This is a genomic window from Paenibacillus sp. FSL M7-0802, assembly GCF_038004945.1.
Taxonomy (GTDB): Bacteria; Bacillota; Bacilli; order Paenibacillales; family Paenibacillaceae; genus Paenibacillus; species Paenibacillus polymyxa_B.
In genome coordinates this window covers 3,647,672-3,705,342 of sequence record NZ_JBBOSD010000001.1, presented here as the reverse complement: position 1 = coordinate 3,705,342, position 57,671 = coordinate 3,647,672, and the positions used below count along the sequence as shown (strand labels likewise).

Annotated in this window: 45 protein-coding genes and 2 pseudogenes (2 of these 47 running past the window's edge); 10 read left to right on the top strand and 37 right to left on the bottom strand. The window is 44.5% G+C overall.

The genetic code is table 11. From position 1 onward, the window contains the following. The 15 genes from MHB54_RS17010 to MHB54_RS16940 all read right to left on the bottom strand — a co-directional run. Positions 1–703, bottom strand: partial view of an efflux RND transporter permease subunit gene (locus MHB54_RS17010; protein WP_023990415.1) — the 5' end (the start) only. It extends 2,408 nt beyond the left edge of the window; 703 of the gene's 3,111 nt are visible here — the first part of the coding sequence; the start codon lies at positions 701–703; the stop codon falls past the left edge of the window. Next, positions 700–2,091 (bottom strand): efflux RND transporter periplasmic adaptor subunit, encoded by a 1,392-nt coding sequence (locus MHB54_RS17005; RefSeq protein ID WP_075154795.1) that lies wholly within the window; start codon positions 2,089–2,091, stop codon positions 700–702. The genes MHB54_RS17010 and MHB54_RS17005 overlap by 4 nt, the downstream gene beginning before the upstream one ends. Before the next feature lie 201 nt (positions 2,092–2,292). Next, a complete protein-coding gene (locus MHB54_RS17000) occupies positions 2,293–2,943 on the bottom strand; it encodes a response regulator (protein ID WP_023990417.1) in 651 nt (216 codons plus the stop codon). Continuing rightward, entirely contained in the window at positions 2,940–4,178 is a 1,239-nt protein-coding gene (locus MHB54_RS16995; RefSeq protein ID WP_028541767.1) for a sensor histidine kinase, read from the bottom strand. Before MHB54_RS16995 ends, MHB54_RS17000 begins: the two co-directional genes overlap by 4 nt. Before the next feature lie 186 nt (positions 4,179–4,364). Next, positions 4,365–4,832, bottom strand: a complete 468-nt coding sequence (locus MHB54_RS16990; RefSeq protein WP_103744682.1) for a hypothetical protein — start codon at positions 4,830–4,832, stop codon at positions 4,365–4,367. After that, the gene (locus MHB54_RS16985; RefSeq protein ID WP_103744683.1) at positions 4,825–6,849 is read right to left on the bottom strand and encodes a S9 family peptidase; all 2,025 of its coding nucleotides are present in this window, start codon (positions 6,847–6,849) and stop codon (positions 4,825–4,827) included. Before MHB54_RS16985 ends, MHB54_RS16990 begins: the two co-directional genes overlap by 8 nt. Before the next feature lie 45 nt (positions 6,850–6,894). Beyond that, positions 6,895–7,899, bottom strand: a complete 1,005-nt coding sequence (locus MHB54_RS16980) for an ABC transporter ATP-binding protein (RefSeq protein WP_053326145.1) — start codon at positions 7,897–7,899, stop codon at positions 6,895–6,897. Then, positions 7,896–8,873, bottom strand: coding sequence for an ABC transporter ATP-binding protein (locus tag MHB54_RS16975; RefSeq protein WP_023990421.1), 978 nt, complete (start codon positions 8,871–8,873; stop codon positions 7,896–7,898). The genes MHB54_RS16980 and MHB54_RS16975 overlap by 4 nt, the downstream gene beginning before the upstream one ends. 23 nt (positions 8,874–8,896) lie before the next feature. Continuing rightward, on the bottom strand, positions 8,897–9,829 hold the full coding sequence (locus tag MHB54_RS16970) for an ABC transporter permease (RefSeq protein WP_264454500.1): 933 nt from the start codon (positions 9,827–9,829) through the stop codon (positions 8,897–8,899). Positions 9,830–9,846: 17 nt separating this feature from the next. Then, a complete protein-coding gene (locus MHB54_RS16965) occupies positions 9,847–10,764 on the bottom strand; it encodes an ABC transporter permease (RefSeq protein ID WP_340981729.1) in 918 nt (305 codons plus the stop codon). Positions 10,765–10,849: 85 nt separating this feature from the next. Next, positions 10,850–12,397, bottom strand: coding sequence for an ABC transporter substrate-binding protein (locus MHB54_RS16960; RefSeq protein ID WP_264454499.1), 1,548 nt, complete (start codon positions 12,395–12,397; stop codon positions 10,850–10,852). 69 nt (positions 12,398–12,466) lie between these two features. Then, complete coding sequence (locus MHB54_RS16955) at positions 12,467–13,651, bottom strand: M20 metallopeptidase family protein (protein WP_023990425.1); 1,185 nt, start codon at positions 13,649–13,651, stop codon at positions 12,467–12,469. A gap of 47 nt (positions 13,652–13,698) precedes the next feature. After that, positions 13,699–14,424 carry a FadR/GntR family transcriptional regulator gene (locus tag MHB54_RS16950; protein ID WP_023990426.1) on the bottom strand — a complete coding sequence of 242 codons (726 nt, stop codon included), beginning with the start codon at positions 14,422–14,424 and terminating at the stop codon, positions 13,699–13,701. A 247-nt stretch (positions 14,425–14,671) separates the two neighbouring features. Beyond that, positions 14,672–14,842 carry a hypothetical protein gene (locus MHB54_RS16945; RefSeq protein WP_007432293.1) on the bottom strand — a complete coding sequence of 57 codons (171 nt, stop codon included), beginning with the start codon at positions 14,840–14,842 and terminating at the stop codon, positions 14,672–14,674. Between the two features lie 19 nt (positions 14,843–14,861). After that, entirely contained in the window at positions 14,862–15,056 is a 195-nt protein-coding gene (locus MHB54_RS16940; protein ID WP_023990429.1) for an H-type small acid-soluble spore protein, read from the bottom strand. 199 nt (positions 15,057–15,255) lie between these two features. Here MHB54_RS16940 and MHB54_RS16935 point away from each other — a divergent pair, with 199 nt between their 5' ends. Beyond that, positions 15,256–16,443 carry a macrolide family glycosyltransferase gene (locus MHB54_RS16935; RefSeq protein ID WP_264454498.1) on the top strand — a complete coding sequence of 396 codons (1,188 nt, stop codon included), beginning with the start codon at positions 15,256–15,258 and terminating at the stop codon, positions 16,441–16,443. A gap of 75 nt (positions 16,444–16,518) precedes the next feature. Here MHB54_RS16935 and MHB54_RS16930 read toward each other — a convergent pair whose 3' ends face one another. From MHB54_RS16930 to MHB54_RS16910, 5 genes are all read right to left on the bottom strand, one after another. After that, positions 16,519–17,934 carry a glycoside hydrolase family 32 protein gene (locus tag MHB54_RS16930; protein ID WP_264454497.1) on the bottom strand — a complete coding sequence of 472 codons (1,416 nt, stop codon included), beginning with the start codon at positions 17,932–17,934 and terminating at the stop codon, positions 16,519–16,521. An 83-nt stretch (positions 17,935–18,017) separates the two neighbouring features. After that, on the bottom strand, positions 18,018–18,845 hold the full coding sequence (locus MHB54_RS16925) for a carbohydrate ABC transporter permease (protein WP_069080153.1): 828 nt from the start codon (positions 18,843–18,845) through the stop codon (positions 18,018–18,020). Further along, positions 18,845–19,729, bottom strand: coding sequence for a carbohydrate ABC transporter permease (locus tag MHB54_RS16920; protein ID WP_028541756.1), 885 nt, complete (start codon positions 19,727–19,729; stop codon positions 18,845–18,847). The genes MHB54_RS16925 and MHB54_RS16920 overlap by 1 nt, the downstream gene beginning before the upstream one ends. A 59-nt stretch (positions 19,730–19,788) precedes the next feature. Continuing rightward, on the bottom strand, positions 19,789–21,114 hold the full coding sequence (locus MHB54_RS16915; RefSeq protein ID WP_023990434.1) for an ABC transporter substrate-binding protein: 1,326 nt from the start codon (positions 21,112–21,114) through the stop codon (positions 19,789–19,791). Between the two features lie 164 nt (positions 21,115–21,278). Next, the gene (locus MHB54_RS16910) at positions 21,279–22,256 is read right to left on the bottom strand and encodes a LacI family DNA-binding transcriptional regulator (protein WP_264454496.1); all 978 of its coding nucleotides are present in this window, start codon (positions 22,254–22,256) and stop codon (positions 21,279–21,281) included. Positions 22,257–22,755: 499 nt separating this feature from the next. Between MHB54_RS16910 and bglS the strand changes: the two genes are divergently transcribed. Both bglS and MHB54_RS16900 read left to right on the top strand, forming a co-directional pair. Further along, positions 22,756–23,469, top strand: a complete 714-nt coding sequence (bglS, locus tag MHB54_RS16905) for a beta-glucanase (protein ID WP_023990437.1) — start codon at positions 22,756–22,758, stop codon at positions 23,467–23,469. A 768-nt stretch (positions 23,470–24,237) separates the two neighbouring features. Further along, a complete protein-coding gene (locus MHB54_RS16900; protein ID WP_264454495.1) occupies positions 24,238–27,087 on the top strand; it encodes an alpha-amylase family glycosyl hydrolase in 2,850 nt (949 codons plus the stop codon). 403 nt (positions 27,088–27,490) lie between these two features. On the opposite strand, the gene MHB54_RS16895 is transcribed toward MHB54_RS16900, so the two are convergent. Both MHB54_RS16895 and MHB54_RS16890 read right to left on the bottom strand, forming a co-directional pair. Continuing rightward, on the bottom strand, positions 27,491–27,727 hold the full coding sequence (locus MHB54_RS16895; RefSeq protein ID WP_023990439.1) for a hypothetical protein: 237 nt from the start codon (positions 27,725–27,727) through the stop codon (positions 27,491–27,493). 208 nt (positions 27,728–27,935) lie between these two features. Next, entirely contained in the window at positions 27,936–28,337 is a 402-nt protein-coding gene (locus MHB54_RS16890; RefSeq protein WP_264454494.1) for a VOC family protein, read from the bottom strand. 1,299 nt (positions 28,338–29,636) lie between these two features. On the opposite strand from MHB54_RS16890, the gene mprF reads away from it, so the two are divergent. Continuing rightward, entirely contained in the window at positions 29,637–32,282 is a 2,646-nt protein-coding gene (gene mprF / locus MHB54_RS16885; protein WP_028541751.1) for a bifunctional lysylphosphatidylglycerol flippase/synthetase MprF, read from the top strand. A 335-nt stretch (positions 32,283–32,617) separates the two neighbouring features. Here mprF and MHB54_RS16880 read toward each other — a convergent pair whose 3' ends face one another. The 5 genes from MHB54_RS16880 to MHB54_RS16860 form a co-directional block, all read right to left on the bottom strand. After that, positions 32,618–32,869 (bottom strand): RNA polymerase sigma factor, encoded by a 252-nt coding sequence (locus MHB54_RS16880; RefSeq protein ID WP_226887837.1) that lies wholly within the window; start codon positions 32,867–32,869, stop codon positions 32,618–32,620. A gap of 133 nt (positions 32,870–33,002) precedes the next feature. Beyond that, positions 33,003–34,217 (bottom strand): ABC transporter permease, encoded by a 1,215-nt coding sequence (locus tag MHB54_RS16875; protein WP_076295691.1) that lies wholly within the window; start codon positions 34,215–34,217, stop codon positions 33,003–33,005. Next, a complete protein-coding gene (locus tag MHB54_RS16870; RefSeq protein WP_023990444.1) occupies positions 34,214–34,951 on the bottom strand; it encodes an ABC transporter ATP-binding protein in 738 nt (245 codons plus the stop codon). The genes MHB54_RS16875 and MHB54_RS16870 overlap by 4 nt, the downstream gene beginning before the upstream one ends. Then, on the bottom strand, positions 34,948–36,402 hold the full coding sequence (locus MHB54_RS16865; protein ID WP_264454493.1) for an efflux RND transporter periplasmic adaptor subunit: 1,455 nt from the start codon (positions 36,400–36,402) through the stop codon (positions 34,948–34,950). Before MHB54_RS16865 ends, MHB54_RS16870 begins: the two co-directional genes overlap by 4 nt. Before the next feature lie 33 nt (positions 36,403–36,435). Further along, a complete protein-coding gene (locus MHB54_RS16860) occupies positions 36,436–37,542 on the bottom strand; it encodes a TolC family protein (RefSeq protein WP_053326155.1) in 1,107 nt (368 codons plus the stop codon). A 704-nt stretch (positions 37,543–38,246) separates the two neighbouring features. Between MHB54_RS16860 and MHB54_RS16855 the strand changes: the two genes are divergently transcribed. The 3 genes from MHB54_RS16855 (at position 38,247) to MHB54_RS16845 (ending at position 40,748) form a co-directional block, all read left to right on the top strand. Continuing rightward, a complete protein-coding gene (locus tag MHB54_RS16855; protein ID WP_264454492.1) occupies positions 38,247–38,828 on the top strand; it encodes a class I SAM-dependent methyltransferase in 582 nt (193 codons plus the stop codon). A 98-nt stretch (positions 38,829–38,926) separates the two neighbouring features. Then, positions 38,927–39,607 (top strand): response regulator transcription factor, encoded by a 681-nt coding sequence (locus MHB54_RS16850; protein WP_023990449.1) that lies wholly within the window; start codon positions 38,927–38,929, stop codon positions 39,605–39,607. Next, the gene (locus MHB54_RS16845) at positions 39,600–40,748 is read left to right on the top strand and encodes a sensor histidine kinase (RefSeq protein WP_075154804.1); all 1,149 of its coding nucleotides are present in this window, start codon (positions 39,600–39,602) and stop codon (positions 40,746–40,748) included. The genes MHB54_RS16850 and MHB54_RS16845 overlap by 8 nt, the downstream gene beginning before the upstream one ends. A 193-nt stretch (positions 40,749–40,941) precedes the next feature. Here the strand turns inward: MHB54_RS16845 and MHB54_RS16840 are convergent, their stop codons facing one another. The 6 genes and pseudogenes from MHB54_RS16840 to MHB54_RS16815 all read right to left on the bottom strand — a co-directional run bounded on the left by MHB54_RS16840 (position 40,942) and on the right by MHB54_RS16815 (position 45,043). Continuing rightward, on the bottom strand, positions 40,942–41,640 hold the full coding sequence (locus MHB54_RS16840; RefSeq protein ID WP_023990451.1) for a polysaccharide deacetylase family protein: 699 nt from the start codon (positions 41,638–41,640) through the stop codon (positions 40,942–40,944). A gap of 46 nt (positions 41,641–41,686) precedes the next feature. After that, the gene (locus MHB54_RS16835; RefSeq protein ID WP_023990452.1) at positions 41,687–42,856 is read right to left on the bottom strand and encodes an MGDG synthase family glycosyltransferase; all 1,170 of its coding nucleotides are present in this window, start codon (positions 42,854–42,856) and stop codon (positions 41,687–41,689) included. Between the two features lie 547 nt (positions 42,857–43,403). Then, a pseudogene (locus tag MHB54_RS16830) lies at positions 43,404–43,529 on the bottom strand (winged helix-turn-helix domain-containing protein); the annotation flags it as partial. A gap of 1 nt (position 43,530) precedes the next feature. Continuing rightward, a pseudogene (locus tag MHB54_RS16825) lies at positions 43,531–44,126 on the bottom strand (DedA family protein). After that, positions 44,127–44,408, bottom strand: a complete 282-nt coding sequence (locus MHB54_RS16820) for a hypothetical protein (protein WP_075154805.1) — start codon at positions 44,406–44,408, stop codon at positions 44,127–44,129. Between the two features lie 44 nt (positions 44,409–44,452). Continuing rightward, positions 44,453–45,043, bottom strand: coding sequence for a DedA family protein (locus tag MHB54_RS16815; protein ID WP_023990456.1), 591 nt, complete (start codon positions 45,041–45,043; stop codon positions 44,453–44,455). A gap of 810 nt (positions 45,044–45,853) precedes the next feature. Between MHB54_RS16815 and MHB54_RS16810 the strand changes: the two genes are divergently transcribed. The 3 genes from MHB54_RS16810 (at position 45,854) to MHB54_RS16800 (ending at position 48,360) form a co-directional block, all read left to right on the top strand. After that, positions 45,854–46,420 carry a class I SAM-dependent methyltransferase gene (locus MHB54_RS16810; protein ID WP_081391272.1) on the top strand — a complete coding sequence of 189 codons (567 nt, stop codon included), beginning with the start codon at positions 45,854–45,856 and terminating at the stop codon, positions 46,418–46,420. A 163-nt stretch (positions 46,421–46,583) separates the two neighbouring features. Next, positions 46,584–47,264 carry a response regulator transcription factor gene (locus tag MHB54_RS16805; RefSeq protein ID WP_023990458.1) on the top strand — a complete coding sequence of 227 codons (681 nt, stop codon included), beginning with the start codon at positions 46,584–46,586 and terminating at the stop codon, positions 47,262–47,264. Continuing rightward, on the top strand, positions 47,257–48,360 hold the full coding sequence (locus MHB54_RS16800) for a sensor histidine kinase (protein ID WP_264454491.1): 1,104 nt from the start codon (positions 47,257–47,259) through the stop codon (positions 48,358–48,360). The genes MHB54_RS16805 and MHB54_RS16800 overlap by 8 nt, the downstream gene beginning before the upstream one ends. Before the next feature lie 92 nt (positions 48,361–48,452). Here the strand turns inward: MHB54_RS16800 and MHB54_RS16795 are convergent, their stop codons facing one another. The 4 genes from MHB54_RS16795 to MHB54_RS16780 all read right to left on the bottom strand — a co-directional run. Next, complete coding sequence (locus tag MHB54_RS16795; protein WP_023990460.1) at positions 48,453–48,728, bottom strand: hypothetical protein; 276 nt, start codon at positions 48,726–48,728, stop codon at positions 48,453–48,455. After that, positions 48,703–48,957, bottom strand: coding sequence for a hypothetical protein (locus MHB54_RS16790; protein WP_071558199.1), 255 nt, complete (start codon positions 48,955–48,957; stop codon positions 48,703–48,705). The genes MHB54_RS16795 and MHB54_RS16790 overlap by 26 nt, the downstream gene beginning before the upstream one ends. 146 nt (positions 48,958–49,103) lie before the next feature. Continuing rightward, positions 49,104–49,427 (bottom strand): hypothetical protein, encoded by a 324-nt coding sequence (locus tag MHB54_RS16785; protein WP_264454490.1) that lies wholly within the window; start codon positions 49,425–49,427, stop codon positions 49,104–49,106. 442 nt (positions 49,428–49,869) lie between these two features. Further along, positions 49,870–57,671: the final stretch of a non-ribosomal peptide synthetase gene (locus tag MHB54_RS16780; protein ID WP_340981724.1), read on the bottom strand. Its footprint extends 11,041 nt past the window's final position; 7,802 of the gene's 18,843 nt are visible here — the last part of the coding sequence; its start codon lies beyond the right edge, outside the window — the gene reads right to left on this strand; the stop codon is at positions 49,870–49,872.

Here is a 57,671-nt window from a genome sequence, read left to right as displayed (position 1 = left end):
CATTGGGATCAGTTGAAGCATCTACTGTCAACTGATACGTACGCTGATTGAAATCCAGACTTCCTGTAGGCACTCTATCGTTTTCATTTTTAATGGCTTGAACGACCTGTTCCCAGGAGATGTCATATTGCTGCATTTTTTGAGTGTTCAGGCTTATCCGTACTTCTTGTTCTGGAATTCCTTGAATATTAACTTTTGAAATTCCTGAGACCGTTTTTAATTGATCTTTCCATTTATTCATCAATTCATTTAACGCATATAAATTTTCAACTTTATCAGAAGTGATTGCGTATGACCCGATGAAGGAGCCTGCCATACTATCATTGATAATGGGCTGCATCGCATCGTCCGGAAGTTCAGACTGCGCATCCTGTACCTTTGTACGAAGATCGGCCCACACTTTTGTCGGATTTGCCTCATCCAAAGCTTCTATACTTATACTAGATTGGCCCTTAGATGAAGTGGAAGAAATAGTTTTGACACCCTCCACTTCTTTAATTTTCTGTTCCAATATCTTCGTAATGGTTTGTTCGATTCTTTCAGGTGAGGCCCCTGGATACACAGTTGTGACACTGGCTGACATAGGAATAACGTCGGGCATCTCCTGTTTAGGTAACGATGCAAAATTGTAAATCCCTAGCAAAATACACATGCCAAAGAAAATAAGTGTGATTTTCTGCTTTTTAACGATATATTTAATCATTCGGACGACTCCTCCGATTTCCCAAGTACATCATTCCCAATTAAATCACCATTAAATAAGGTTCCTGCTCCTTGCGTAACGATTTGATCGCCTGCCTGTAGCCCAGAGACCACTTCGAGTAGATTATTAGTCACTTTCCCCAGTTTAATCGCGGCTTTTACGGCCTTTCCATTCACAACTTTAAAGACATACGGGTCATTTTCCGTACTAATTACAGCCTCTACGGGTACTAAAAGCGCTTCGTTTTGATTCATGCTTTTAGAAGCACTAATGACTTGACCAGGCTTCCAATTCAGTTCAGGATTGGGAATGCTAACTTCCACATTGATGCTTCCCGTTTTGGAATTAGTCGATGGATAGATCTGGGTAACAGTCCCTGTTCTGATTTCATCATAGAGAGATATATTTACTTTTTGGTTTTTCTTCCACGATAAGATTTCACTGTCCGGTACGGGGAGAAGTACTTTTAAAGTCTTGATATTTCCGACAACAAATGCCTCACTCCCGCTGGAGCCCAATTGACCATCAGATATCTTTTTTTCAATCACAACACCAGTGATCGGGGAGGTTAAAGTAGCTTTTTTCAGTGACAAGGATGACTGTTCATAAGCAGCCAGTGCATCCTCATAGGTAGCCTGCGCCTGGGCTTTGCTGGCTATCCCTTGTTGCCTAGTAGCCCTAGCTGACTCCAGCCCTGCTCTGGCCTGATCTACCCCAGCCGAAGCTTGTGCACGTTGTTCTTGGGATGCCCCTGCAAGCAAAAGAGACAATTTCTCTTGCGCATCACTTAAACTTTCTTGTGCGTTCGTTAATTCCAACTGTGCATTCTCATTTTCCGTTAAGGATACTGCACCTGCCTGGAATAGACTTTGGGACCGTGCGGCATCCGCTTTCTTCTTGTTGTAATTATTAGTTGCTACAGTAACCGCATTTTGAGACTGTGCAATCTCCTGCTTTTTGGCGCCATTGTTCAATTCCTGCAATTTGGATTGGGCCGCATTGACCTGGGATTGTGAACTATGAATGCCCGCCTGTGCCGATTGAACAGAAGCCTCCGCTTGGCTAACACCAGCCTTTGCCTTTTCCATGGTTGCCTTTGCCCGATCCAGCTGTAATTGATAAGCAGATGTATCTAACTTCGCAAGGACACTCCCTTTTTCTACTGAATCTCCAACCTCGACCATGGTGTTCAATATACGTCCATCCGCTTCAAAGGAAACATTGGCCTCATTACTTGCCTGCAATGTCCCCGCCAAATTAAAATCATTGGCCAAAGGTTTCATTGCAAGTTTCTCCACTTTTACCGGGTGACTGGCTTGTGTTACAGAGTTCTCCGTTGCACTGGAGCAACCAGAAGCTACTATAGCTAATACAACCCCTGCAATCATTATTCTGATTCCTTTTCTCTTCAACTAATGTCATCCTCTCTGATTCTCTCTTCTAAAGGTGCTATCAGCAACCCGTGGGTCAAGTAAACTTTTTCATCCTTTTTTCATGTTATAACAATGAACAAACAAAAAAATCGTACAAAGGGGCAAGCACCTTATGTACGACTGGGCAAATAAATAACATATTTTCAGTTATTATTTCTAAAGCTGTAAAATACCACGTTCCAACGAAACAGCAACAGCTTCGGATCTGGAATCAACACCAAGCTTGTTATAAATATTCGTTAAATGTGCCTTTACGGTACGCTCGGAAATTCCCATATCAAACGCAATTTCCTTACTTTTATAACCATGTGCAACAGACTTTAATATGTGCTTTTCCTTATCAGTCAGAACTAAGTTTCTTTCGTGTGACTCTATCTCAGCTTCTCTCTTATTCGTGGCAGCGAATACCCTTGCTGTTATCTCTGGCTGAAGCAGCGTTTCCCCCCTTAGCGCAGACTCAATAGTGCGAAATAAATTTTCTCGACTGGTATCTTTTAATAAATATCCTTTTGCTCCCAAAGAGAGCCCCTTAATCATTAAATCATCTTCGTTATAGGTCGTCAGGATAATGACTGGTGTTTCATTTTGTTTTTCTCTGAGGGCTTTCATGGTTTCCAAACCACTCATTTGTGGCATATATAAATCCAACAATATGACATGCGGCTGAAGTTCTTCAATCAATTTAAGAGCCGTTACACCTTCTCCGGCTTCACCAATAACCTCATAACTGTCATTGGTCTCCAGCACCAGCTTTAATCCTTCTCTAACTACCCAATGATCGTCGACAATTAAAATCTTGTATTTCATGATAGGTCTCCTTTAGTAAGAGGCGCCTCTATTTTTATAGCTGTACCTTCTTGAAATATACTGCTAATATTGATTTTTCCACCCAGTATCCGTACACGTTCATGTATACCTATTATTCCGTAATGCCCTGTTTGCTTGGCAATAATATCCGTATCAAATCCTTTTCCATCATCGCGAATCTCGATTTCAATCTTGCCTTCGTTATCTAAAATATTAATCCATACGGTATTAGCATGTGAATGCTTCGCTACGTTGGTTAAACACTCGCTTATAATAAACAATCCATGTTCGAACACCAGTCTGGGAACTGAAGCTTTAATTTTGATGTTGCGTATTACACGAATGCTCGTAGCCATTGTAAATCGCTGTATTTCTTCCTCCACTGCTTCTGCAAAATCAACTTCCGAGATGGTTTTCGAACGCAGATTGTCTATAGCTCGCCTTGAATCAGACAATGTTCTTCGCACTTGTGACATCGATTGTTGGACGATCTCCTGAGCTCTTTGCGTACTTCCTTTTGTCAGATGGGCATCAATGGCTTCAAGTTGCATGATTAGCCCAGCAAGCCCCTGTGCCAGCGTATCATGAAGATCACGGGCCATACGTTGTCGTTCGTTAGCAATTGTAAGTTCTTCGACCTTTTGATGTGCAATTTCAAGTTCTTTAAGAACGTTTTGCGTTCGGATTCGTGCTTTGACTTGTTTGAGAAAAAGAACGGCATAAGCTACTATAACAACTGCAATTAGAAAAAACAGCGGGATGAACAACACAAATTGCTTGCCATCATTATGCCAGACCACAGCCACACAAAAAAGTACATAGGAGATCAAAAATACAAGAATAACCTTAAGCGGCTTGTAATAAATGCCTATACTCTGACCCACCAAAACTGGCATTAACCCAACCAGTACAATGGAGAAACTTTCAGGTAGAAGAAATGCACTTGAAAAGATCAATCCCCCTTGCACAACAAAATAAGCCCATGAAAAATATTTTGCAACTCTTTGAGCATGCAAGTACAAGAGGATGTGCAATATTATGATTACAGTGAATAAGACACTTTGCGGCAGATTTAGACCGCTGGACAAATGTTGAAGAATGACAGACTCACTATAAATTATAAAAATCCATATTATAGTTAACACTTTTGAAATATCTTTCTTCTCAAATTCACCTTCACTTTCACTTATTTCTGGATCTAGATTTTGAATCTGTTCATTGAATACATCAATCATAATTCCCTCCTACAATTCTGAATTCGGCTTTTCAACTTATTAGAGACAACGCCGCTATGAGAGCGCCTGGTCCATTTAGTTTGAACAGAAATCATTTATATATTATTTTACAAAAAAACAAAAAGAAAAAAACGTACACATGGGCAATATCATTTGTACGTTTGGGCATTAAATACTATTTGCTTTTTAAGAATCATCTTCATTTTGGTATAAAAGCTTAATGCTAACTCTCCTTTGTACGTTACCTGCAGCTTCATTGTCTTCAGCAATCACCTGCCACTGTCTGCCGATGAGCCCTTGTAAAGTATCAATTTCGATAGGATCAAGATACAGATTTTTCAACGTGATCCCATCTTGCTCATAATCGCGATCTAGGGCTCGATCAAAACGAAAATAAAGCAGCCTTTTCAATCCATTGATGTGTAAAAACTTAAATTCATAACCACTAAGGATCGCTTCTTCCCACTCGTCCCCTATGTCTTCTGCCGTTTGACAACGTTCTTTGAAATCCATTGTTTTTTCTTTAACCTTGTCGAGCAAAGGAGTGAAATCCTGTTTTTTGATACATTCAATGATGACGTCTTTCGGTTCACCACTCGTACGTAAGTTCTCGATCAGAAAGGCCACTGGGATGGACAATTTCACTTTACTCATTGGAGTATACTCCTTTACTCAAGTAGGAATTGAACCAAGCCACCACTTGTTCAAAGTTATCCACACGAAGGGACGGTTTACCGCTCTTTAGCAATGAATGATTGGACCCGGGATATCGAATGAGGCGTGTTATTTTACCCAACCGCTTCAGAGCCGTATATAACTCATCCCCTTGGCTAACAGGGCAGCGCAGGTCTTCCTCGCCGTGTAAAATCAGCAACGGAGTTTCAATGCTATTTACATGTGCCAGTGGGGATTTGAACCAGAGTAGCTCAGGATCTTCCCACGGGTTAGCCCCAACGATTCCCTCTGTGTAGGAAATACCAATATCGCTCAAGCCATAGAAGGAGAGCCAGTTGGAGATGCAGCGTTGCGTAACGGCAGCTCGAAATCGGTTCGTGTGAGAAATGATCCAGTTGGTCATCAGGCCGCCATAACTGCCGCCAGCCACCCCGAGCCTGGTTTCATCTATACAATCAAACTGGCTCAGCACAAAGTCCAAGGCGTCCAGCAGATCACGATAATCTCCTCCCCCAAAGTCCCCCCGGCAGGCCTGAGCAAAATCCTGACCATAACCAAAGCTACCGCGCGGATTGGTCATGAGCACGGCATATCCCTGCGCAAGGAGCGTCTGCATTTCATGGCTATACGTGCCAGTATACATCGCATGGGGTCCGCCGTGAATTTGTAAGATCAAAGGAACCTGATCCCCCGGTACCATTCCGGCCGGTTTGAAAATCCATCCTTGTACCTTGAAGCCATCCGAAGCCTCAAACCAAAATGTCTCTGGTGAACTCACTTGCAAGGAAGCCATATGATCGTCGTTATGGTGCGTAAGTCGCTTCTCTTCCCCTGTCTCCAGATTCATTTGATACAGCTCGCCTGGCCGGTCCACATCAAGTGCAGCAAAAACCAAATAGCGGCCGTCAGCAGATAGCGTGTACTGATAGATATCTCTATCACTTCCGCCAGTCACCGCTTGAACATCCCCGTCCATTGTGATGCGGTATATATGAACAGCACCCTGCAACGTCCCGAGCACATACATTTCTGGCTTCAATCGTGCAGGAGCATATAACGGAGATGGAGACGGACCAAATGATTTCATATCGCTTAAGGCGAAGTTGCCGATTTGCATGTCTAATTCAGGAACCAATAGTTCCGGGGCTCCCCCCGTAACAGGCACGGTGTATAGTCGATTCTGGCTACCACTTCCATAAATGCGATCACTAGCGATCAGAGTCAATGATTTTCCGTCTGGGGCATACGAAAATTGGCTAATCGCCAAGCTGGAATCCGTAACTTTCACCAGATTACCGCCGTCGCAATCGATCGTATACACATCCGAAAACGAAAGCATGTCTGCATCCTTCATGTCGTCGTCTACACGTTTGGACAAGAAGGAAATCTGCTTGCTGTCCGTGGACCATACAGGGTAAGATGCATTCCAAGGTCCCGACGTTATTGGCGTGATCCGGCCGTTTTCAAGCTCCAATACATATAAATGACTAAATAGACCATTCCACCAGCCCGATCCTTCAGCTTTGGGAGTGGTGCGATCCACAATACGCCCCCGCTCACCTGATTGCTTGCTATATTCCTCAAGCCCCATGGCTTCCCGCTCAGCGTGTATACTCACCATACTTGTGAATACAATATACTTTCCGTCCGGTGACCAGACGAATGCACCCACTCCCCGCTTCACCTCCGTCTGCTGCTGTCCCTCTCCACCTTCAGCCGGAACCGTCCATAGCTGTTTGCTTCCATTCGCCAGACGTAAAAAAGCTAGCTGTAATCCATCGGGTGACCAAGCTGGAGCCGAATCCTTGTGGCCACCGGTCAACGGCTGATCGTCGTTCCCAAGAAGGGATGCGACACGGATGTGTGTTTGGTAGTCATTCTTTGGGCGATCTATGCTTTTATTGACGTAGGCAATCGTTCCATCGGGGCTTATTGTGGGATCACTGATCCACTGATATCCGTACAAATCCTCCGGTACAATTGATCGTTTATTCATGAGTAGCCTCCTTTTTTTGGTTAACGCCTACTTCCAAAAGTTCATCTATTCGTGAGCCACCTGCTCATGCAGGGGAAAATGACAGGCAGCAATATGTCCTGGAGTATGCTCTTCGAGCAATGGACTCTGTAGTCGGCATATCTCTTGTGCATAGGGGCAACGCGTGTGAAAAGTACAGCCCGAAGGCGGATTGGCAGGATTGGGGATTTCCCCCGTCAATGTGATCCGTTCTTTACGCAGCCTCGGATCAGGAACAGGCACTGCCTCAAGCAATGCTTTTGTATACGGATGTTGCGGTCTTGCAAACAACTCGTCACGATCTGCAAGCTCCACGATTTTGCCCAAGTACATCACCGCGATGCGGTCGCTAATATGCTTGACGGAGGGCAACCCGTGGGCAATAAAAATGTAGGTAAGCTGGAACTGCTGCTGAAGCTCCTTTAACAAATTCAAAATCTGAGCCTGAATTGACACATCCAGCGCGGATACAGGTTCATCACAAACAATGAGCTTCGGTTTCATAGCCAGTGCTCTCGCTATGCCAATCCGTTGACGCTGCCCGCCACTGAATTCATGGGGATGCCGATCCGCTAAATGCGCGCCTAATCCTACCGTTTCCAACAGTCGAAAAACTTCAGCTTTAAGCTCCTTGCCTCTAGCGATCCCGTGTACCTGCAGCGGTTCCGCGACGATATCAAAAACCTTCATTCTTGGATTTAAAGAGGAATACGGGTCTTGAAATACAAATTGCAAATCTCGTCTGACTTTGCGGACTTCTTCGTCTGTTAAATCAGACAGGCTTTGCCCTTGAAAACGAATTTCGCCTGCCGTGGGTTCTAGCAGTTGTGTAATCATTTGTCCTGTTGTTGATTTGCCACACCCCGATTCCCCTACAATACCTAAGGTTTCTCCTGGCATCACCTTAAAGCTCAAATCATCAACCGCCCGTACATAACCGCTCTTTCTGGAAAACCAGCCCTTGTTCATCGGAAAATATTTCTTGAGCCCATTCACTTCGAGAAGCGGTGTTTTCTGTGCTGTCTCGTTCATACTGACACCTCCTCCATCCGTAAACATCTGACATAGTGTCCTGGATTCTTAGCCTGTATTTCAGGATGAATCCTTGTGCACTGTTCCTGGGCATAAGGACAGCGGGGATGAAATGGACAACCACTTGGCATCTGCATCATATTAGGAACGGTACCGGGAATGGAATCCAGCCATTCTCTCTGTTCCGTAAGCTTAGGGAGTGATCCTAGCAGTCCGATCGTATAGGGATGGCCCGGCTTTTCGAACAATTCAAATACGTCCGCTTCCTCGACTACTTCCCCGGCATACATCACGACTACCCGGTCAGCCATTTCCGCGACGACACCTAAATCGTGGGTAATAAGAATGATGCCTGTATTCTCTTCCTTGCTCAGCTTGTGGATTAAATTCAAAATTTGAGCCTGTATCGTTACATCCAGAGCCGTCGTCGGCTCATCAGCGATGAGCAGTTTTGGCTGGCAGGCCAAGGCCATTGCGATCATCACCCGCTGACGCATTCCTCCCGACAACTGATGTGGGAAATAACCTACCACTTTCGACGCGCCAGGTATACCTACCCTTTCCAGCATCTCTATACTTTTCTGCCGTGCTTCGGGTTTGCTCAGCTTCTGATGCTGCCGGATGACCTCACTGATTTGGTTGCCAATCGTAAATACAGGATTCAACGAACTCATTGGCTCCTGAAAAATCATGGATACCTCGTTTCCCCGATATTTGCGCATTTCTCCCTTGGACAATTGGAGCAAGTCTCGTCCTTCAAGCAGAATCTCCCCGCCCACGACTTTACCTGGTGCTGCCACTAAACCCATAATAGACAAGGAGGTTACACTTTTACCGGAACCGGACTCTCCAACAATAGCTACTGTTTCGCCTGGATTCACAGTGAAGCTGACACCGTTGACCGAAGGAACGATGCCATCCTCCGTTTTAAAGTAGGTTTTCAAATGATTCACTTCAAGCAATCTCGTGGTCATCTTTTCCGATCCCCCGCTTTCTGCTATTCTTTCGCTTTCATATGGGGATCTAACACGTCGCGAAGCCAGTCACCTAGAAAAATGACGCCCAGGACTGTGATGGTAATCGCCAGACCGGGAAACGTTGCCACCCACCAGCTCGTGGCTATATACTGTCTCCCATCGCTCAGCATGCCACCCCAGGACACTGCCGGCGGTGTAATCCCTAACCCGAGGAAACTAAGAGAAGCTTCCATAATAATCGTCGTTGCTACATTCATACCGGAAATGACGATAAACGAAGACAGGACATTCGGTAAAATGTGCTTCAACAAAATCCTACTATTTTTAGAGCCAATCGCCTTGGCTGCTTTAACAAAGTCTCGTTCCTTGATACTCAATACCTCGCCCCGGACAACTCTCGTATAAGAAACCCAATTTGTAACGCCAATGACGAAAATGAGCGTAGTCATGCCAGGCCCTACCACGGCCAAGACAACCAGCATCAGCAGAATAGCCGGAATAGCCAAAAAGGCGTCGGCAACTCTCATTATGGTGGCATCCACCCATTTACCATAAAACCCGGCGAGGAGGCCGAGTATTGCGCCAATGGTGCCTGAGACCAGAACTGCACCAATACCGACGATAAGCGAAACTCTCGCTCCATATACGATACGACTCCACATATCTCGTCCTAGGTTATCTGTACCAAGCCAATGTTTCGGCAATCCACCATCCAGCCACATAGGCGGCTTCAGACGGTTAAGCGGGTCAATTTCCGCAGGATTGTGACTGGCCAGCATAGGGGCACATAATGCCGTTAAACTAACGAGCAGTAAGATTACTGCGCCGACCGTTCCGGTTTTACTTCGTAATAGTTGCTTCCATATGCGTCCGATACCGGACGGTTGTGTCTGCTTTTTGCCATCCAGGTTTAGAGCTGGACCAAGGGCTTGTACATCATGAATGCCTGCCACGCTTCCCCCTCCCCTCTCTAGTTGTATTTAATCCTTGGATCAAGCAGTCGGTAAACGACATCGGTTAAAATATTGCTGACCACCACAATAAAGGCAATCACAAATACAGCAGCCTGAACGATAGCCATGTCGTGCGTATTCACAGCGACGACAAGTAACTGTCCCAAACCCGGCCATGCAAATACCGTCTCTGTAATCAGTGTACCTCCGATCAAGCTCGTAAATTGCAAGCTCATAATCGTAACGACCGGAATCAATCCATTGCGGAAAGCGTGTTTTCCGATAACCACGATTTCTAGAATCCCTTTACTTCGGGCTGTTCGAATATAGTCCTGATTCAAAATGTCCAGCATACTGGAGCGAATGAGTCGGGTCATCTGTGCAGAAAGGCCGACACCCAGTGTAAAGGCCGGGAGTATTAAATGATCCATCCCGCCCCGGCCGGACACCGGAAGCATCCCTAACATGACGGAAAATAATAAGATGAGCATAATCCCCATCCAAAAGTTAGGCATGGCCTTTCCGACTACGGATAAACTGGAAATGATTAAATCGGTAAAGGTATTCCGTTTGACTGCTGAGATGACGCCCAACGGCACAGCAATGATGACCGCAATAATCATGGCGGCTACTGCCAATTCAAAACTGGCAGGCAGCCGTTCCAATACTAACGGCAAAGCCGATTCACCATAGCGAAACGAGGTACCAAAATCTCCTTGTAAGGCACTGCCAATAAATTTAATGTATTGCGTATATAAGGGCTGATCTAGCCCCAGCGCCTGCGTTAACACTGCACGATCCTCAGCTGTAGCGGTCTCCGGCAGCATAAGGGCCACAGGGTCCCCGGTTACCCTCACCAGGATGAATACAATAAGGGAGACAATCAACAGTACAGGAATAACCTGAAGCAGTGATTTAGCGATATACGTTTTCAATCTGTCACCTCCGTAACCAGCAGGCTTTTTTTAAAAGGACGGGCAGGAACCTTCATTGAGGTCCCCGCCCGTTCATTTCTCATCTTTATTTAGCAGGTGTAATATCCTCTGCATAGAACATTTCATCGCTTCTCGGTTGGAAGTTCACACCGTTACCGGTGCCATAAATCCCTTCCATTTGGAACAAATATACGGCTGGACGATCTTCAGCCAAAATCTGTTGCACTTGCTGATACTCTTTTTCACGCGAGGCTGTATCCAAATTCGTCAGCGCATGCTGCAGCAGCTTCTCTACCTTCGGATTGTTATAATCCGTTTCGCCTTTTGCCTCTTCTACCAGATAGCGATTATAGTTGTTGGAAGCATCAAATAGAGAATTACCAATGCCGATCATAAACATTTCTTTGAAAGATTTGGAACTGTAACGCTCACTGAAAGCACTTGGCTCCAGCACGTCCAGTTTAATGTTGAATCCTTCTTTATTTAACATGGCGGCTACGACCTCGGCATACTCTTTGTATATTGAGGATACTGAAAGGGTCAATGTCGGGCCTGCGCCAGCATAACCGGCCTGCTTCAGCAGTTCCTTGGCTTTAGCCGGATCATATAATGTTTTCTCATATAAGGAAGGATCGGCACCAAAGTTGCCTGGTGTAACGGAAGTACGGGTTACAATCCCAGCACCGCCTGCGATGCTGTCTACGATTCCTTTTTTATCAATCGCGAGATCTATCGCTTCTCTCACTTTGGAGTCAGCCGTAACACTGCCCTGACTTTGACGTAAAATCAATTGCAGCACACGCTGGATCGGAGCCTTAACGATTTTTTTACCCTCTTCGCCTTGAACACGTTCTATATCCGTGGAAGGGATACCAGATGCAATGTCAATCGAGCCTGCGAGCAGTTCAGATACACGCGTAGAGGCTTCTGGAATGGAGCGGAAGACAACTTGATCCCATTTGGGCTGATCTTCGTAATACTTATTATTTTTAACGAGTACCACCCGGTCATCCTTGATCCATTGGCTAAATTTATAAGGGCCCGTACCTATCGGATTCTTAAGGAATGCCTCTATCCCATTTTTCTCAATATACTTGGAAGGTAAGATGCCAGCTCCCATTTTGGATAAACGATTCAACAGCAACGGATCAGGTCCATCGGTGATGATGTCTGCCGTATGTTCATCTACCACTTTCACTTCTTTGATATTTTTAAAGTAGGAATTTTGTTTGAGTGTGTTATCCTTTGCCACTCTTTCTATCGTGTACTTCACATCTTCGGCTGTGAATGGATCACCGTTATGGAAGGTTACCCCTTCGCGCAGATGAAAACGCCAAGTGGTATCATCTACCTTTTCCCAGGAAGTAGCGAGTCCAGGTACTTTCTTTTGCTGACTATCATTTTTCAATAAGTAGTCAAATACGTTAACCAGAACAGCTTCACTCGCCGTATTGTTATTGTTATGTGGATCAAAACTTTCAATATCCGTAGCATTAGCAATTGTCAGTACTTTACTGTCGGTCGATGTTGCGCTGTCTTTACTATCGCCTGTGGATTGGGTACCGCAGCCTGCCAGGATCATCGCAGCAATCAGTAACGTAATCCCGCCTCTAAACCACTTATGTCTATTCATCTTGTCCACTCCACTCCATTAAGGTTGTATATTGCCACACAGCTGCATTTGAGCGTCTTAATCCCAATTTTATGTTGTCTTCAAAAAATTCAGCGCGATGGCCGACATCATGGCTACCCCATAAGGCAGTACCATTTCATCTAAATCAAATCTGGGATGATGTAATGGATAGCTAGTATCTTCATCACCTCTCCCACATCCCAGCCGGAAAAACACGCCAGGTACCTGCTCACAATAAAAAGCGAAATCCTCCCCGCCTGTTGACGGTTTGATGTAGTCCCACTCCTTGGAGCCAAACAATTGCTCACTCGTTTCCGTCATCAGATCGACCATATCCGGGTCGTTCTGCACAACTGGGTAGCCCTGCTGATAACTCAGCTCATATCCAGCTCCGAACGACTCACATACCCCACGGACCACCTGTTCGATCAGCTCAGGCATCCGGTTACGCAGTTCCGCAGATAGGGTACGCACGGTACCGATCATCTCTACTTCCGGTGCAATGGCCGCTCCCATATACCCGCCACTAATTTTGCCAATCGTAATGACCATGGTTTCAAGGGGATCAACCATACGACTTGGAATGTTTTGCAGGGCAGAAATAACCTGCGCGGACACGGCAATGGCGTCTATTCCCTCGTGTGGACGGGCAGCATGACCGCCTTTGCCTAGAATCTTAATGGTTAAGCTATCTGCCGATGCAAAAGCGACCCCTTTGCTGACCCCCAGTGTTCCTGTCTTCAGACCCGGGAACATATGTAGTCCTGCCATCGCATCCACTTTTGGATTCTCCAATACACCGTCATCGATCATAGCCTTGGCCCCTGCCAAACCTTCTTCAGCCGGCTGAAAGACAAATTTGATATTTCCTCTTTCAGGTCGCTCCAAATGAGCAAGTAACTGTGCAGTTCCCATCAGTATGGCTGTATGGGCATCATGCCCACATAAATGGGCCTTACCTGGGATCTCCGAACGATAGGGAACCGTTTTTTGATCCTGAATCGGTAATGCATCCATATCTGCCCTTAGACCGATGGTAGGCCCTGGGCTTTTTCCCCGTAACAGACCCACAACCCCGGTTTTCCCTACCTGGGTTGTCACCTCCAACCCGAGACTACGCAAGTGCTCGGCTACAATGCCCGATGTTCGAATCTCTTCATAACCCGTTTCAGGATGGCGATGAAAATCCCTTCGCCATGTGATCAATTGCTCTTGAAGTGGTCTAGATAAAGCCAAAAGCTCGTGTATGTTCATGTTTTCACCCTCCCCACTCGAATCGTATTCTTTTCTGTATGATATCGTTAGCCTTTTGCAACTACTCTTGCATAAATGGCATCTGCGGAATGTCCGATATGATGCTTCATCATTTCCCGCGACTTCTCAGCATCTCGTGCCCGAAGTGCACTCAAAATTTCTGTATGGACGTCGTAATTCACCGTCCGAATCTGATCATCATAGGGCATGAGATCAAGTGCCGGGTTAATCTTGGTACGAATCTGCCTAACCGCATCTTCACAAAATGGATTGCCAGATGCTTTGGCAATGGCCAGATGGAATTTAACATCCAAGGCCCGAAACCATTCTCGGGTACAGTCCGCTTCAATACTCTGTTCCAGGTAATGCTGAAGCAGGTCCAGTTCATCCGTGGTGATCCGCGCAGCCGCTAAAAAAGCACCCTCTGGCTCCACAATCATCCGATATTCAAAGACCTTCAGCATGTGCTCCCAATCTTTTGCAATTTCTTCCCGGGTACGTTTATGAGAGTTTGCTGTCACTGGAAGAACAAAGGTCCCTCCCTTGGCACCTACTCTCTTTTCAATGAGTCCCTTGGATTCCAATTGAGATAACGCCTCACGAACTGTAATTCTACTGGCATTAAATATTTCTGCGAGTTCCCGTTCTGTCGGTAGTTGCTCCTCGCTAAGCAATTCCTTTAAAATAATAGCCTCTTCCAACTGCTCTCTAATAAAATCACTCACTTTTTTAGCTGATACTTTTTCAAAGCGCAGAGGAGTTTGGATTAACATATGAACACTCCGATCATAAATCTTTAAGGTCTAAACCTTATACCATTGTAAAAAACAAAAAAATATAAATCTGTTGTTATCATAATACCTAGTAAACCTATATGCAATACTTTTTTTAAAAATATTTATGATGCTTTCGAAACAATAAAAAGAAGCAGCCCCTTACAGAGCTGCTAAATCTTTGGTTATCCTTATGCATCATATAAAAAGCACGCAACAGGTTATCCTGTGCGCGCTCGGTCATTCTCTATTTCTCCTCCAACTCATCCGGTACATCGTATTTATTGATATGTGAGGTCATTGCTGCAACTGCTTCGCTGGCATCCGTCGTGGCCGGCACTTCTCTAACCACATCATCCGTCTGGTCACGAAAATTCAAACGGTCTGCCTCGACTACTTTCTGTTGATTTGGTTTCATTTTTCATATCGCTCCTTTCTTATTCCAGTACCTGATCTCTTTCCGTTAACGTGTACAAAGGTACTTCCCGTTCCTCTTCTGGATGGTTCAGCGCATAAATGCGTGCCGTCTCACTCTGCTCGTTCACATGCTGAATATAAATGGGTAACCCATCACACAACACATTCGCCATTATGGAAGAGGACGCTATTTCTTGCGCTCTTTGAACATTCACTTAGAAAAAACCTCCCTTGCTAAGTAGAGTTCGCCTTTACTATGCACGAGTTAAATATTTGTTATACACATTTCATGCCAACATGTGTTTTATGATCATGAAAGGATATCATTTGAAAAAATAAATATTATTGTTATTATGGATTGAGAGATTCAGTGAAAACTGCGATCTTAATTGTAGAGAAAAGGAGTAATGATGAGTGTTAAACATATTAATGGTTAACTTTCCGGCAGAAGGACATGTAAACCCTACGATCGGGATGACGCAAGCCTTTGCAGCACGAGGGGACCAAGTACATTACATTACAACTGAGAAATACAAGGACAGACTCGAAGCCGTTGGAGCAACGGTTCACCTGCATACCGATCTGATCAGGACTGCTTCTATTGATTCCAGTACTCCGGCTGGGTTGAGTGCATTTATGAATATTCATATTCAGACTTCGATGGACATATTAGCAATCACTAAGCAACTGTCTGAAAGCACTGATTTTGACTTTGTATTCTATGATAGATTCGGAGCTGGCGAGTTAGTTAGAGACTATTTGAAAATCCCTGGTATTGCTTCCTCCCCATCTTTTCTGATTTCGCAGAATCGGATGGCTACCAATCTCTTTCGCTCTAATGGAAATGAGCCGTTTCAACTTGATGAACAGGCCACGACCTCACTACATCTCATGAAAGAAAGATTCGGTGTTGCTCCCAAAGATATGGTTCAATTTATGAACAATACAGGGGCTCTAAACGTTGTATACACCAGCCGATATTTCCAACCAGACGCTGACAGCTTTGGTGAAGAGAATCTCTTTATTGGTCCCAGCTTCCCAGAACGCAAAGGGGAAAATTCATTTCCTTTGGACGCACTACAAGATAAAAAAGTTCTGTATATTTCGATGGGAACGGTTTTGGATCATGTTGAGGACTTTTTCAACACCTGTATTGAAGCTTTTTCCGATTTTGAAGGTATCGTCGTGATTGCAGCTGGCGAGAAAGCTGACTTTACGAAAATCAATCCAGCCCCAGAGCACTTTATCATCTCGCCCTATGTTCCCCAATTGGAGGTACTACGTCATTCAGATGTATTTATTACTCATGGTGGAATGAACAGTGTGAATGAAGGGATTCACTTTAATGTACCCTTGGTTGTACTGCCTCAGGACAAGGATCAGCCCATGGTCGCGCAGCGGTTAACAGAACTTCAGGCTGGCTATCGAATAACCAAAGACCAAATCAATGTCCAATCGTTAAGAGATGCCGTAGATGAGGTAATGTCGAACGCGGCGTATAAAGAGGGCGTACAAAAAATAAATGATAGCTTCCAGCAATCTGGCGGTACAGAAGAAGCCCTCGCAAAAATTGATGCCTATCTTCAAAATAAGCTTGTGTAAATCACACGATTACAATTCTACAAAAAACAGGAGCCCTGACCATCAATGGTCGGGTTCCTGTTTGTCATGCATTTCCTATGTGGATATATCCCACTTCTGAAACGAAGCCATCGTACACTTTCCGCTCGCGAACGCTCGAATGCCCGTAGATTCCACTCCCGGATACACTCTTCCTGTGAGGACGTATTCACCATCGCCGATGAATATTTCCACCGAGCTTTTATCGACAAAAACCCGAAGCTCCAGACGGCCCTCGTTTAAGCCCACAGGCACTCTTCTCTCCCCGCCTGGGCCTATACCGGCACGTTCTCGGTTGAAACGGAACAGACCGTCATCGGGACGGTACGACAGTACAGTCTCCTCTTCACTACCCACCCGCAGTTTCAAACCGAATTCATCGGTGTTACTGGCCTCAAACTCAAATACGACCTTCAGTTCGTAGCTATCTCCGCGCGTGTCCATAATCTGCTCACCTGTCAGTAAGATATTCCGCTGCTCGAACAGATTGCATCGGTAATTCTTTACCTCTTCAAGTGGACGGAACAGCAGCCTGGCGCCGTCGATAACCACTTCCCGCGGAAGACTCATCGCACCAGCCCAATGGTGCCCCTGCTGGGTCGGCATCTCCGACTCCCACATATCCATCCATCCGATGACGATACGCCGCCCTTTATCATCCAAGGTTGACTGTGGGGCATAGAAATCGAATCCGTGATCCACCTGAGCATACCGCTCTGCCGTAAATGTTCCTTCAACGGAATTGAAATCACCTATACCGTACATGGTGGAATGCAGATTGCGGTAAGCCTCCCCCTGCGCAGGCATGCGCTGCGGGGACAGCATAAATACGTGCCGACCACCGAGCGGGAACAGATCCGGGCATTCCCAATTATCGCCAAAGCGTCCGTCACTCACGGCTAGTACATTGACATACGTCCAGCTTTTCAGGTCTTCAGAACGGTAAAGCAGTACAAGTCCGTTCCCTTTCGCATCATTAGAACCGAGAACGGCGTAATATTGACCTTCGTGTCTGAACACCTTAGGGTCACGGAAGTCTTTACGGCTGATCGTGTCCGGTATGGCGTCATAACCGATGACCGGGTTGCCCTCCCACTTTTCGAACGTTACTCCGTCTTCTGATACTGCGATTCCCTGCGACTGCTTGTAATCCTGATCTTTGTCAGGCCCGGTTACAACATGTCCGGTATACATCAGGACAAGCTTCCCGTCCTGCTCAATCGCACTGCCGGAGAAGCAGCCATCCTGGTCGAACTCACCGTCCGGTGCCAAAGCGATCGGCAGATAATCCCACTTCATAAGATCGCGGCTGACTGCATGTCCCCAGTGCATCGGTCCCCATACTGATTTATACGGGTAATGTTGATAGAACAAGTGATACTGCCCGTGATATTGAATGAAGCCGTTCGGATCGTTCATCCAGCCGAATTCAGCCATTAAGTGGTAGTTCAGGCGATAATCCGGCCGAAGCATATGCTTCGATTGGGAAATAAATTGATCTGCACGCTCTCTCGTATACGCTTTAGTCTGTTTGATAAAGCATCCTTCCCCTGCAGTTATTTAATCGAACCTTGCATAACACCCTGAATAATATACTTCTGGGCGAACAGATAGATGATAATGATCGGAAATATCGTCAGTACCAAACTTGCCATCAATGGACCATAATCCACTGTATAAGTTCCATAAAAGTTGTACGTGGACAATGGAAGTGTCCTTTGCTCCGGATCGACCAGAATGAGGGAAGGCAGCAGAAAATCATTCCAGATCCACAGCACATTGAGAATGGAAATGGTGGCCGTCGTGGGCATTAGTACCGGAAACACGATCCGGAAGAATGTCTGAAACCGCGTGCATCCGTCAATTAGCGCCGCTTCCTCCAGTTCCTTTGGAATACTCTTTACAAAACCATGATAAATGAAGACGGCCAGCGAGCTGCCAAAACCGATATACATGTAAATCAGCGACCACTTACTATTCAGCAGATCAAGAGACCCGTAGATTTTCACCAATGGAATCATGATAGCCTGGAATGGAATGATCATGGATGCAACCATCAACATAAATGTATATTGGTTGAACTTGGTGTTGTTTCTGACAAAATAATGAGCCGTCATCGCCGCGAACAGTGAGATAAACAGAACACTTAACACCGTTATGACCAATGAGTTGGTGAAGGCAGCGATGTAATTCATTTTATCGAATGCATTCATATAATTGACCATACTGAAGCTCTCTGGAAGCGATAACGGATTTGAGGTGATGGCCATGTTTTCCTTGAACGAATTGATCAGCAGAAAGACGAACGGTACGATGAACAATATGAGTATGACTGTCAACACAATGAATTTGATCACGGAGGAAGCAACTCTTTTTCTTGTCATTACGCCTCCACCTCCAACTTCTTGCTAAAATAAACCTGAAGCAGAGTGATGAGAGCAACCATCAGGAACAACACGAATGCTTCTGCCTGCCCCACACCATAATCACGGGAAAGGAATGCCTTTTCATACACATGCATCGACACCATTTGAGTACTGCTGAACGGCCCACCTTTCGTGAGCGCAAGGTTCACGTCATAGACCATAAAACCGCGCTGCAGGGACAAAAATATACATACGATGAAAGAAGGAACCATCAAGGGCAGCACCATTTTCCGCAGTCTGGTCCAGCTGTTCGCCCCATCAATGCTTGCGGCCTCCATAATATCATTCGGCACACCCGTCAATCCCGCGATGTAAATGACCATCATGTAACCTGCGTTCTGCCACACGGTTACAATCACGAGTGCCCAGAACGCTTTGTCGGGATCAGCCAGCCAAGTCGTGCTGAGCGACTGTATGCTGGCATGTTGTCCCAAATAGACAAGCACGTTGTTGAATATAAACTGCCATATAAAACCGAGTACAATGCCGCCGACAAGGTTGGGCAGGAAAAATCCCGCCCGGAAAATACTCTGTCCTTTTAACCCTTTTGTCAGCACATAAGCCAGCATAAAAGCGATCACATTGATAAGAACAACGGTATAAAACACATACTTAAGCGTCAAGCCGAACGATTTCCAAAACTCAATATCTCTAAAAACAGCCAGATAGTTTTGGATGCCAACCAGCGATAGTGTGGTGGAAATACCATCCCAGTTTGTGAACGTCAGATAGATGCCGTACAAAAATGGAATGATCATTACTGTTATGAAGGCAAACAAGGTTGGTCCGGTAAACAGCAGCCGCGTCCGCAGCCGATTCCATACTCCTTTTTCCGCAATCATGATGATCCCTCTCTTTGTCCCTGATTTCTCTCTCTATTCCGGGTAATTTGAAAACAACCTTATTTTGCGGTCTTCCAGTAGTTTTCGATTTCTTTAACCAGTGTTGCGCGATCACCCTGTTTCGCCAGATACTTTTGCATGGAAGATCCTGTCTTGGACCAGTGGTCGGCAGGCAGCATGCTCATCGACTGCTCTGACTTGCCTTTTGCGATATAATCCTGGATGGACTTGCCAAGCGGATCGGCCGCAGGCAGTGTAATATTTTTGAACGCCGGGATAATGTTTGCTTGGTTCACGAGGAAATCCTGGCCTTTCGCTTCATAGACGATCCAGTTCAGGAACTTCTTCGCCGCCTCTTGCTGTTCTGGAGTAGCCTTCTCCTTGTCAATAACAATGCGCTTGGATACAGCAGACGAAATCTCCTGATTGCCGTAGTCATCGGCATTGTTGCTGATTGGTACAGGCAGAAAACCATATTCTTTGTTAGCGGTATCAAAACTGTTGATTTGCGGCCATGCCCAGTTGCCCATGAACCAAATGCCAACTTCACCTTTGCCGAGCAGTTCCGGTCCGCGTTCATAAGTTCCTGCTAGCGGAGAAGCCTGATCGATATTGTATTTCATCATGACGTCGAATGTATCCATAAGTCCGTTAAATACAGGATTATTAGCCAAGTCCGCCTGGCCCGCTTTTAGTGACGCCATGAATTTGTCCACTTCAGCCATGTCTTTGTTCTGGCCTGCATAAGCAAGAGGCAAATAATGAGCGCCCAGGGACCAGTCCATTGATGAAATCACCAGTGCTTTCTTTCCGGATGTCTCGATTTGCTGAAACAGTTTTTCAAGGTCATTTCGGGTTTTAATTGTGGTGGGATCAAAGCTTCCGCCTACCGCTTTATCTACAACGGCTTTGTTGTAAATGAATCCGTAGCCTTCAACAGCCAGTGGAAACGCGTAATTTTTACCATCAAATGTCGTAGCAGTGGTAGCGTTTTCAACAGTGTCCGCATTCCACTTTTCCCCACTTAAATCGAGGATACGGTCCTTGAATTTCTCAACATCACCTGTATCTAGCATGATCATGGTCGGCGGGTTTCCTGATGCATACAATGCGGAGGCACGCTCAAAAGGAGAACCACCAGTCGGAACCGGCTGGATTTCAACAGTAATGCCCGGATTGTCTTTCTGGAACGCCTTAGCGGCTTCCTCCAGCTGTGGAAGGATTTCGCCTTTGGAGTTCAAAAGCGTAATTTTCACATTTTTTGAATCCCCTGATCCCCCTCCAGAAGCCGAATTACCTTCTCCTCCGGAGCCACTGCATGCAGACACCACCATAACCAAAAGAAGCAGCATTACCATCCATTGAACTCTTTTGAATTTCCTCATTGTTGTCATCCCCTTATTTATATAATGGCTCTGAACACTTAAATAAAACGCTTACAAACGGATTATATGTCAAAGGTTTAACTTGTGTCAATCGTTTGACATGTTGAATTTTTAACATGTACTAAAAAAAATCTGTTCCCCTTGTTAGAGGAACAGATTTTCATTCAGGTCGTTGCACGCTCAATTAGTTCAACAGGCAGCAGATTGACAGGTTGTGCCTGCTCCCCTTCCGCCTGCCTGCGGATCAGCTCGACCGCCAGTCTGCCGATGTCTGCAATCGGCTGTCTTACCGATGTAAGTTCCGGCGTCAGCCAGGAAGCAACGCTTACATCATCGAAGCCTACAATGCGCACATTCTCTGGCACATGCCTTCCAGCGCGAATATATTCTTTCAGCGCAAAAGCGGCAATAATATCACTTGTTGCGAACACTCCATCCACATCCGGATGTTCATGAACGAGTTTTGAAATGATTCGCTCGTACTCCTTCTGATCGAACACATTCAAGTCTGTTTGAACGATCACATGCTCGACACCATTCCTGCCCACGACATCCCGGAATGCTTTGGTCCGCTCATTGGATAGCATGTTCAGCTCCAGATTTCCGCAGATATGCGCAATTTTCTGACAGCCTTTGCGAATGAGCAGCTCCGTAGCCAGCTCGCCTCCGCGATAATTATCCGAGGATATGTAAGGAATATACGGGTCGATCTGCCTATCAAACGTCACGATCGGTGAATTCAAATGTCGGTACTCTTCTACTTCTAATGTATGGCTACCCATAATGATGCCATCCACCCGGTTCCGCTTCAACATATCGATATATACTTTTTCCTTCACGGGATCCATATGTGAATTGCACAGCAGGACCTTGCAGTCATGCTGATAGGCATAATACTCGACCTGATTGGCAAGCTCACCGAAGAAAGGATGCGAGACATTGGGAATAATAAGGCCAATAATATTGGACTGCTTACGTAGCAGAGATCGTGCTATTTCATTCGGTTGATAATTAAGCTCCTCCATTGCGTCAAACACTTTTTTGCGTGTAGTTTCGCTGATATATCCTCGGTTATTCATTACACGGGATACTGTAGTGACTGACACGCCCGCTTTTAATGCTACATCATGAATTGTCGCCATATTAACCTCTTCCCGCACAAAATAAATACATACAAACTATACTCTCTCCTCATCATTTCAACAACCTTACATAACGGAAGGCCTCAAAATGGCCGTAAATGTTAGGTGACTGAACTTTGCAAATCCAAAATTAAAGGTCACAATTGCTCTAAACCATAATGATAGCAAGGCCCCCTTAAAAAGGTCTTGCTATCTTTTCTTTAACCATCCTTCTTGGATTCAACTTCCCCGCCGGACGTAAAGGCTCTGGTTATCGGGGTGAGTAGCGTAGCGGCCCAGCGGTGCATTTTTAAACCACAACTTGATAAAATTTAGGTTTTTTTAAATTATGTTTCAAGCGTTAAGTTTGCTATAGTCTACGCCTCAATTTCAAGCTACAATGAAGATACCAAATATGGAAGCGTTTTATATTTTTTCGGTAAGCCGGTCAATACTTGAAATAATGTATCATTGTCAGCCGTTTCTTTCATGTTTGGTCAATCTTTTATGGAGGTGTAAAATGAAGAAGAAATCTTGGTTTACTTTACTGGCAACTGGAATTGTCTCTCTGTTTTTTTCAGTAAGCGTTTATGCGGGGAATGTTTTTTGGGAACCACTTAATGGTTTCAATTCTGGTGCATGGCAAAAAGCGGATGGATATTCCAATGGGAACATGTTTAATTGCACTTGGCGTGCCAATAATGTCAATTTTACGAACGATGGCAAAATGAAGCTTGGCTTAACAAGTTCTGCGTACAATAAATTTGACTGCGGAGAGTATCGATCGACGAACACTTACAGATACGGCTTATACGAGGTCAGCATGAAGCCTGCTAAAAATACAGGGATCGTATCTTCCTTTTTTACGTATACGGGACCTACTGATGGCACGCAATGGGATGAAATAGATATTGAATTTTTAGGCAAAGACACGACAAAAGTGCAATTCAACTATTATACAAACGGGGTCGGTGGTCACGAGAAGATTGTAGATCTGGGCTTCGATGCATCAAAAGGCTTTCACACCTATGCATTCGATTGGCAGCCAGGATACATTAAGTGGTATGTTGACGGGGTTCTAAAGCATACGGCAACTACAAACATACCAAGCACGCCAGGCAAGATTATGATGAATTTATGGAATGGCACTGGCGTTGACGACTGGCTAGGTTCGTATAATGGAGCGAATCCGCTATACGCTGAATATGATTGGGTAAAATACACGAGCAATTAGCCCATAGTACCAAAAGCAGCCCTGTAGTGGCTGTTTTTTTTGATGATGCATTCGGCCATGAATAAAATCGCTGGAAATCTATTCAAAGCTGGCGATCACCGATGCGCAGCTGAATATAATCAGGCATTTAATAAATCCCCTGTTTAACCCATATGTTTGCGGATGGTTAGCATTTTCCTGCTTCAATTACTTTAAAGATACCAATACAGGAAAGGGGTCATGTAACTCCAATCGGTTTATAACTCAGGAACCAACTTTAATGAAGGGAAGTCAGACAACAAGTATTACGTTTGAAGGAATCATCCCCGGTTCAGCTTCAAGTTCAAGCTTATATTGCTGTCCATTCCACCTTAGGATACTCACGCTCGCGTTTTCTATTTTCTTTCCTGACCATATACTGCTTATTGACATCTGCTTAGCGACTCGCTTTGATACATTAACATGTGCCTTTCAAGGCTTTTTGGACGTTGGCTTCAATTATGAACAGGCTAGCTTAGGTTTGAAACATGTCCCTAGCAATTCATTGACCAGTAAAAGTATGGATGATATAATCATAAAAGGAAAAAATCATTGGTATAGAGCCCTGTGTGAATGGGCTTTTCTCATAATTTCTTTTGTAAGCGCGTACAATGATTATTTTCCATATATACCACGGAGGAGGCGATCAAAGAATCCATTTTATCAAAATAAATGTCTTCTTTTTTTTTTATTTTTAATGCAACCGGTTGCATTATCTATTCCACTAAATATTATCAGGAGGTTGTTAACTTGCTAGGAAAAAAAACTGGGAGTTTTATTTCTTGGTTGATTATTTTGTCGCTTTGCTTCAACTTCTTCGGTTTACCCGGCGTAGCTTCGGCCAGTAGCACCGATTATACAGCCACCTACACGAATTCCACAGCGACTACCCTTCCCTCTACAACCGCTTCGATCACGTCTACCGTTACCGCAACGTATGCACCTACCACAATACCTAAATCAACTCAAACGGGGTTAACGGTTCACTTTAAGAAACCTTCAAGCTGGAATTCAGCGATTCGAATCCATTACTGGAATCTGAATCCGACAACCGTTCCGATAAGCGGAGCGTGGCCGGGAATCCTGATGAAGTCGGATGGAAACGACTGGTACAGCTACACCATTGCCGAGGCCACAGGCTCAAGTCTCATCTTTAATGACGGTAGCGGCAAACAGACGGCCGACTTGTCCCGCAGTGTGAAAGAGGGCTGGTATTACACAGATAACACATGGTATGATACCAGCCCGGAAATGCCTAAAATTCCGGCGATTTCCGCCTCTCCTGTACCCAAAACATATGATTCGTCCCAATCGGTGACGCTTTCCAGCACCAACAGTGACGATAAGATTTACTATACGATAGACGGCTCGACACCTACGACATCCTCTACCTTGTATACCTCTCCAATCCAAGTTGCTTCCTCTTTGACCATTAAGGCCTTCGGTGTCAACTCAATCGGTCAAACTGGAAATGCATCCTCTTTCGCTTATATGATTGACCTGAATTCAGATCTGCAAGCTCCGACAATCACAGCGAATTTGCCTACCAGACATTCCGATTCCTCGGTGACTGTATCCTTCAACCTAAATGATAACAAGGCGGCAACGACCAAGGCATACTACACGGACGATGGTACGGAACCAACCATAAGCTCGAAAGTATATATCCTCGGCAACGCTATGGCCGGATTGACCGGACCGTCCATCCTTATTTCCAAGACCACGACATTAAAATTTCTCGTTATAGACGGCGCTGGCAATCAAACCAAACAAAGCTTTGTTTATAATATTGGAAATAAAGGTGATTTTCGGGAAGATACTATTTACTTCGTGATTACTTCCCGGTTCTATGACGGTGATCCGAGCAACAACATGCACGCATGGGATGATGCCAAGGCGCGTAATCCGGATTCGGACCCGGCTTGGAGAGGGGACTTTAAGGGGCTGATTCAAAAGCTCGATTATATCAAAGCCCTCGGATTCAGCGCCGTCTGGATTACACCTGTTGTGCAGAATGCCAGCGGTTATGATTATCATGGTTACCATGCAATAAATTTCGCCAAAGTAGACCCAAGATATGAATCGGCGGGAGCTTCTTACCAGGATTTGATCAATGCGGCCCATGCCAAAGGGCTGAAGGTTATTCAAGACATCGTTGTCAATCATACCGGTAATTTCGGTGAAGAGAATCTGTACCCCATGTTCAAGAAAGATCCGGCTAAACCGGATACGGCTAACAACTTGGTGAAAACTACGGATAAGCTGCCGTCAAACTATGATACTATGACACCCGATCAGCAGTATCAGGCAAGGCTCGCTTTAATGAAGAACGCGGAAACGAACAATAACATTTACCATACAGAGAAAAGCCTCTCCTGGGAATCCTATACTGTTCAAACTGGTCAGATAGCGGGAGATTGCGTGGATTTGAACACGGAAAACCCTGCAGTTAACGAATATTTAATTGATACCTACAATCACTATATAGACATGGGTGTTGACGCTTTCCGTGTCGATACGGTGAAGCATGTGAGCCGGTATATTTTCAATAAATACTATATTCCTGCCTGGAAGACAAGAGGCGGCTCGGATTTCTATATTTTTGGAGAAGTAGCCACCCGTTACAGAGATGTCTGGAACAGTGGAATTCCGGCGATCTCGACGCCATTCTATACTTGGAAAAGCTCGAAATCGTATCCGGGCGATGGAAAGAATGATTACGCCTCCAATAAAGTGTCGGTTGAACAAGAGTGGGCGGACAACTCTACTACAGCAGGACAGCCAACCTCGAACAATGCTCTCTTAAACGGAAATACCTATCATACGCCTGACTATTCAATGAAATCGGGCATGGATGTGATTGATTTTCCGATGCATTGGGCATTCAAGACCGCGCAGGAAGCATTCAATATGAGAAGTGGCGATCAATACTATAATGATGCTACCTGGAATGTAACCTATATCGACTCGCATGACTATGCGCCCGACCAGGCTCCGGAAAATCAAAGATTTGCGGGCACACAGGACACTTGGGCCGAGAATCTCGATCTGATGTTCACCTTCCGCGGAATACCCGCTATCTTCTATGGTTCCGAAATCGAATTCCAAAAGGGGGCTGTCATTGATCCGGGTCCAAACGCACCGCTAAGCAAAACGGGACGGGCTTATTACGGCGATCACATGGAAGGCAGTGTTACAGTACAAGATTACGGCAAATACACAAATGCTACCGGCACACTTGCGGAATCGCTCAACCATCCTCTGGCAAAACATATCAGACAGCTTAATTTAATCAGAAGAGCTGTTCCCGCCTTGCAAAAAGGACAGTATTCCACAGAGAATGTAACGGGCAATCTGGCGTTTAAGAGAAGATATACCGACAGCGCCAAAGGCATTGACAGCTTTGCATTGGTCACGATTTCAGGAAACGCCACATTTACCGGAATTCCGAACGGAACCTATGTGGATGCGGTGACTGGTAATTCCAAAACCGTTACTGATGGCAAGATTACCCTGACATGCTCCGGCAAAGGAAACGCAAGGGTATATGTATTGAATGGCAGCGGTGGAATTGGAGAAACGGGAACCTATCTGAAGTAAACGGCAGTATGTCTTAGTTAACTGAAGCAACCTCAGTTCGGTATTACACCGTGCTAAGGTTGCTTCCAATTAAAAAGTATATCCAAGAGAGAGAGTCAGGATATTGCTCTGGACTAAATTTTTAACGGATGGGGAGTGAACCAAGATGCACCAACGACAGCTTCTATGTGCGTACATTCCTCCGTATATTTAATGACCAACAACCATCAAGTATTAACGGGTTCTGACCGGTCATCCGGATATGTTCTACCGCATACAACGGGTACAAGCGTTAGACCAAAAGTACCTAAAGCATATGATAATTGAGGATGTCCTTCATGAATGTATAATGCTATTGCCATAATAATGATAGGCAAAACTGTAATACAATCATTATAGTTGTTTCCTCCATTTGCATTGTATTTCACACACGTTTCTTTAACAATTCTTTCAGCTGTGTGTTCGGGTCAGCAAAAGACTGAATAATCTCCTTTATACCTTCTAGAACGTTTTTTGAAGTTGTTAGATACAAATCTATTACTTCCGCAGGCCAGCTGTTAAAGTTGGCCGTGATTTTTATAACTTCTGTTCTTAAAGAAAAAGCACTTAAATTATTAGGGTCTAATCCCGCATTATTAAGCAAATGGGTCAATCCATGCACAAGTTCTACTCTTGAGCGATCGAGATTTTCAAAAGGATTGGAAATATCTAATATATCCCTTAGCTTAGGGATAGCCCAGGTGATTTGTATAAATTTAACCCACGAATTTTTCCTTCTAAGCAACGATTTTGATTTGAATTACGGATATGAGATTATAGGGGGTGTAAAAAACGCCGGTGACCTTAAGGAGGTGACCGGCGTTTTCATATTAGCGTTTCGGCATTTTGCTCTCATCCATGTACAGCAGGTTCCAGCGGTGACCGTCCAGGTCGGCAAATCCTGCGCCGTACATCCAGCCGTCAATTTCACTCGGTTTGCCAAAGATGTTTCCTCTGGCAAACTCTACTTTTTGAATAAAGGCATCTACTTCTTCTCTGCTTTCAGCGCCAATGGAAAATATTACTTCTGCGGTATGGGAAGTATCTGCGATTTTTGAACCTGTAAATTTCTCAAACGCCGTATCCGGGAACAGCAGAATCGTTGTTTGGCCTATGGCAAGCTTGGCTCTCTCGTTACCAACGCTAGCCGCATGTAATCCAATCTCATTGAAAAAGGCAGTTGACCTCTCAACATCTTTGACCGGCAGATTAATCCATATCTCCTGTGACATGGCTGTAGCCTCCTGGAATATATTTTCAACTACTCCTACTATACTCTACTTCTGGCAGCAGAAGCGAATCTTATAAAAGAAACCGCAAGGTATCGATCTAGCCAAGAATGGATTTCGCATCAAAGTAATGACTCTCTTACAACAATTCTGCACTCTTCAAGTTCTTCGGAATCCGTATCTAGGTAAAGAAGCTTCCAGTCAGTTGGGTATATTGAATGCGCATGCCGATAATGGATACCCAAAGGTGTCACTGAAGCAAAATCATATATTTTCAAAGAATCTGATTTTAGGGGCATCATCGTTCTTCCCTTTAGCTTATAACTATATTTATTGGAAATAAGATTTTTTATATTCATAAAACAATAAAATATCCGAGTATCAATAAACCAAATACGATTCAGTCAAGAATATATTCAACTCTTCATGCGTAGCTAGAGCTTTCACACTGAATTCCGTCTTCTAACCGAGATGGGGGGCGCTGAAGCTTAATCATGGAGCTTGCAACTGGAGCACTTGCGCAGGAAGCCCTGTTCAACTTTAACATGAAGAGTCTTAGCGAAAGAATCTCCATTTCAAGTTATTACTTAGTTATACAAATTCTTTAGATTTTCTTTAGAAATATACTCATTAATTCCTTAGTTTTTTTTATTATGCTTTCTGAAAGAAAAAGAGAGAAGTTCAAAATGGTTAGATATAACCTAAAAATTTATTAATTCCTAGGGCTATCTATTCTTATTTCGCCCTCTCTCTGAGTTCTTTTAGAATACAATCCCATATGAAACTACATCTAGTATCCTCGTATCTGGCCCACGGTAAGGATGAAGCGTACGTAGCCACAATAATTGAACATAAACCCGCTTGTATACTCCCATCAACAATGCCGATCGTACGGAGTTGTTCATAGAGATTGCGCTAGGTGTAATCATCACACAGTACCCCGCAGGCAGCTTATTCACAGCCACTGCTAACTGAACCAAGTAGTTTGCTTGCCAGGCGGATATGGAAGCTATACTTAACCTGCTAGTTTATTTTGCTGACGCTATTTGTCCTAGCAACGCAGTTTGAATGAAAATGCTAACGGTTTACTGCTGGGTTCCTCCCCAAGAGTACTGATGGCTTGGGTCACGGACGAAGATCTCCTTCATTTACTGGATCTAATTAACCCCCGACCCCGAAAATGTCTGGATTGGAGGACCGCTCACGAATCTTTCACAGAAGTCCTGTCGCACTTGGTTTGACAATCCGTCTTGTATTAAAAATATCGATATTATTTTGTCCGAAGGTGGAGTCGACGACACAATGAGAGAATTGCTTCGAAAGCTTAAAATTTTACAGCTATTTTTGGCTTTGTACCGTGCTAAAATTATTAGGATACTGATTCCTGTAGCTATTTTAGTCATTATCTATGTATATGGAAGACACGAAATTCAGAATATTAACTTAGCTAAAATTATTTATGAATTACGCATGATGCCCGTTCATGTCGTTATTCAATTGATCATTGCTTCTTTTATAGCGGTATCTGTAATGAGTACTTATGATTATTTAATACGAAAACAATTTAAGCTTGATATCAATTGGAAAACGACTTATCGATATGCATGGATAGCCAATACATTTAACAATATGATTGGGTTCGCTGGTCTTACCGGTCTAGGACTACGTACATTACTGTATAAGAGAAGTGGCGTTCCTATGAAAACAATGGGAGCTGCTGCACTCTTTTTATCGCCTATCGTATTAGTCGGTCTATCTTTACTTGGCTGTCTTGTACTGGTCGGTGTTTTTCCTGTAGAACCTATTTTTGAACAACTTCCTTGGCTTCGTATCGGTGTATGGGGAGTTTCATTGTACTTACCGTTCTTCCTATTAATGCAACGATCTTCCCTGTTCGCCAAATGGTTTCATAAGGGCGATGGCAAGTTACCTTGGAAAGTAGTCATCGCTTCTCTAGGTTCCTCTGTTCTAGAGTGGGCTTGTGCAGGGGTATTATTTTGGTTATTCACTTTTAATGATCTGAATCATTTACCGTTTGCCCCGGTATTCGGTGTGTATATTGTAGCAGCAATTGCAGGGATTATTAGTATGGCGCCAGGTGGTATTGGAGCATTTGATCTGATCGTGTTGCTTGGACTTCAGACATTAGGTGTTGATCCATCACGTGCACTAACGATTTTGTTATTGTTCCGCATTTTTTACTTTGTAGTTCCTTGGTTGATCGGTCTTGTGCTAGCTACGTTTGAGATGAGTCCGAACAGTAAACAAATGCGTGAAATGATTACAACTAGTCTGGACGCTTCACGTAACACATGGGTCAAATTCTGGGGCTGGCCTTCTCATTTCGGTCTACTTAGTGATCTAGGAGCATGGGCGCTTGGAAAGTTAGTATTCACCAGTGGTATCATATTACTACTTTCTGCGGCTACCCCAGGCCTAATTGCTCGCCTACGTTTTATGGAACATGTGTTATCTTTACCTATTATGCGTTTTTCAGAACAGTTATCTGTGACTATCGGTATTATGCTTATTGTCGTATCACGTGGTATTTCAATGCGTACTCGTCGCGCTTACATATGGACAGGAGCATTGTTGTTAGCAGGTGCTATCTTCACATTTGCCAAAGGGTTCGATTACGAGGAAGCTATTATTTTACTTATTGTTGCATTGGTGCTATGGATATCTCGGGCTCGATTTAACAGTGAAAGTGCTAGTATTTCTTTACGTAGTATCTGGATTTGGGCGTTCCTTGCTTTTATCTCATCGTTATCGTATTACGTTATTGGTACACATATTCATCCAGCTATTTTGCGACATCTACCAATGCGTGCTCAACAATGGTTTTTGAACCCGCATGAATATGCAGTGACGGCCCTTGTTGGATTAATCGGTGCTTTAATTTTAATGGCATCTATATTCACATTACGCCCGCATCGCTACACAGGAATACGTCCAGATGAGGCGGGTATAGAGAAATTAACTCAATTTATTGCCAAAGAAGACGGTAATCTTTTGACTCATCTTCTCTATCTAGGAGACAAAAATTTTTATTGGGCGCAAAATGATCAAATTTTAATTCCCTATTCTCGAGTGCGTCACAAATTAATTGTACTTGGCGACCCAGTTGGTAATAAAAATCTTGTCTCTGCTGCGATTCAAGAATTTCAGAGGTATGCGGATCAGTATGCATTAACCGTTGTTTTTTATCAAGCAACACCTGAATATCTATCGATCTATCATGAGAATGGTTACAAATTCTTCAAACTAGGCGAAGAAGCTTTGGTTCCTCTAACTACATTCACATTAAGTGGGAAAAGTAAGCAGAACTTGCGAACTGCTAAAAATAAATCAGATCGTGAAGGTCAAATATTTGAAGTGCTTGCCCCACCCTATCATTCAGAATTACTGTCTGAATTACGTCAGATTTCGGATGAGTGGCTAGGCGATCGTAAAGAAAAAGCTTATTCTTTAGGTTGGTTCAACGAAGCGTATATTCAACGCTCTCCCTTAACATTGCTTCGTAATGCTGAGGGTCACATTTTGGCTTTTGCAACATTAGCTCCAGCTTATGACCAAAATAAAGTGATCTCAATTGATCTGATGCGCCATTTGAATGATACACCGAATGGAACGATGGATGTGTTATTTGTACGTATAATTGAATGGGCAAAAGAACAAGGTTATTCTTATTTCAATTTGGGTATGTCTCCGCTCTCCAGTGTGGGTGAAAATCAGAATGCGCATCGTGAAGAAAAATTAGCTCGGCTGGTGTTCCGATATGGTGGGCACTGGTATGGATTTGAGGGATTGCGCCGTTACAAGGAAAAATTCTCACCTGAATGGCAAGCAAGATATTTAGCTTATCCGGCAGGTATGACACTTCCAATGCTTACGCTGGATCTTGTCCGACTAGTATCTCGTCGTCCAGAACAAGTAGAGCTTCTTTAACCTTCAGAATAAATTCTTTGGATAGGCTACAGTTACGTGGACTGAAAAAATGAGGGCAATAGAATGAAAGCAATTATTTTTCACGGTTAGATATTCAGAATTCCTTCACATCCTAAGGTGGTCACTTGACCACCTTTTTAATGTTTTGACTCAACTATTCTACCTACACTCTTCTAGACATAAAAAACGTGGTTTATTGTATTAGATAACAGATAAACTAGAGGTATTGGTTGGATCAATAACAAGATATTTAAGGATCAGAGCTTGAAAAAAAAGCTCTTTCAGCAAAAAGAATACTGTCAGTCCTACTGCTTATTAGGTTCTTCCCAATCAGTTCATGAAATATATCTTAATTTAATATGTTTAGAAGCTCTGTACAGCGACGACTTCACGGCAGCTTCGCTCTTGTTTAAAATTTTAGCTGTTTCTTTTATGGAGTATCCTTGGACTAGGCGCAATTCGAGTACAGTCCTTTGCTCGTCATTACTTACCATCAAAAGAATTCGCTCGACTTCCTCTTGAATTACAAAATCGAGGGTATCCCAGTGATAATCAAATAGTTCTCTATGTGAAGAGTATTCTCTCATCTTTTTTCGTTTTCTTAATACATCTATAGCAAGATTTTTGGCATTACTTTTCCTTCCTGCTTCGATTGCTTTTCAACAAATACTGCACCCTCAACAATACCTATTTACGTTTCATGAACATTTTTCAATAAAATTATTCGTATCTCAATGCATCTATCGGCTTCAATCTCGCTGCTTTATAAGCTGGGTATACCCCAAATAAGATGCCTATACCTGCAGAGCTAAGAAACGAATATATGATCGGCGAGACCGTGAATTCAATGGTCATACGAGTTGTTGCTTCAATTATTTTAGACGCTCCTATGCCAGCAGCAACCCCAAGTATACCTCCCATTAGACCGAAAATGACTGCTTCGAACAGGAATTGAATCATAATATCTCTAGGCTTGGCGCCAATCGCTTTGCGAATACCGATTTCTCTTGTACGCTCTATAACGGAGACCATCATAATATTCATAATTCCGATTCCCCCTACCACGAGCGATATTGCGGCTACACCTCCCAGCAATTTGCTCATGATATCATCTACACCCAAAGCTGCACCTGCTGCTTCGGACAGACTCATAGTTTGAAATTGATCCGGTTCTGAGGGTTTTAGCTGATGCGTCACACGCAAGCTCCCCAATATATCTGAACGAGCTTGATCCATCAAAGCTGGTGACTTGGCGGAGACATCCAGGCTGGTGATATTTCTCTCACCCAGACGGTTCATCATGGTTGTAGCAGGGATGTAAATTTGATCATTTGTACTGCGGCTTAAATTCGTAACGGGCTGAGAATTCAATACTCCGATCACTTTGAAGGGGATCTGTTTAATTTGAAACGTTCGTCCCACCACGTTTTTGGTATCCCCACCAAAAAGACGTACAACCGCTTGGCTTTCCAGAATAGCAACATTCATACGTTTATCCAACTCATCGTTGGTAAATGTCCTGCCTTCAGCAAAGGAAAACTTTTTAACTTTATAAAATGAAGCGGATGTTCCTATAATAGTTGCATTATAGTTATATCGACCCCATACAACTTTTGAATTGCTCGAAATACTGGGCATTAATGCCGCAATCGAACTCTTTTGTTCCATTGCCTTGATATCAGCCCACGTAAAGGAGGGCAAGTTGTCCCCATTGACTTCTTCCTCGGTCATTGGCATGGCTGGAGCAACCATAATCACGTTATTCCCTAGACTATTTATTTCCTCCTTAATACTGGCTTTAGAACCGTTTCCGATTGCCATAATGGCAATAACCGCTGCCACCCCAATAATAATACCGAGTATCGTTAAAAATGAACGCATCTTGTTGGTGGTTAAGCTATTCATTGATACACGGATCGTTTCCATCACATTCATAGGCTTACCGTCCTTGATGAAATTCGTCTATTCGTAATTTGCTCATCCCGCTCAATATTGCCATCCCGAAAACTAATCAATCGTTTGGCATATTCAGCTATTTCCAGCTCATGAGTAACCAGAACTATAGTTTTTCCCAGCTCATTCAACCCTTGAAACAGTTCCATAATCTCAATACTCGTTTTCGTATCCAGTGCGCCCGTAGGTTCATCTGCCAGCAGAATAACAGGATTATTTACCAATGCACGTGCAATGGAGACACGCTGCTGCTGACCACCAGAAAGCTCGTTAGGCTTGTTATACATCCGTTCGGCAAGGCCAACGCTTCGTAGCGCCTCCACGGCTCGTTCCCGGCGTTCCTTGGCAGGTATACCTGCATACATCATAGGTAGCTCTACATTGGCTAATGCTGTAGTTCGGGGAAGTAAATAAAATTTTTGAAACACAAAACCTAGTTTCTGATTTCTAATCTCCGAAAGTTCGTTCTCACGAGCATCCAATATGGAATACCCATCCAGGTAGTATTTTCCGGTATCCGGATGATCCAGGCAACCAATGACATTCATCATGGTAGACTTGCCCGAACCAGAGGGTCCCATGATAGCAACAAACTCACCTTCGCTAATGGATAAATTCACGCTGCGCAGAGCCTGAATCTCCTGACCGCCTACTTCATACATTTTTTTCAGTTCTTTAATTTCGATCACCGTTTTATTGGATTGAGTTTCGCTCATTGTGCCTGCCCCCCTCCACTGCCATTCGGATCAGCACTGCTGTTCTGAGGAGGAATAACAATAGTTTCGCCTTCCTTGACACCAGACTTGATTTCGGCCTGATCCGCTGTATATACGCCTAGTTTCACCGGTCTAAATCCATAATCAGCAGGATTTGCCGCGTTCTTCGCCACATATACTCCATCTACACCACCTTCAGATCTCAATGCAAACAATGGCACAGACAGCGCGTCTTTGTGTTCAGCTAACAGAAGGGATACATCCATGTTCATCCCCGGTTGCAGCCTTATTTTTTGGCTATCCAAAGACAATTCAACTTTGTATGTAGTCACATTGGATTCCACAACTGGCTCTGGAGAAACAAAAAGAACTTCTCCTTTGAATTGCTTGTCCGGAAATGAATTGGTATGCATTGTAGCCTGAAGTCCGGTCTTCAATTTGGCGATATCACTTTCGTTAACCTTGGCACTAACCTTCATGACCCCTGTATTGGAGTTATTCATTATGATAAAAGGTGCAGTAGGACTGGTGCCCACATCGCCGTTGACCTTCAAAACAATCCCATCCCACGGCGCCGTAACCTGTAATTTATTCAGAACACTTTTCTTTTGCTCCAATTCTGTTTCGGCCTGCTGTAAAGAAGCCTGTGCAGATTGAATGTTGGAAGCTTCAGGCGGGGACTGTGCTGCCTTTAATTGAATTAAAGCGGTTTTATAACCCATTTCAGCATCTTCAATAGCCTGGTTTTGTCTGATCTGTGCCTTCTTGTATTGAAGCTCGGCATTACTCATATCCAATTTTGCCTTATCCAAGCTTTGCTTGGCCGTCGCCAGGTCACTTTCTGCGGCCGCATCATTCTGAACTAGATAAGTCTGGTCATCATAATCCTTCTGGGCTTTATCCAAGGTCACCTTGGCAACCTCTTTTTGTGCAGCGGCTTCCTCTGACTCCGTCCCGTCCTTGGCTGTTTTAATCGCCATCTGTGTCTTTAGGACATTTGCCTTCTGGAGCTCAATATCAATTTGCTTTGGTCCACGCTTGGCTTCCTCTAGCTTGGCCCTTGCAATCGCAACATTGGACTGGGCATCTTTAATTTGTAATTTGGCATCTGAATCATCTAAACGAGCTAAAACCTGGCCCGCCTTAACACTATCTCCTGCTTTGACATTGACCGCAATGAGCTTGGCACCCTCGACATTTGTAAAATTAATATTCACTTCCTTGGAAGCCTGAACGGTCCCAGTCACGGCAAGCGATTCGGTTATATTGGTTTTTTTCACCTGAACAATCTGATTCGCAGGACCCTCCACGGGCTTTTCCTGCCCCCTATTCATATAAACAGTACCACCGATTCCCACTATAATGATCAAGGCCAGAATACCTATGATCACTTTTAATCTTCTTTTTTTTCTTAATATTTGCAATGCATCTTTTTTTACTGTTTCCGGCAATGTCATATCCCCTTAAATATATTTTTTTAAATCCTATACACTCCACGGTTTGTTTAAAGCATGTTGTAACTGTGTCATTTGAACAATCAATTCATCCATATTCCGTTCTATTTGCTTCACTTTTAACTGATTAGTAGCGACCTCCGTACCTGTGGCAAATCCCCGTTCCTTTTTTTTACGAGAAATGTTTAATACTTTATTAGCGTTCTGCAGATTACTTTGCAGTTGTTCGTATTGCTCATCATTTTGCTGTAAATTAAAGTACATACTCTTCAATGTTTCTGCCAATTGGTCTTTGGTATTTTCCAGTCCACCTTGTGCTGAATCTACATCGATCTGTTTAATTTCATAATCATCATTCCCTGAGTTCCACGTGTAATATTTAACTTCCATCTTTGCCAGCTTGACAGCCTCCTCCTGTCTCCATACCGAAGGACTCGCCGAAATGGCACGTGTCACAAGCGTATCCAAATTCGTGCTATCCATTTTTCGGTAAACAGGTCGATCCACCAGTTCATAGACCGTACCTTGCGGTTGCCCCATTTGGGTATTTAGTGAATCCATCGCTTTTTGCAACGCAGCTTTTGCAATCTCTATATTTTTTTGTGCTTCTATACGAGTCTGAATAATGCTGCTTTGATCACTTGGAGAAATTTTCCCACGGTTGGCTTTTGCCTCAGCAGCTTTTTCCTCCAATAATGCAAGCGAAAGTGCATCCTCACTGCTCTTCACCTTGTTATCAGCCAGAAGTACCTCATAATAGTTCTTCATTGTAGTGTAGTCTGTCTGATCTTGGGCAAGCTCGATTTGCTTCTTGGATTCCAGATAAGAAACCGTCGATGAGGCATACCCCTTCCATGCTGAACTACTGGCCGCATCCTCTTCTCCATTACCTGTACCTGCGGGAATGAAGTCCAGATTCTTACCTGCATTTTTCAAGTTAATCCGATTGCGATCTATCGTTTGCTGGGCCTCCTTCAAGCTAAAGCTATTGGATCGCGCCCATTGCTGGGCTTGACTCAATGTTAGTTTCACACTTGCATTGGAAGCCAATTGCTGCCCCTCTGCTTGAACAAAGGACCCTGAAAAAGAACTGGTTGATAAGGCCAACAGCAATAAAATGAACATACGTTTTTTCATAGAACCCCCTCTTTCTATTTTTAAATAATTGTACAAACACATTCTTATATGAATTATCTATTGTTCTCTTTTGAGCAACTACAAATGAATCATAGACACGTGCAGATTGCTTTCTGCTTTGGCTAAAAGTATTTCGGGATGAAACGATCTAGCAATGTAATCATATGTCAGGGTTTTCTCATAAAATGAGATATGAATGAGCGTCTCTCTTTACTCAGCAGAAACATGACGCTCGCCTCCTTTCAGAGTCAGGCGATTTCTATGATTAGGTTTATCTATAGCAATGAACCCATCATAATGATAAACTCTGAAGAACTTTAGAGGATTTTTCTAAAGAATTTCTTAACATTAGTTGGTAAGGGGTAGTCCCTCTCGCATCTTATTTATAGGGAATCTTATCAACAATTTACGTAATAAAAAGCCTCGCCAACTTTTTTGTTGGCAAGGCTTTTTGGGTTCTTCAATCAGATCAGCTTTCTGATTTTCATGCACTTCTTGCAAACTTCGAGTCTGAATAGTGTACATATCTTCAGGTTTTCTTTAGATATATCCTCGTAAAATCCTTAGATTTTTTCGTTACTATTTTTATATTGATATAAATAACAAAACGAGGAGATATGGCAATATGTTTTGGATTATTCCTTCCAGTTGTTCGGTATATCATCCCTTTATTTGTTGGGTACCCAAAAGGGAGAAATTAAATAATGGGGGAAAAACAGTTGAATATCAGTGAATGTCTACTTTTTTTGCAAGGATTTCTCACAAATCCACAACGAGTAGGAAGTGTTATACCTAGCTCCCGATTTCTAGCAGCTAAAATCGTTGAGTCTATACCATGGAATGAGGTAAAGGCAGTCGCAGAACTCGGGTCAGGTACAGGTGCTATTACACGTTTCATGAAGCCACATTTAACCGGATCAACAAGAGTGCTATTGTTCGAAAGGGATAAGAAAATGAGAGCTACTCTGAAGACAAAATACTCGGATTTCGCGTGTCATTCAAACGCTTGCCAATTAATCAAAAAATTGAATCAAGATGACATCGGCCAGCTTGATTGTATTATTAGCGGATTGCCATTTTTTAATTTTACGAGTGAAATGCGAGAAACCTTACTCAATCAGATTATTAAGGCACTAAAACCAGAAGGGATTTTTGTCGCTTATCAGTACTCACTTCAAATGAAAAAAAAATTTGCCGAAGATTTAATCATCGAAAAAATCGAGTTCGTACCTTTCAATTTCCCTCCAGCTTTTGTATATACCTGTCGCAAAAGGGGGGGGCAATAATCGGTATTAATAAACTTTTCGTAGCAATCATTGGGTTTGCCTTAATTATAGAATTTTAGTAGCCGTAATCATAAAAAGTAGGAAAGGAGCATCATGTAATGGATACAATACTTGTTGTAGGTGACGATACAGAGATTCGAGATGTCATTCACGTTTATTTGCGCAATGAAGGATACTTTGTCATAGAAGCTGCAAATGGTCTGGAAGCGTTAGATTTAATAAGATCAATCTCTTTCGAACTTGTCATCTTAGATATTAAGATGCCACAAATGGATGGCATTAATGCTTGCATTAAAATAAGGGAAATATCGAGCACCCCCATTATCATGCTATCGGGGGAGGAAGAAGATATTGGTAAAATTTCGGGTCTTACTCCCGGTGCGGACGATTACATGATAAAACCTTTTAATCCGTTAGAATTACTCGCTCGAGTAAAAGCTCATTTGCAGCGACAATCATTAATAGGAAAAGAAGAATTTAATTCTGTTATATTCATCAAAGATCTTGTGATCGATAAGAGTAAACATTCAGTTACATTGAAAGAAAATAACATTTCGCTGACCCCTCTTGAGTTTTCAATTCTAGAGTTGCTTGCAAGCCACCCTGGGCAAGTATTTAGCTTTGATAAGATTTACGAAAGCGTGTGGAAAGATCCTATTGGGTATTCCGATAATACCGTGATGGTCCATATTCGTAATTTACGAGAGAAATTAGAGGAGTTCCCCAGAGATCCTCAGTATATTAAAACGATTTGGGGAGTTGGTTATAAAATTGACTGAACATGTGCAAAAACCAAAACGAAAAAAAAGGATGATTCAGGTCAATATTTTAATCAGAATGATGCTAAGTCTCATTATCGCCACAACCATAAATAACATGCTCATTTTACTTTTACTGGATATTGGCCATGGCATGGAATCCGAGTGGCTCCTCAATTTCATTCCGTATATTTTCCCCCCCCTGTTTATGGTTAACTTTATTATTACTTTCCTAGCTTTAACTCGACGAATCGTAAGAGACTTAATTTCGTTGGAGCAGGGGCTTCAAATTATATCCGAGGGTAATTTAAGCTATCGAGTGCCTGTCATGCGAAATGATGAGCTTGGGAGGGTTGCGTTTAATATCAACTTGATGGCGGAACGTCTACAACAGCAGATCGAAAAGGAACGTGAACTAGAAATCTCCAAGTTGGAAATGATAACAGGCATATCACACGACTTGCGTACGCCACTTACAAGCATTATTGGCTATATAGAACTCTTAAGAACAAATTCATTTCAAAATAAAGATGAATATACGCGATTTGTTCAAAACACTTATAACAAAGCTATTCATTTAAAAAAATTGCTCGATGATTTGTTTGAATATACCCGACTTACTTCGGTCGATACCCGCCTGGACCTAAATAAAATCGATGTATTCCAGCTTCTAGATCAATTAATTTTTGAATTTGAACCGATCGCTCAAGAGAACGGTATCCATATTATTAAAGACTTAGGTAACTCTCCTATTATAACCGTTATTGACAGTAAAAAAATTGCCAGAGCAATCGATAATCTACTCATGAATGCCCTTAAGTACTCTGTAAAGCCAGGAACCGTACGTATTTTAATGAAGTTGGATAATAAGCAAATTAGTATTGAGATCGAAAATAAAGGGAATCCCCTCACACAAGAGCAAGAAAATAAACTCTTCAATCGTTTTTATAAAGTAGACCATTCAAGAAGTAGTGAAGGCATTCAAACGGGAGCAGGTCTGGGCCTTTCTATTGCTAGAAACATTATTGAGTTGCATGGAGGAACCTTAACGCTCATTCATATAAATAACATATTTAAATTTACTCTTACTTTGCCTTTCGAAGGAGTTCTGACCCGTTCCATTGGATCAGAAGAAGGCCACTCCGGCAACCTTGATGTATAAGTAAAAAAACTTAAGCCCCGAACAATACTTTGTCCCGGGCTTAAGTTTTGATTTTTAGTATCCAAATTAAACTTACTCTGTTTTTTAAGTATAATCCTCGAGAGTGCTGACAGATAATGTGTTTATGTAAAACAAAAAAGCCGCGCTTATCACGGCCGTACCATAATTAATGCTCATATATTTAGCCTGTTCATTATGCAGCTCTTTTCTCATCTACTCTCTGAAAACAATATCCCGTATATAATGCTTCAATGATAAATTCATTTAATGCCTCCAACATGTATGCAGGTGCATCCCTGTCAGCTCCAAACGTTTGCCCGCTATCATGAAGAACGATAACAGCTCCACCCCTTAGCTTGGACAGCAGCCTTTGCTTAATTTTTTGCTTGCCGCCAGAGCTCTTCCAGTCACCTACAATAACAGACCAAAGAATCATGCGAAATTGCTTCATCAGAAAAAAATCAAATAGGTTAATGACTCCCCACGGGGGCCGATAATAGAAGGCTTTCTCTCCAATAATACGATTAATGACATTGGCCGTTTTGTTTACCTGCTCGCGAACCCTCTTAGGACTCATTAAAGCATTTGACCAATGTACATAATTATGGATTCCGACAAGATGTCCTTCATTGTGCATCCGTTGGATTAAATCGGGATATTTCTCTGCTTTGCGACCAAGGACAAAAAAGGTACCCTTTATATTATATTTCTTTAATAAATCAAGCAAAAGAGGCGTAAATTCTGGGTCCGGACCGTCATCAAAAGTTAACGCAATGGGCTGCTCGCCCGTTCCCCTTTTATAAACTCCGATTCCAAATAGTCGGATTATAAGGGTCGGGATAATCGTGTATACGAGTAATGCACTAATGAGAATTATGAATGTCTGCTTCATGATCCTGCTCCTTTTTAACAGTAATAAATCCATGCTTGCCTTTTTTCTAGGAGCATATCTTTATTTCACTGGATCTATTATTCATTGCAATAGTTCCAAAAATAACTTCTAATGAAGCAAACGCGGACTCTTTAGGATGGAACTGTTTAGTATTTTCTATCATATGTTGAAGAAGTTTTGCATCATCTAGTAATTCCGATAGGCGCTCGGTTAGATCCCCAGATGTCTCTGCATGAATGGCTACCCCAGAACGAACTAAAAATTTGGCATTATCCTGTTCTTGACCAGGGATTGGTTTACAAAGTAGCATCGGCAGTTCCATAGCAATCGCCTCAAAAGTCGTGACTCCTCCTGGTTTGGTAATCATAATATCAGATATAGCCATTAACTCATGAACATAGTTAATATAACCTGTTAAATAGATGCGATGTTTGGAAATTTTCAGACTCTCATTCAATTTCATTCGAAGTTTTTCATTATGCCCACAAACAATGATGAATTGTACAGGCTGTGACAATAGATCAAATTTCTGAATAGTAGAGCTTCCATCGCCAATCATGCCGCAACCTCCTCCCATCACAAGCACAGTAGGCATATGAGGATCTAAACCATACTTCTTAGCTGTTTTCTCTCTTTCTATGGACTGAGAAAATTGCGGGCGAATGGGAATTCCCGTATCTGCAATCCGAGTCTCTTCAACACCTAATTGAATTAAAGAATCACGTACACTTCTGGAACCCACAATATATTGATCTGTATATGGATAAATCCATGAACTATGATCCGTGTGATCGGTAATGATAGTAACAGTATGAATATCGATTGAACCATATGATTTCAACTTCGACATCACGCCTGCCGCCAAAGGGAAGGTGCATACTACAATAGCAGGCTGTATTTCATTAATCAATTTCATCATTCGTCCGATTCCTGTAGAAAAAACGGTCTTTATGATATAGGATAGGGTGTTTTGTCTCCGCGTTTTCTGATATAGATATCCATAAACTTGAGGGAATGTTTTTACGGCTTGGAGATAAACATTTCGACTCAAATGATTCATATAAGGATGGACCCATTCCATAAAATCAATAATGACAGGTTCCATATGAGGAAATCGAATTTGCATCGCATCTTGTATCGCTTGGGCTACTTGAATGTGACCATCTCCATAATTTCCGGTAAGAATCAACATTTTTTCTTTCGTTCCTTTTTTCATGGAACACAGCTCTCCTTTTCAAAAAATCAAATCTCAGAAACGGTTAAGAATTACTTTCCTTTATGTTAAGAGAAATCGGCATAAACTGAAGGCACAGAAAGGATGCTTTCATATGCCAAAGAAACGATTCTTATTATTGATGATGAAATGAAATTCGGGAGTTGGTGGGAGTATATCTGACTATGACGATTTATATTTTTAAATCAGCATTTCGCCTTATGTGAAAATCGTTTGAGCTGCTAGAATATATAGCAACAGTGAAATCATAACTTTGTTGTATTTCCTTTAAATCTATCAAAAGTGAACTTGCGAACCTTCGGGCAAATCGAAAATGTATTTAAACATGTGTCGGGTCAGTTTAAAAAAAGGGGAAAATAAAGGCTGGTCTAGCTTTAGAAAAAAATATCCCGCTTGTAATCGATTTACAAACAGATTGATACAAGTTATTACAATGGCGAAACTGAGATATGCAATGACGAGACTGAAAACTAACGCCAAAAAAATCTCAAAGCAAACATTTCTTTTGCCGTTTATCAGTTTCAATTTTCTACCCAACTCCCCAAACGGTTTTTATATATCGCGGCTCTCTTGGGAGATCATCTATTTTCTCGTGTAAATTCAGAATTTGAACTACTACCGTATTATCTAAATCTCCTAAAGGTTGATTCCACACATCACGCTTTGCTCCTTTTCCGACTTTTAAGAATCATGAATATGACAATTCCTATGATTAAGGCAAGTCCCACATATATACCGTAGTGATAAATCATTGTCCCGATTGTTTCCACATGACCACCTGCAAATTGGCCAACTACAAAAAAGACAGACGTCCAAACAAGACCGGCTGTATAGGAATAAAGAATATAACGGCGAAATGACATTTTATTAATTCCGACTAAATAGGGAACAATATGCCTCACCACCGGAAAAAAGTAGCTAAAACTCAATGCAATATTTCCATATTTATTTAGAAGGTGTTCTGATGTTTGTATATGCTTCCCCAATTTTTTTTTATGGCGAAGTTTATCCAGCACCGGCGAACCGAAAAACCTGCCTAGAATATAACCAAGAGATAGCCCGGAGATAACTCGTAAATAAGTGATAATAAATGCTGGGAAATAATGGAGTAACCCTACTTTACTAACGGCTCCGCCGGTCATAACGACAACCTCGTCCGGTATTGGCATTCCAACAATTCGAGCCATAATGCAAAGAATAAAGCAGCATAACCAAACTGCGCAATCCAATGAATTAGTGTGTCATAACTCACTTAAATCCCCTCCTTCTTACGGCATGTATAAACAAAAGCAGGAGGAAAATTGAGGGGCACAAAATCGATTTTATCAATAGCAGATCGATTTACTCGCAGTTCGATAAAGCGTGTGATAGCTCCTGTGCCAGAACCGAATTCTGCAATTGTGCCCACATCATCCCATGACACAGATTGAACCATTTTACTCGCCAGAAACCGTGAACTGGGCAAAACACTTCCAACTCGCTTTGGATTTTTAATAAATCGTTGCAAGAACATTGCATACTGATTTGAAGTCAAATGACTCTCCCCCTTTCTTCTATTTTTTTCATTTGTTCACCAGCTTATGCAGTAAAGTTGGATAATTTCGACTTGAACCACTTGGTTGTGATAAAGGTGCCAACGGCTATCATTAGAGCAACCACGGCCAATTTAGGATCGATCAAATCTAGCAAAGCCAATATATAATGTCCAAGGAACTTGCCAAAGGTAAAGAACGTAGCGGTCCAAACAAACGCGCTGGAATACGAAATCAAAGCAAACTTCTTGTATGAGGTACCGTTTAGACCAACGAATACAGGCAAAATATACCGAATGACTGGTATGAAATGTCCAAGACACATTGCGATATCTCCGTGCTGTTCAAAAAATTTCTCTGCTTTCTGAAAGTGACGGTTGTTTTGAAACTTTAGTTTAAATTTTTCTCCAAAGATTCTGCCCGCAAAATAAGCAATTGTAATTGCTGTAAATAAGCCAGCGAGAATAACAATATATACAATCCACGGGTTTAAAGCTCCGTTGTTACTCAAAATTCCACCTGTTAGTATGGTTATTTCATTTGGAACCGGGACGCCGAATGGGCCTAGGCAGAAGGCTAAGAAAAAAAAGAGATATCCATAATGATCGACTAGCTGTAAGACGATATCACTAATCATGTTCTAACCTCCTCGTTAATGTCGATGAAAGTATATTATTATAAAAATCTTAGGAGCTTATAGGGATATTTCTAAAGAAATTCTGAAGTAATACAAAAACGCCTTTAATTCTCCCCTCCAAGCCATGGCTTGACATCTTAAACTGTTTTACGCCCAATGTAGGAAAGGTCTGATCAGCTTTTAACCAAGCTAATCAGACCTCAACTTTATCCTAACACTTTGGTAATTCTACTTCTTTAGCACTGATGGAAATTGAAAAAGAGAGAATTCACTCTCCTATTCCCGCTCGTACTAGTGAAACCATAGCTTCACATACAAGTAGAAGAAAATACACGATCTCATAAACATCCCCCTCCCCAACATTATGAAGGGATACAAATTAGAGTCGCACTAGGTCTTTCTATAGCCATAAATATCATTGAGTTGCGTGGCGGAACAGTTTGCCCTTATAAAAAAGCCTTACCGACTTGGTTGGTAAGGCTTTTTGGGTTGGATGATATAGATTTTAAACCTTCTATAGATGAATCTTTAGATTTTCTTTAGAAATATACTCATTAATTCCTTAGTTTTTTTCATTATGATTTCTGTATCGAAACAATAAAGAGGTGCAGAAATAGAGGAGATTGGGCCATGTGCATCGGTATGTTCTTCCCAATCGTACGATATTTTCTCCTTATGTCTTCACTTCAATTTTCTCATTTTTAATCGTTCCGGTATCCATTCGTTTCGATAAAAGAAATAAATTTGTTAATTTTTGTGCCATATTCAGCATTGTTCCTGACAATAAAAACAGTAATGGAGGAAAATCAGTTGAAACTTAATGAATACCTTTTATTTTTGCAAAGCTTTATTCACAGCCCAAAAAATGTAGGCAGTGTTATACCAAGCTCTCGGTTTCTAGCGACCAAAATGGTTAAACAAGCCCCCTGGAACGAGATTAAGGCAGTCGCAGAACTCGGATCGGGTACAGGTGCCATCACCCGCTTTATCAACGCCCAGGTGAGTGAACCCACGAAAGTGTTATTGTTTGAGATGAATGAGACTATGAGGAATAATTTACAGACAGAATACCCAGACTTCTCCTGTCATCCGAACGCTGCTCAGTTACTAGAAGCAATGAAGAAAGAGAACATTCATCAGCTGGATTGTATTTTTAGCGGACTACCTTTTTTTAATTTTGAGCGTGAATTGAGAGATACCTTGGTTGAACAGATCTATAAAGCACTCAAACCTGGAGGCTTGTTTATCGCCTTTCAATATTCGCTTCAAATGAAAAAGCAGCTTTCCGAAAAATTTATCATTGAAAAAATTGATTTAGCACCTTTCAATATCCCTCCCGCTTTCGTTTACGTCTGTCGCAAAAAGGAAACAATTTAAATGATGATGACACTTTCATTCACTCCATTAAATGTTTCGCTTATGCCTATGTAGAAAAAGTGAAGACTTTACCTTATTATCAAGATATCTATACTAGTTGCGTAATTTCAGGTACCTTAAATACCTTAATTCTACCCAGTCAAAAAAGAAGGAGCAGTCAGTAATGAATACCATTCTTGTCGTGGATGATGATTCCGAGATTCGGGATGTCATTCATGTATATCTACGTAATGAAGGATACCATGTGATTGAAGCAGCCGATGGTGAAGAAGCCCTGGATGCCATAAAGACAACACCGATTCAACTGGTTATCTTGGATGTCATGATGCCACGAATGGATGGAATCAGAGCATGCCTTAAAATAAGGGAAATATCGAATACTCCGATTATCATGCTGTCAGCCAAGGAAGAAGATATTGATAAAATTAACGGACTGACTACCGGGGCCGATGACTACATGATCAAACCGTTCAATCCATTAGAATTGCTTGCTCGTGTAAAAGCGCAGCTACGTCGTCAAACATTAATAGGAAAAGAAGAATTTAATTCCCTTATTCTTATTAAAGACCTGATCATCGATAAGAGTAAACATTCCGTAAAGTTAAAGGGCAACGAAATTTCGTTGACTCCTCTGGAGTTTGCTATTCTGGTCTTGCTTGCCAGCCATCCTGGGCAGGTTTTTAGTTCGGAGCACATTTACGAAAATGTATGGAAGGCGCCATATGGATTTTCTGATAATACCGTAATGGTTCATATTCGTAATTTACGAGAAAAATTAGAGCAGTTCCCAAGAGATCCTCAGTATATTAAAACGGTGTGGGGAGTTGGCTATAAAATTGAATGAACATGTACAAAAGTCAAAACGAAAAAAACGGATTCAAGTCAACATTTTAATCAGAATGGTGCTAAGTTTTATTATCGCCATTGCTATAAATGATATTCTCATTTTACTTTTCTTGAAAATTAGCAGTACTATGGAATGGCATTGGTTTCGCAATTTTTTTCCTTATCTTCTTACCCCCTTGTTTATGGTAACGTTTATTTTTACTTTTTTAGTTTTGACACGGCGAATCGTTAGAGACTTAATTACATTGGAGCAAGGGCTTCAGATTATTTCCGAAGGTAATTTAAAATATCGGGTACCTGTTGTTCGGCAAGATGAACTTGGACGGGTTGCGCTCAACATCAATCGAATGACAGAACGTTTAGAGCAACAGATTGTAAAAGAACGTGAAATAGAGAAGTCCAAGATGGAGTTGATCACAGGTATTTCACATGACTTGCGCACGCCTCTGACAAGCATTATCGGCTATATCGAGCTTTTAAGAACAGACTCATATCAGGATAAAGATGAATATACGCGCTTTGTTCAAAACACCTATAACAAAGCGATTCATTTGAAGAAGTTGCTCGATGACTTGTTCGAATATACTCGGCTCACTTCAGTCGATACCCACTTAAATCTGAGAAGGATCAATTTATTTCAACTCTTGGATCAATTGCTGTTCGAGTTCGAACCCATTGCTCAAGAAAACGGTGTATATATCGTAAAAGATATCGGTGACTCCCCAGTGGTTACCTCCATTGATAGCGATAAAATTGCTAGAGCAATCGATAATCTTCTCATGAACGCTTTAAAGTATTCCTTGAAGCCGGGAGGCATTTGCATTCGACTGAAAACGAGTCATGAGCAAATTACGATTGAGGTCGAAAATAAAGGAGCTCCCCTCACGCAAGATCAAGAGGAGAAGCTATTTGATCGTTTTTATAAGGTTGACCATTCAAGAAGTAGCGAAGGTATTCAAACAGGAGCAGGACTGGGTCTTTCCATCGCTAGGAATATTGTTGAGTTACATCAAGGCACCCTAACGCTCAATCATAGTCATAACGTATTTACATTCCAATTGAATTTACCTTTTGAAAACAACTCAAGTAGCTAACCGCAGTCCTTAAAGAATATTTATACAGTGGCGGATTATTATGATTTTACATCTTAATAAATCCATTTACAGCGACTCAGGATATTCCTATTTCATAACCATTTCCTCAATATACTGAATGTCGCATATAACGTGCTTAAATGATCAATTTTCTTTTTCAAAGAATTATCTCTAATAATCTGTCCATCTTTAGTCCATTGTCCATATATTTGAACTAACCGCCCTGTAGTTCGTGAGAGTTCAAGAAGAAGTGCTGTCTTCAGATGCTCTTTTTGAACTAAAGTTAGGTTATTATCCATTTTTATTTTATTAAATTCTTCTATCAAATCTCTTACTAGTTCATTATTCACTTCTTTCAATGAAGCCATTGTCTTCTCCAAGAGCTTCACGTTTCCTTTTTATCTCTTGATACCCTGGAACTAAACATACTTCGGTTTGGACATCTTTGTACTCTAATTCAGCAGATTTATAGATTGATTTTCCGCAAATAGTTAAAAGGTAGCTCAATTTATCTAAGTTTGGTTTCGCTAAATTCTTTTTCCCATTAAGTTGACCCTTGTGAACATAGTCCTTAAGCGAATCAATTATATCCACCATTAAACCGATAAACTCTTCCTTCTGATCTTCCTTAAAATTTTTTTACTCTCTCAATTAAATTGTCATAATAAACTGACAATTGGTTCTCGTTCGAGATATTTGAGACAAGTGTATTTATAAGTAACGAAAGATGCGATACGCAACAATTAGCAATAATAAGAATTTATAACAGTTTGAACTCTTCTGTCATCTAGTGAATTCAAACTATCTATTATTGGTTTAATATTAGTAGGTAATGGAACAAAGTAATCACCCCCTTCATCATATTCTTCGTAATCGAGTTCAGTTCCGTTAACGTCTTCTTTTCTAATTGTTGATTCTTCCTCTTCAATGTTATAAACCAGTTTACCAATTGCAGGTACAGGTATTATATCCTCTTCGTCTGTAATCGTTCTAACTTTATAAATTCCATTATCGTGCTTTATTACTTTTATTTGTTGTTCTAAGGCTTCCAAGGTATCTAGTGTCACGGGAGCCGCACAGTCTTCGTGCCATCATACGATATTAAAAAACCTAATGAGGTGAGCCTATTGTTCGTTCAATTAACCGTGAGTGAGATAATGATCTGAAAACAAAAAAACTGGCACAAAAAATATCTCGATGGATAAGCCTTGAAAAAACAGCATCATTTTATGATAAATCTAAATGGGATTTATGCAGGAAATGCAGGGTATAAAGAGAGTCTTAAAAATCTCAATTCAGCTTATTCGACCCCTTTTACAAAAAAAACTACCAAGCAGATTTGGATGGTAGTCTGTTGTGTTTTGTCGATTTTCCAATAAATTGAAATAGTTACTCAGCGGCACTTGACGTCAGATTCCTGTGGTGGATTTTTCCCTTTCATTTGGAAAAAAACACCCGGCAGGATGCGTACCGAGAGAAATACGGCATACACCCAAGCCGGGTAAGGGATTAGAAAATAATATCAATGGCCTCTAGCACATCTTGCTCCTGTTCGGATTGCCCGTTCAGGGAAATATCCTTCAACAGCACCGAAGGCTGTTCGCAAATTTGGGTGATGATCACGAGCAGGTCCTGAGCGAAATTGTCGATCAGATTGAGCGTAAACAACTTGGTGGCATATTCAAACTGCCCGTTCATTCCCTCATCCAGCAACGAGATGACCAAGGTAAGATCAAATTGGGAAACCGTATGAGTTTCCGGATAAGATTCGATCTTGATATCCCCGAAGCTTTGAACGTTATCTTCCTTGGTTTCCAAAGCAAACATGACATCGAATACAGGATTGCGGCTTTGATCTCGCGGCGCCTGCAGCTTTTTCACAAGCTCCTCGAACGGATAATCCTGGTGGTCGTAGGCCCCCAGCATCGTTTCTTTGACTTCGTTCAAGTAAGCGAGGAACGTCTTCTCCCCGGACGGATAATGGCGAATCGCCAAAGTGTTGACAAACATTCCGATGAGCGGCTCCAGGTCGGCATGTGTGCGGCCCGAAACCGGCGTGCCTACAATGAAGTCTTCTTGTCCCGAGTACTTGCTGAGCAGGATTGAATAGGCCGCCAATAACACCATATAAAGGGTGGCACCGTTCTCATCGGCGATGCGCTGCAAGCTGTCGGTCATCTGCTTGTCGATGCTGAAAGGCAGCACATCTCCCTCAAAGCTGCGAGCAGCAGGTCTGACAAAGTCCGTAGGCAGTTCAAGCGTCGGCAGTTCGCCTTCCAGCACGTCCAGCCAGTAGGCTTCCTGACGTTTCAGCCGCTCTTTTACAGGTTCGGACTGCTGCCAAGCGGCGAATTCCTTGTATTGAATCCGAAGCGGTTCCAGAGTCTCGCCGTTATACAGGCGCAGCAGCTCTTCGACGAAGATGCCCATCGACATGCCATCCGTGACGATATGATGAATGTCCAGCATGAGCAGATGCCGTTCCGCTTCCCATTCGACTAAGCCCACACGCAGCAGCGGCGGCCGCTCCAAATCAAAGACGCGTACAAAGCCGTCTACGATGCTCTTCGTTTCACTTTCCGTCGCTTTCGTATACTCGACGGCAAACTTCAAGTCCGGATAAATCCGTTGTACCGGTTCGCCGTCGACCATTTCGAAGCCGGTTCGCAAAATTTCGTGACGAGCTATCAATCCTTTGAGCGCCGCCTCGAATTGATTCCGTTCCAAACGCCCGACGAGAACCGTCATGCCGGACATGTTGTAGCTAAGCTCGGCGCCTTCCATCTGCTGCTGGATGTACAGCCGTTTTTGCACGGAGGAAAGCGGATAGTAATCCCTCTTATCCAGAACTGGAATGGAGAGGTGTTCCTGCCGCTCCAATTGGCTGATCGCTTCGGCCATCGCTTCGATGGTCGAGTGCCGGAACACATCGCGCAGCGGCAGGTCCACGCTCAGCTCCTTGTGCACCTTGCTGACCAGCGTCGTCGCCCGCAGGGAGTGCCCGCCGAGGTCGAAGAAGTTGTCCGTCACGCCAATCGTGACCGGCCCGAGCACGTCCTGCCAGATGGCGACCAGTTTCGCCTCCAGTTCGGTGCGCGGCGCCACGTATTCGCGGCCTGCGCTTGCTCCCCCTTCCGGTGCCGGCAGCGCCTTCCGGTCGATCTTTCCGTTCGGCGTCAGAGGCAGGCGCTCCAGCTCCACGAAGTACGACGGGATCATGTACCCCGGCAGCTCGCTGGCAATCGCCCGCTTCAGGTCTGCCGCCGTCAGTTCGCCATCCGTTGTGTAGTACGCGCACAGCGCTTTCTGCCCGTTCGCGTCACTTCGAACCAGCACCACCGCTTCGCGCACGCCTTCCACCCGCAGCAGCTGCGACTCGATCTCGCCCGTCTCGATCCGGTAGCCCCGGATTTTCGCCTGGTTGTCGATCCGGCCGATGAAGTCCACGTTGCCGTCTTCCATCCACCGCGCCAAGTCTCCCGTGCGGTACAGCCGCTCGCCCGCGGCGAACGGGCTGTCTACGAACTTCTCTTCCGTCAGTTCCGGACGGTTCAAGTACCCGCGCGCCACTCCGACTCCGCCGATGACCAGCTCGCCCAGCACCCCGACCGGCACCGGGTTCAGATGCGCGTCCACGATGTAGAATTTCGCATTCAGCCACGCTTTGCCGATCGGCACATGGCCTGTCTGCGGCAGCTTCGCCAGCTCCTCGTCGTAGAAGCTGGAGTCGATCGCCGCTTCCGTCACGCCGTAGGCGTTGATGATCCGGAACAACGAGCCGAAGCGTTCCTGCAAGGTCCGGTAATCCGCCACGCTGCAGCTGTCCGAGCTCGTGATCAACAGTTCCATCCAGCTCATATCCAGTTGCTGCTCGTGCACGTACTCCAGGAACGGCACGATCAGCGCCGGCGTCGATTCGAAGATGGTGACCCGCTCCCGCTCAATCCAGTGGTGCAGACGAGACGGATCGATCCGGTCGTCCTTCGGTACAATCACCATCGTGCCTCCGTTGTACAGCGTCCGCGCGATATCTCCGACGAACACGTCGAACGAGAAGCTTGCGAGCTGCAGCAGCCGCACCGGGAACTGATCCAACCGGTATTCCCGCCGGTAGCCCGCCGCCGTGTTCACCAGGCTGCGGTGCTCGATCATCACGCCCTTCGGCTTGCCCGTCGTTCCCGACGTATAGATCACGTACGCCAGATCCTCCGGACGGGCTTCATGGAAGCTGTCGGTGCCAACATTCTGATGGCTCTCACCGTCGTCGTCCACAGCATCCGTCAGCTTGCCGGAGACCATGCCGGAGACAATCGGCGCATTCGCCCGCTCCTCGCTGTACGACGCTTCGTCGTCCAGGTACAGCACCGCCGCCAGCGCCAGCTCCTCTTCGCCGAGCCAGGCTTCGGCGCGCTCTCGCAGCGGCGTTTGCGTCAGCAGTACCTTCGTTCCGCTGTCTTCAAGCATGAACCGCACGCGGTCCGCCGGATAATCCGGGTCGAGCGGCACATACGCCCCGCCCGCTTTCCAGACGGCCAGCACGGCCACCAGCAAGTCCACTGAACGCTCGGCGAGAATGCCGACGATCGTCTCCCGGCCGATGCCGCTTGCGCGCAGCGTAGCCGCCAAGCGGTTCGCCCGCTCGTTCAGCTCCGCATAGGTCAGCCGGTCATTCTCGTACACGACGGCCGCCTCTTCCGGCGTGCACTCCGCCTGCTCCTCAAACAGCCGGTGGAACGCGGCCGCAGGAGCCGCCTCCGGCTGCGCCGGGTTAAACGCGCCGAGAATTTGCTCTTTTTCCGCCGATGTCAAAATGCCCAGCTCGGCAATAGTCGCCGATGGGTTGCGGAGAATGGATTCAAGCAGCTGCAAGTAGTGAGCGGCCAATTTCTCCACCGTTTCGGTTTTATAAAGAGCAGTGGCGTATTCAAACAGATATTCCAAGCCTTCCTCGATCTCCGTGACGTCCAAGCTGAGATCGAATTTAGAAACAATTTCTTCGCTGGCATACGTCGACAAATGGAGTCCGGGAAGCTGGATTTCCAAATTCTCTGTATTCTGCAAAGCAAACATCGTATCGAACAGCGGATTGCGGCGTAAATCACGAGCCACGTTCACCTTATCCACCAGTTCCTCAAACGGATAATTCTGATGTTCAAAAGCGCCCAGCGTCGTCTCCTTGATTTCCTTCAAGTAGTCAAGGAACGTCTTACTGGCAGCCGGATAACTGCGGATGGCCAGGGTATTGACGAACATCCCGATCAGCGGCTGAACGTCGCTGTGATTTCTTCCCGCAATCGGCGTACCGACCACCACGTCTTCTTGCCCTGTATATTTATGCAATAATATTGTATAACCAGCAAGCAGAACCATGTAAAGCGTTGCGCCGTTCTCGGCTGCAAGCCGTTTCAGACCCTCGCTTTTCTCGCTATGCATAAACAATTGCAGCGTGCGGCCCTCGTAGCTCTGCATAGCCGGACGCGGATAGTCCGTCGACAATTCCAAAACCGGCAGCTCTCCGCGGAACATATCGAGCCAGTAGGCTTCCTGCTTGGCAAGCTGAGCTTTCTGCACGTCCGATTGCTGCCATACCGCATAATCTTTGTACTGAATGCGGAGCGGCTCCAACTGCTCCCCGCTGTACAAGCGGACGAACTCTTCGATCAGTACGTCAATCGAAACGCCGTCAGATACGATATGATGCGTATCGAACATTAGAATGTGCCGGTCCGGCGCCAGTTCGGCAAGGCCTACCCGCAGAAGTGGCGGCTTCGCTAGATCAAACGGACGAACGAATTGGCGCACCGTTTCTTCCGCCTGCTCCCCGCTGATCTGCACATATTCCACCTGGAAGGCGGCTTCTTCGTAAATCCGCTGAACCGCTTCGCCTTTTACCATCTCAAAGCCGGTACGCAGCGTTTCATGACGAGCTACGAGCCCGCGGAACGCTTCTTCAAACCGCTGCCGGTCGAGCTCCCCTTCGAGCAGCATAGCTCCCGGTATGTTGTAGCTCAGCTCGGCTCCTTCCAGCTGGTTCAAGATATAGAGACGTTTCTGAGCGGAAGAGAGCGGATAATACTCGCTAGGTTCCGCAGCCGGAATAGCCGTGAACGAGCCGATCTCCAGCTGCTCCATAGCCGCGGCCATTTCCTCAACCGTCGAGTAGCGGAATACGTCGCGAAGCGGGAATTCAACGCCTAGCTCCTTATGCATTTTGCTGACAAGCGTCGTCGCCCGCAGGGAGTGTCCGCCGAGGTCGAAGAAGTTGTCCGTTACGCCTACCGCCTTCTCCCGAACAAGAACATCCTGCCAAATGGCGGCCAGCTTCTCCTCAAGTTCGGTGCGCGGCGCCACGTATTCGCGGCCTCCGCCTGCTCCCCCTTCCGGTGCCGGCAGCGCCTTCCGGTCGATCTTTCCGTTCGGCGTCAGAGGCAGGCGCTCCAGCTCCACGAAGTACGACGGGATCATGTACCCCGGCAGCTCGCTGGCAATCGCCCGCTTCAGGTCCGCCGCCGTCAAGCCTTCTTCCGCTGTATAATAAGCGCACAAAGCTTTCTGACCTTCTTGATCTTCCCTGACGACGACGACCGCTTCCTTTACGCCACCTACACTCAGCAGCTTCGCTTCGACTTCGCCCGTCTCAATCCGGTACCCCCGGATTTTCGCCTGGTTGTCGATCCGGCCGATGAAGTCCACGTTGCCGTCTTCCATCCACCGCGCCAAGTCTCCCGTGCGGTACAGCCGCTCGCCCGCGGCGAACGGGCTGTCTACGAACTTCTCTTCCGTCAGTTCCGGACGGTTCAAGTACCCGCGCGCCACTCCGACTCCGCCGATGACCAGCTCGCCCAGCACCCCGACCGGCACCGGGTTCAGATGCGCGTCCACGATGTAGAATTTCGCATTCAGCCACGCTTTGCCGATCGGCACATGGCCTGTCTGCGGCAGCTTCGCCAGCTCCTCGTCGTAGAAGCTGGAGTCGATCGCCGCTTCCGTCACGCCGTATGCGTTGATGATCCGGAACAACGAGCCGAAGCGTTCCTGCAAGGTCCGGTAATCCGCCACGCTGCAGCTGTCCGAGCTCGTGATTAACAGCTCCATCCAGCTCATATCCAGCCGCTGCTCGTGCACGTACTCCAGGAACGGCACGATCAGCGCCGGCGTCGATTCGAAGATGGTGACCCGCTCCCGCTCAATCCAGTAGTGCAGACGAGACGGATCGATCCGATCGTCCTTCGGCACAATCACCATCGTGCCTCCGTTGTACAGCGTCCGCGCGATATCTCCCACGAACACGTCGAACGAGAAGCTTGCCAGCTGCAGCAGCCGCACCGGGAACTGATCCAACCGGTATTCCCGCCGGTAGCCCGCCGCCGTGTTCACCAGGCTGCGGTGCTCGATCATCACGCCCTTCGGCTTGCCCGTCGTTCCCGACGTATAGATCACGTACGCCAGGTCCTCTGGACGGGCTTCATGGAAGCTGTCGGCATTCGTCCCCTCCTCGCTGTACGAAGTTTCGTCGTCGAGGTACAGCACCGCCGCCAGCGCCAGCTCCTCTTCGCCGAGCCAGGCTTCGGCGCGCTCTCGCAGCGCCGTTTGCGTCAGCAGCACCTTCGCTCCGCTGTCTTCAAGCATGAACCGCACGCGGTCTGCCGGATAATCCGGGTCGAGCGGCACATACGCCCCGCCCGCTTTCCAGACGGCCAGCACGGCCACCAGCAAGTCCACCGAACGCTCGGCGAGAATGCCGACGATCGTCTCCCGGCCGATGCCGCTTGCGCGCAGCGTAGCCGCCAAGCGATTCGCCCGCTCGTTCAGCTCCGCATACGTCAGCCGGTCGTTCTCGTACACGACAGCTGCCGCTTCCGGCGTGCGTTCCGCCTGTTCCTCGAACAGCCGGTGGAACGCCGACGCAGGAGCCGCTTCCGGCTGCGCCGGGTTAAACGCGCCAAGAATTTGCTCTTTTTCCGCCGCCGTCAAAAGCTCCAACTGATTCACGCGGATGTTCGGGTTAGCCCCAACCTTCTCCAGTGCCCGGGCAAAATGACCGTGGATCAGCCTGATGTCTTCCTCTCTGAACGTCAGCGCATTGTACGTAAACCGCAGCAAAATATGCTCTTCCGGAATGACGGTAATGTCCAGGTCGTAGTTCGTTTGCTCCGGCGACTGGATATTAGCGATTTTCAGCGCTTCTTTGTCTCCGCCGACGACCTGCTCAATCTGTTCTTCCATCGGATAATTTTCAAAGACCATGATATGGTTGATCAAGTCGCGCTTTTGCTCGCTCAGCGACTGAATTTCGAACAGCGGGAACGTTTCGTAAGCTCCCGATGCCAGCGCTTGATCCTGGGTTTTTCTCAAGATATCGGCTACCGTCTCCTCGGCTTTGCCTTGAATACGGACCGGGATCGTATTAATAAACAGGCCGATCATGCTTTCGATGCCCGGAATTTCCGCCGGACGCCCGGATACGACGGAGCCGAATACGACATCCTCGCTGTTGTTGTATACCTGCAGAACCAGTCCCCATACGGTCTGCATGAACGTATTGAGCGTCACCTGCTGCTGGCGCGCCACCCGCTCGATTTGCCCGGTCAGTTCCTTGCTGAGTTCCACATCGATTTCAGCCGCTTCAAAAGCGCCCTGCTTCAGCTGCGTTTTCTCCTGGGGCAGCTTGGTCTGCTGATCGTAACCCGCCAAATACTCGGACCAGTAACGCGAAGCTTTCGCGGCATCTTGAGCTTCCAGCCATTCGATATACCGGGAGTACGAGGTAACCGGAGGAAGCTCCAGCGTCCGCTTCTCCTGGAACGCGAAGTAGGTGTCGAACACTTCCTTGATCATAAAGGACATGCACCAGCCGTCCATCAAAATGTGATGGTGACTCCAGATCACATGGTAGGACTCGTCGCCCGTGCGCAAAACTGTCACGCGCATAAGAGAGCCTCGGGCCAAATCGAACTTGTTCGCTTTATCCGCGCTGACGAAATCGGCTATCATCTTCTCCGGGTCATCATCGCTTACTGAGCGAATATCTTCGAAGTACACTTCACACTTCCGCTCACGGAATACCACTTGAATCGGCTCGTCTCTCCAGCCGGTAATAAAGTTGGTCCGCAGCGCCTCATTCCGCTGCACCAGCGTATCCAATCCTTGGGTGAAGGCTTCGACATTCAGGCTTCCGTACAAATCGAAGGTCACCTGTTCGAAGTAAGCTTCCGAATCGGCATCCAGCAGGCTGTGGAACAACATCCCTTTTTGCAGCGGAGTCAGGGTGTATACATTCTCCAGTTCGCCGAGCGCCGCCGTATGTTCGG

Excerpts from the sequence above, each read along its gene's own strand:
- MHB54_RS16890 (WP_264454494.1), bottom strand. The coding sequence starts at position 28,337 with ATGTCACAGGAGATATGGATTAATCTGCCGGTCAAAGATGTTGAGAGG.
- MHB54_RS16850 (WP_023990449.1), top strand. The coding sequence starts at position 38,927 with ATGGATACAATACTTGTTGTAGGTGACGATACAGAGATTCGAGATGTC.
- MHB54_RS16835 (WP_023990452.1), bottom strand. The coding sequence starts at position 42,856 with ATGAAAAAAGGAACGAAAGAAAAAATGTTGATTCTTACCGGAAATTAT.
- MHB54_RS16975 (WP_023990421.1), bottom strand. The coding sequence starts at position 8,873 with ATGACCACGAGATTGCTTGAAGTGAATCATTTGAAAACCTACTTTAAA.
- MHB54_RS16920 (WP_028541756.1), bottom strand. The coding sequence starts at position 19,729 with ATGATTGCGGAAAAAGGAGTATGGAATCGGCTGCGGACGCGGCTGCTG.
- MHB54_RS16955 (WP_023990425.1), bottom strand. The coding sequence starts at position 13,651 with ATGAACATACACGAGCTTTTGGCTTTATCTAGACCACTTCAAGAGCAA.
- MHB54_RS16960 (WP_264454499.1), bottom strand. The coding sequence starts at position 12,397 with ATGAATAGACATAAGTGGTTTAGAGGCGGGATTACGTTACTGATTGCT.
- MHB54_RS16795 (WP_023990460.1), bottom strand. The coding sequence starts at position 48,728 with ATGGCTTCATTGAAAGAAGTGAATAATGAACTAGTAAGAGATTTGATA.
- MHB54_RS16855 (WP_264454492.1), top strand. The coding sequence starts at position 38,247 with ATGGGGGAAAAACAGTTGAATATCAGTGAATGTCTACTTTTTTTGCAA.
- MHB54_RS16950 (WP_023990426.1), bottom strand. The coding sequence starts at position 14,424 with ATGTTAATCCAAACTCCTCTGCGCTTTGAAAAAGTATCAGCTAAAAAA.
- MHB54_RS16995 (WP_028541767.1), bottom strand. The coding sequence starts at position 4,178 with ATGATTGATGTATTCAATGAACAGATTCAAAATCTAGATCCAGAAATA.
- MHB54_RS17000 (WP_023990417.1), bottom strand. The coding sequence starts at position 2,943 with ATGAAATACAAGATTTTAATTGTCGACGATCATTGGGTAGTTAGAGAA.
- MHB54_RS16875 (WP_076295691.1), bottom strand. The coding sequence starts at position 34,217 with ATGAATGTGATGGAAACGATCCGTGTATCAATGAATAGCTTAACCACC.
- MHB54_RS16910 (WP_264454496.1), bottom strand. The coding sequence starts at position 22,256 with ATGGCGACAATTCATGATGTAGCATTAAAAGCGGGCGTGTCAGTCACT.
- MHB54_RS16880 (WP_226887837.1), bottom strand. The coding sequence starts at position 32,869 with ATGAGAGAATACTCTTCACATAGAGAACTATTTGATTATCACTGGGAT.
- MHB54_RS16860 (WP_053326155.1), bottom strand. The coding sequence starts at position 37,542 with ATGAAAAAACGTATGTTCATTTTATTGCTGTTGGCCTTATCAACCAGT.
- bglS (WP_023990437.1), top strand. The coding sequence starts at position 22,756 with ATGAAGAAGAAATCTTGGTTTACTTTACTGGCAACTGGAATTGTCTCT.
- MHB54_RS16930 (WP_264454497.1), bottom strand. The coding sequence starts at position 17,934 with ATGCTTCGGCCGGATTATCGCCTGAACTACCACTTAATGGCTGAATTC.
- MHB54_RS16840 (WP_023990451.1), bottom strand. The coding sequence starts at position 41,640 with ATGAAGCAGACATTCATAATTCTCATTAGTGCATTACTCGTATACACG.
- MHB54_RS16915 (WP_023990434.1), bottom strand. The coding sequence starts at position 21,114 with ATGAGGAAATTCAAAAGAGTTCAATGGATGGTAATGCTGCTTCTTTTG.
- MHB54_RS16925 (WP_069080153.1), bottom strand. The coding sequence starts at position 18,845 with ATGACAAGAAAAAGAGTTGCTTCCTCCGTGATCAAATTCATTGTGTTG.
- MHB54_RS16945 (WP_007432293.1), bottom strand. The coding sequence starts at position 14,842 with ATGAAACCAAATCAACAGAAAGTAGTCGAGGCAGACCGTTTGAATTTT.
- MHB54_RS16870 (WP_023990444.1), bottom strand. The coding sequence starts at position 34,951 with ATGAGCGAAACTCAATCCAATAAAACGGTGATCGAAATTAAAGAACTG.
- MHB54_RS16990 (WP_103744682.1), bottom strand. The coding sequence starts at position 4,832 with ATGAGTAAAGTGAAATTGTCCATCCCAGTGGCCTTTCTGATCGAGAAC.
- MHB54_RS16980 (WP_053326145.1), bottom strand. The coding sequence starts at position 7,899 with ATGAACGAGACAGCACAGAAAACACCGCTTCTCGAAGTGAATGGGCTC.
- MHB54_RS16790 (WP_071558199.1), bottom strand. The coding sequence starts at position 48,957 with ATGGTGGATATAATTGATTCGCTTAAGGACTATGTTCACAAGGGTCAA.
- MHB54_RS16985 (WP_103744683.1), bottom strand. The coding sequence starts at position 6,849 with ATGAATAAACGATCAATTGTACCGGAGGATTTGTACGGATATCAGTGG.
- MHB54_RS16815 (WP_023990456.1), bottom strand. The coding sequence starts at position 45,043 with ATGATTAGTGATATCGTCTTACAGCTAGTCGATCATTATGGATATCTC.
- MHB54_RS17005 (WP_075154795.1), bottom strand. The coding sequence starts at position 2,091 with ATGATTGCAGGGGTTGTATTAGCTATAGTAGCTTCTGGTTGCTCCAGT.
- MHB54_RS16805 (WP_023990458.1), top strand. The coding sequence starts at position 46,584 with ATGAATACCATTCTTGTCGTGGATGATGATTCCGAGATTCGGGATGTC.
- mprF (WP_028541751.1), top strand. The coding sequence starts at position 29,637 with ATGAGAGAATTGCTTCGAAAGCTTAAAATTTTACAGCTATTTTTGGCT.